The sequence below is a fragment of the Cupriavidus sp. FW305-3-2-15-C-LB2 genome, from assembly GCF_058787575.1.
Genome location: NZ_JBYSZW010000066.1, coordinates 1 through 41,340, shown reverse-complemented (window position 1 = coordinate 41,340; position 41,340 = coordinate 1). Strand labels below are relative to the sequence as shown.

At 66.2% G+C, this 41,340-nt stretch carries 41 protein-coding genes; 2 read left to right on the top strand and 39 right to left on the bottom strand.

The features are described from left to right. Positions 1 to 61: 61 nt before the first annotated feature. The 27 genes from AC3WRR_RS32105 to AC3WRR_RS31975 all read right to left on the bottom strand — a co-directional run bounded on the left by AC3WRR_RS32105 (position 62) and on the right by AC3WRR_RS31975 (position 21,251). Positions 62 to 1,171 (bottom strand): porin, encoded by a 1,110-nt coding sequence (locus AC3WRR_RS32105; RefSeq protein WP_010812318.1) that lies wholly within the window; start codon positions 1,169 to 1,171, stop codon positions 62 to 64. Positions 1,172 to 1,414: 243 nt separating this feature from the next. Then, positions 1,415 to 2,212: a twin-arginine translocase subunit TatC gene (gene tatC, locus AC3WRR_RS32100; protein ID WP_010812319.1), complete on the bottom strand. Its 798-nt coding sequence runs from the start codon at positions 2,210 to 2,212 to the stop codon at positions 1,415 to 1,417. Between the two features lie 140 nt (positions 2,213 to 2,352). Beyond that, positions 2,353 to 2,865, bottom strand: coding sequence for a Sec-independent protein translocase protein TatB (gene tatB / locus AC3WRR_RS32095; RefSeq protein ID WP_010812320.1), 513 nt, complete (start codon positions 2,863 to 2,865; stop codon positions 2,353 to 2,355). Positions 2,866 to 2,960: 95 nt separating this feature from the next. Further along, a complete protein-coding gene (tatA, locus tag AC3WRR_RS32090) occupies positions 2,961 to 3,194 on the bottom strand; it encodes a Sec-independent protein translocase subunit TatA (protein WP_010812321.1) in 234 nt (77 codons plus the stop codon). A 148-nt stretch (positions 3,195 to 3,342) separates the two neighbouring features. Continuing rightward, positions 3,343 to 3,699 carry a histidine triad nucleotide-binding protein gene (locus tag AC3WRR_RS32085; RefSeq protein ID WP_010812322.1) on the bottom strand — a complete coding sequence of 119 codons (357 nt, stop codon included), beginning with the start codon at positions 3,697 to 3,699 and terminating at the stop codon, positions 3,343 to 3,345. A gap of 54 nt (positions 3,700 to 3,753) precedes the next feature. Beyond that, complete coding sequence (locus tag AC3WRR_RS32080; RefSeq protein ID WP_010812323.1) at positions 3,754 to 4,146, bottom strand: DUF4870 family protein; 393 nt, start codon at positions 4,144 to 4,146, stop codon at positions 3,754 to 3,756. Between the two features lie 60 nt (positions 4,147 to 4,206). Next, positions 4,207 to 4,578, bottom strand: a complete 372-nt coding sequence (locus AC3WRR_RS32075) for a phosphoribosyl-ATP diphosphatase (RefSeq protein WP_010812324.1) — start codon at positions 4,576 to 4,578, stop codon at positions 4,207 to 4,209. Continuing rightward, positions 4,575 to 4,979: a phosphoribosyl-AMP cyclohydrolase gene (gene hisI, locus AC3WRR_RS32070; RefSeq protein WP_010812325.1), complete on the bottom strand. Its 405-nt coding sequence runs from the start codon at positions 4,977 to 4,979 to the stop codon at positions 4,575 to 4,577. Before hisI ends, AC3WRR_RS32075 begins: the two co-directional genes overlap by 4 nt. Before the next feature lie 2 nt (positions 4,980 to 4,981). Continuing rightward, complete coding sequence (hisF, locus tag AC3WRR_RS32065; RefSeq protein ID WP_010812326.1) at positions 4,982 to 5,752, bottom strand: imidazole glycerol phosphate synthase subunit HisF; 771 nt, start codon at positions 5,750 to 5,752, stop codon at positions 4,982 to 4,984. A 60-nt stretch (positions 5,753 to 5,812) separates the two neighbouring features. After that, positions 5,813 to 6,559 (bottom strand): 1-(5-phosphoribosyl)-5-[(5-phosphoribosylamino)methylideneamino]imidazole-4-carboxamide isomerase, encoded by a 747-nt coding sequence (gene hisA / locus AC3WRR_RS32060; protein ID WP_010812327.1) that lies wholly within the window; start codon positions 6,557 to 6,559, stop codon positions 5,813 to 5,815. Between the two features lie 137 nt (positions 6,560 to 6,696). Continuing rightward, a complete protein-coding gene (gene hisH / locus AC3WRR_RS32055; RefSeq protein WP_010812328.1) occupies positions 6,697 to 7,350 on the bottom strand; it encodes an imidazole glycerol phosphate synthase subunit HisH in 654 nt (217 codons plus the stop codon). Next, the gene (locus tag AC3WRR_RS32050; RefSeq protein WP_010812329.1) at positions 7,347 to 7,970 is read right to left on the bottom strand and encodes a YchE family NAAT transporter; all 624 of its coding nucleotides are present in this window, start codon (positions 7,968 to 7,970) and stop codon (positions 7,347 to 7,349) included. Before AC3WRR_RS32050 ends, hisH begins: the two co-directional genes overlap by 4 nt. Positions 7,971 to 8,062: 92 nt before the next feature. After that, entirely contained in the window at positions 8,063 to 8,650 is a 588-nt protein-coding gene (gene hisB, locus AC3WRR_RS32045) for an imidazoleglycerol-phosphate dehydratase HisB (protein ID WP_010812330.1), read from the bottom strand. 4 nt (positions 8,651 to 8,654) lie between these two features. After that, on the bottom strand, positions 8,655 to 9,755 hold the full coding sequence (hisC, locus tag AC3WRR_RS32040; protein ID WP_010812331.1) for a histidinol-phosphate transaminase: 1,101 nt from the start codon (positions 9,753 to 9,755) through the stop codon (positions 8,655 to 8,657). A gap of 47 nt (positions 9,756 to 9,802) precedes the next feature. Further along, positions 9,803 to 11,143 carry a histidinol dehydrogenase gene (gene hisD, locus AC3WRR_RS32035; protein WP_010812332.1) on the bottom strand — a complete coding sequence of 447 codons (1,341 nt, stop codon included), beginning with the start codon at positions 11,141 to 11,143 and terminating at the stop codon, positions 9,803 to 9,805. Between the two features lie 39 nt (positions 11,144 to 11,182). Beyond that, on the bottom strand, positions 11,183 to 11,857 hold the full coding sequence (gene hisG, locus AC3WRR_RS32030; protein WP_010812333.1) for an ATP phosphoribosyltransferase: 675 nt from the start codon (positions 11,855 to 11,857) through the stop codon (positions 11,183 to 11,185). Positions 11,858 to 11,866: 9 nt separating this feature from the next. Beyond that, complete coding sequence (gene murA / locus AC3WRR_RS32025) at positions 11,867 to 13,117, bottom strand: UDP-N-acetylglucosamine 1-carboxyvinyltransferase (protein ID WP_492299131.1); 1,251 nt, start codon at positions 13,115 to 13,117, stop codon at positions 11,867 to 11,869. A gap of 81 nt (positions 13,118 to 13,198) precedes the next feature. Continuing rightward, positions 13,199 to 13,447 carry a BolA family protein gene (locus AC3WRR_RS32020; RefSeq protein ID WP_010812335.1) on the bottom strand — a complete coding sequence of 83 codons (249 nt, stop codon included), beginning with the start codon at positions 13,445 to 13,447 and terminating at the stop codon, positions 13,199 to 13,201. Between the two features lie 40 nt (positions 13,448 to 13,487). Then, on the bottom strand, positions 13,488 to 14,309 hold the full coding sequence (locus AC3WRR_RS32015) for an ABC transporter permease (RefSeq protein WP_010812336.1): 822 nt from the start codon (positions 14,307 to 14,309) through the stop codon (positions 13,488 to 13,490). Beyond that, positions 14,306 to 15,256, bottom strand: a complete 951-nt coding sequence (locus tag AC3WRR_RS32010) for an ABC transporter ATP-binding protein (RefSeq protein WP_010812337.1) — start codon at positions 15,254 to 15,256, stop codon at positions 14,306 to 14,308. Before AC3WRR_RS32010 ends, AC3WRR_RS32015 begins: the two co-directional genes overlap by 4 nt. A gap of 251 nt (positions 15,257 to 15,507) precedes the next feature. Beyond that, positions 15,508 to 15,840, bottom strand: coding sequence for an STAS domain-containing protein (locus AC3WRR_RS32005; RefSeq protein ID WP_492293462.1), 333 nt, complete (start codon positions 15,838 to 15,840; stop codon positions 15,508 to 15,510). A 114-nt stretch (positions 15,841 to 15,954) separates the two neighbouring features. Further along, positions 15,955 to 16,584: an MlaC/ttg2D family ABC transporter substrate-binding protein gene (locus AC3WRR_RS32000; protein WP_011616145.1), complete on the bottom strand. Its 630-nt coding sequence runs from the start codon at positions 16,582 to 16,584 to the stop codon at positions 15,955 to 15,957. A 212-nt stretch (positions 16,585 to 16,796) separates the two neighbouring features. Then, positions 16,797 to 17,852: an MlaA family lipoprotein gene (locus tag AC3WRR_RS31995; protein WP_492299128.1), complete on the bottom strand. Its 1,056-nt coding sequence runs from the start codon at positions 17,850 to 17,852 to the stop codon at positions 16,797 to 16,799. Continuing rightward, positions 17,849 to 18,361 (bottom strand): outer membrane lipid asymmetry maintenance protein MlaD, encoded by a 513-nt coding sequence (gene mlaD, locus AC3WRR_RS31990; RefSeq protein WP_010812341.1) that lies wholly within the window; start codon positions 18,359 to 18,361, stop codon positions 17,849 to 17,851. Before mlaD ends, AC3WRR_RS31995 begins: the two co-directional genes overlap by 4 nt. A 63-nt stretch (positions 18,362 to 18,424) precedes the next feature. Continuing rightward, the gene (mlaE, locus tag AC3WRR_RS31985; protein ID WP_010812342.1) at positions 18,425 to 19,204 is read right to left on the bottom strand and encodes a lipid asymmetry maintenance ABC transporter permease subunit MlaE; all 780 of its coding nucleotides are present in this window, start codon (positions 19,202 to 19,204) and stop codon (positions 18,425 to 18,427) included. Then, positions 19,201 to 20,019 carry an ABC transporter ATP-binding protein gene (locus AC3WRR_RS31980; protein ID WP_010812343.1) on the bottom strand — a complete coding sequence of 273 codons (819 nt, stop codon included), beginning with the start codon at positions 20,017 to 20,019 and terminating at the stop codon, positions 19,201 to 19,203. The genes mlaE and AC3WRR_RS31980 overlap by 4 nt, the downstream gene beginning before the upstream one ends. A gap of 143 nt (positions 20,020 to 20,162) precedes the next feature. Next, positions 20,163 to 21,251: a Bug family tripartite tricarboxylate transporter substrate binding protein gene (locus AC3WRR_RS31975; protein WP_037023841.1), complete on the bottom strand. Its 1,089-nt coding sequence runs from the start codon at positions 21,249 to 21,251 to the stop codon at positions 20,163 to 20,165. 224 nt (positions 21,252 to 21,475) lie between these two features. On the opposite strand from AC3WRR_RS31975, the gene AC3WRR_RS31970 reads away from it, so the two are divergent. Next, positions 21,476 to 22,015 carry a GNAT family N-acetyltransferase gene (locus AC3WRR_RS31970; protein ID WP_011616147.1) on the top strand — a complete coding sequence of 180 codons (540 nt, stop codon included), beginning with the start codon at positions 21,476 to 21,478 and terminating at the stop codon, positions 22,013 to 22,015. 76 nt (positions 22,016 to 22,091) lie between these two features. Here AC3WRR_RS31970 and AC3WRR_RS31965 read toward each other — a convergent pair whose 3' ends face one another. From AC3WRR_RS31965 to pilM, 11 genes are all read right to left on the bottom strand, one after another. Continuing rightward, the gene (locus AC3WRR_RS31965) at positions 22,092 to 23,555 is read right to left on the bottom strand and encodes a glutamate synthase subunit beta (protein WP_010812346.1); all 1,464 of its coding nucleotides are present in this window, start codon (positions 23,553 to 23,555) and stop codon (positions 22,092 to 22,094) included. Positions 23,556 to 23,675: 120 nt separating this feature from the next. Then, positions 23,676 to 28,481, bottom strand: a complete 4,806-nt coding sequence (locus AC3WRR_RS31960; RefSeq protein ID WP_492299126.1) for a glutamate synthase-related protein — start codon at positions 28,479 to 28,481, stop codon at positions 23,676 to 23,678. A gap of 288 nt (positions 28,482 to 28,769) precedes the next feature. Continuing rightward, entirely contained in the window at positions 28,770 to 29,495 is a 726-nt protein-coding gene (locus tag AC3WRR_RS31955; RefSeq protein ID WP_439668331.1) for a transposase, read from the bottom strand. Positions 29,496 to 29,562: 67 nt separating this feature from the next. Continuing rightward, positions 29,563 to 30,699 (bottom strand): deoxyguanosinetriphosphate triphosphohydrolase, encoded by a 1,137-nt coding sequence (locus AC3WRR_RS31950; protein WP_010812349.1) that lies wholly within the window; start codon positions 30,697 to 30,699, stop codon positions 29,563 to 29,565. A gap of 48 nt (positions 30,700 to 30,747) precedes the next feature. After that, a complete protein-coding gene (gene aroB / locus AC3WRR_RS31945) occupies positions 30,748 to 31,854 on the bottom strand; it encodes a 3-dehydroquinate synthase (protein ID WP_010812350.1) in 1,107 nt (368 codons plus the stop codon). Next, the gene (locus AC3WRR_RS31940; protein WP_211982343.1) at positions 31,851 to 32,411 is read right to left on the bottom strand and encodes a shikimate kinase; all 561 of its coding nucleotides are present in this window, start codon (positions 32,409 to 32,411) and stop codon (positions 31,851 to 31,853) included. The genes aroB and AC3WRR_RS31940 overlap by 4 nt, the downstream gene beginning before the upstream one ends. Positions 32,412 to 32,754: 343 nt before the next feature. Further along, positions 32,755 to 34,875: a type IV pilus secretin PilQ gene (locus tag AC3WRR_RS31935; protein ID WP_010812352.1), complete on the bottom strand. Its 2,121-nt coding sequence runs from the start codon at positions 34,873 to 34,875 to the stop codon at positions 32,755 to 32,757. After that, the gene (locus tag AC3WRR_RS31930) at positions 34,872 to 35,426 is read right to left on the bottom strand and encodes a pilus assembly protein PilP (RefSeq protein ID WP_010812353.1); all 555 of its coding nucleotides are present in this window, start codon (positions 35,424 to 35,426) and stop codon (positions 34,872 to 34,874) included. The genes AC3WRR_RS31935 and AC3WRR_RS31930 overlap by 4 nt, the downstream gene beginning before the upstream one ends. Beyond that, positions 35,423 to 36,094, bottom strand: coding sequence for a type IV pilus inner membrane component PilO (locus AC3WRR_RS31925; RefSeq protein WP_010812354.1), 672 nt, complete (start codon positions 36,092 to 36,094; stop codon positions 35,423 to 35,425). The genes AC3WRR_RS31930 and AC3WRR_RS31925 overlap by 4 nt, the downstream gene beginning before the upstream one ends. Before the next feature lie 2 nt (positions 36,095 to 36,096). Further along, positions 36,097 to 36,756, bottom strand: coding sequence for a PilN domain-containing protein (locus tag AC3WRR_RS31920; RefSeq protein WP_010812355.1), 660 nt, complete (start codon positions 36,754 to 36,756; stop codon positions 36,097 to 36,099). 17 nt (positions 36,757 to 36,773) lie between these two features. After that, positions 36,774 to 37,844 (bottom strand): type IV pilus assembly protein PilM, encoded by a 1,071-nt coding sequence (gene pilM, locus AC3WRR_RS31915; RefSeq protein WP_037023846.1) that lies wholly within the window; start codon positions 37,842 to 37,844, stop codon positions 36,774 to 36,776. A gap of 402 nt (positions 37,845 to 38,246) precedes the next feature. Here pilM and AC3WRR_RS31910 point away from each other — a divergent pair, with 402 nt between their 5' ends. Then, on the top strand, positions 38,247 to 40,622 hold the full coding sequence (locus AC3WRR_RS31910; protein WP_492299123.1) for a penicillin-binding protein 1A: 2,376 nt from the start codon (positions 38,247 to 38,249) through the stop codon (positions 40,620 to 40,622). A gap of 72 nt (positions 40,623 to 40,694) precedes the next feature. On the opposite strand, the gene cyaY is transcribed toward AC3WRR_RS31910, so the two are convergent. Continuing rightward, positions 40,695 to 41,030: an iron donor protein CyaY gene (gene cyaY / locus AC3WRR_RS31905; protein WP_010812358.1), complete on the bottom strand. Its 336-nt coding sequence runs from the start codon at positions 41,028 to 41,030 to the stop codon at positions 40,695 to 40,697. Positions 41,031 to 41,340 lie beyond the last annotated feature (310 nt).

Genomic DNA, 41,340 nt, shown 5'->3' with positions numbered 1-41,340 from the left:
TCCTTGGGATGCCGGCCTCTTGGTTCAAGCCAATCCTAAGCGGGCTTACACCCGCGTCAGATTAGAACTTGTGGCGCAGACCAACCACAGCACCGAACTGATCCTTGTTCGCCTGAACGTTGGTGGTGGTGGCGGTGTTGAAACCGTTCACGCCCAGGGCCGAGCCCTTGTCGTTCAGGGTGTACGACAGCGAGGTGTACACGTCGGTACGCTTCGACAGCGCGTAGTCGGCCGTGATCACGAACTGCCACGGATCGGCTTCGCTCTTGCGGAAGTCTTGGTAGTACGCAGCGCCCGACAGCGAGAACGCCGGGGTCAGTTGGTAACCCAGACCCAGCCAGTACAGGTTCGAAGCCGTCGACGTGGTCAGGACACCATTGTCAACCGTCGTGCCGCCCGTCAGAGCAGCGCCGTCGAAGGCCTTGGCCCAGCGATAGCCGGCGTAGACCTTGGCCGGACCGAAGGCGTAGTTGGCGCCAACGGTAGCACGGCGAGTACGCTGGCCGCTTGCATCGACGGGAGGCGTACCGGTGGTCGAGCCGTGGATTTCGTCATAAGCAGCACCAACCGCGAACGGGCCAGCTGCGTAGCTCACCAGCGCGCCGTACTGTTGGCCGCGGCGGAATGCGCCGGCGACTTCCTGGCCGTTGTTGTTGAAGCTGTAGAAGGCCGAAGCGGTCAGGCCACCGAACTTGCCGATGTACTTGACGGTGTTGTCAGCGCGCGAAGCGAAGGCGCTGTCTTGCGACAGGATGCCGTAACGCGACGAAATGGCCATCGGGTCGAACTGCAGACCGAAGTCATAGAACGACGTTTGTTGACGGCCCAGCAGCAGCGAGCCGAACTGGCTTTGCAGACCGACGTAGGCTTGACGGCCGAACAGACGACCACCTTGGCTCGTGGCATTGCTGCCCGTGTCCAGGTCGAAACCGCTTTCCAGCACGAACACGCCCTTCAGGCCGCCGCCCAGATCTTCCACGCCACGCAGGCCCCAGCGCGAACCGGACTGGTTACCCGACGACATGCGGAACAGGTCGTCGCCAGCGGCGTTAGCGTTGTTGACGTACTCGAGGCCGACGTCAGCCACGCCGTACAGGGTTACGCTCGATTGGGCATAGGCGCCACCAGCGGCCAGAGCGGCGACGGCAGCAGCAAACAGTTTCATCTTCATATCGACACTTTCCTTGTCAACTGATTGGGAAATCTTGGTTGCCCAAGTACTTGGGCGACGCATTTACATTCACGTCTGCTGCGTATTATGTGCCAGCCCCCCCGGCCGTCAGAAGGCTTTTTCGGCGTAAACCATGCTTACTGGCGGTTTTTGTTGTGGGGGAGCAACAGGAATGGGAGGGAAAATCCCCGTTTTGGTGCAAAAACGGGGATTAGCAGATACGAAAGACCTACCTCAGCCGAATTAGTCGGGCTGCGTTTCCCCTGAAGCAGTCGCTTCAGGTGACGGACGGCCGACAAAGCGCGCCAGTAGCAGTCCGAGTTCATAAAGCGCCACCAGCGGCACGGCCAGCAGCAGCTGCGACAGCACATCGGGAGGGGTCACGATGGCAGCGATGATGAAGGCCCCCACGATCACATAGGGGCGGATCTGCTTGAGCTTTTCCAGCTCCACCACGCCAAAGCGCACCAGCACGATCACCACCACCGGCACCTCGAAGGTGATGCCGAAGGCCAGGAAAGTGGTCATGGCAAAGCTGAGGTATTTGTCGATGTCAGTCGACATCTCCGCCCCCAGCGGGGCGTTGTAGTGCGCCATGAAATGGAACACCGTGGGGAACACCAGGAAATACGCGAACGCCACGCCGCACAGGAACAGGAAATAGCTGCTCGATACCAGCGGCAGGATCAGGCGTTTCTCATGCTGGTACAGGCCGGGCGCGACAAACTGCCAGACCTGGTACAGCACCCACGGCAGCGCGATCAGGAAGGCCACCAGCAAGGTGACTTTCATCGGCACGAAGAACGAGCCGGTGACATCGGTCACGATCATCTTGCCGCCCTTGGGCAGCGACTCCATCAGCGGCGCGGCAAACAGGTTGAAAATCACCGGGGCCCAGTAGACCAGGCTGACGAAGACCAGGATGATGCCGGCCACCGCCTTGACCAGGCGTTGGCGCAGTTCGACCAGGTGGGAAATAAAGGTTTCCTGCTGCGACTCGTCTTGCGGGTCTTGGGGATCTGGGGACCGGGTGTCGCTCATGGCGTGAACCGCTCAGCCGCGGGGGCTGGCAAGGTGGATCGATGGGGCCGCAACGCGGCGGCGCGCGAATGCAACCAGGACTGCAGCCACGACGGCAGCGGCCGGAACGACGGCCGGCAAGGTGATGCCGCGGCGCATGCTCACTCGAAGAAGGATCGGGATGGCCGGGTGACCGGCCGGTGGCGCTTGACGCGCGCCGCGCCCGACTGCACCCAGACGCGGACATTGTGCTGGCGCTTGAACCAGAGCGGGCGGGCGCCCTGCTTGACGCGCCAGCTCTTGCGCCCGTTGTGCGCCTTGTGGGCCGCATCCCAGCTTGGCACGAAGCCGCCGCCGGCGTCGGCGCTACCGCCGCCGCTGGTTCCCTCGGCACCGCCCAGGGCTTCGTTCAGCGCCTGGGTCTGCTCGTTGACTTCCTTATGGATGGTGCGCTCGACATCGCGCGCGGCGTCCTCGAATTCCGTGCGCATCTTGCGCAGTTCTTCCAGTTCAACCTCGCGGCTGACTTCGGCCTTGACGTCGTTGATGTAGCGCTGCGCCCGGCCGACCAGCGCGCCCACAGTGCGCGCAACCTTGGGCAGCCGTTCGGGACCGATCACGATCAGTGCCACGGCGCCGATCAGCGCCAGCTTGGAAATGCCGAGATCAATCATGCGGACACATCATGCGGACAACATGCGGAAAAGCGCAGGCGCGGGACGACACGCAGGCAGCGAGGTTTGCGTAGAAGGGATGGCACACCGCCGGATTACTGCTGGCGGGTCTTTTCCTTGGCTTCGACGTCGATGGTGGTGGAGTCGCGCAGTTCCTTGGACTGGGCGGGATCGGCGGCAGCCTTGCCCTCGCCGTCCTTCATGCCGTCCTTGAAGCCCTTGACCGCGCCGCCCAGGTCCTGGCCGATATTGCGCAGTTTCTTGGTGCCGAACACGAGCATGACGATCACCAGCACGATCAGCCAGTGCCAAATGCTAAACGAACCCATTTCTTGCTCCTGATGAAGCCGCGGGCGCAATCAGATATGCCCGGACCCGTTGTTCCGTCCCGTTATGGCCGCGCCGGGCGACGGTTGCCGACGCAGCTTCTGCCCGAGGCGTTGCCGCCGCGGACACTCCCATGCCAAAAGCTGCCGGTCAGGGCAGCGGTCCCTTCCACTGGTGGCGCGGCCCGCCCAGCACATGGAGATGCAGGTGGTAGACCTCCTGGCCGCCGTCCGGGCCGGTGTTGATCACCGTCCGGAATCCGTTGGCACAGCCTGCCGCCCGCGCCAGTTCAGGCACCTTCAGCATCATTCTAGCAAGCAGCTCCCCTTCGCCGGCGCCGCAATCGGCCAGCGAGTCGACATGCGACCTGGGAACGACCAGCAAGTGTACCGGTGCCTTGGGATGGATATCGTGGAAGGCCACCATATCGTCGTCTTCGTAGACCTTGCGCGACGGTAGCTGGCCGGCCACGATCTTGCAGAAGATGCAATTATCCTGAGCGTTCATGAAGATTTCATTGCGACGGCCGCGGCACCCGGTGTCAGCTTCACGCGCCCGGGATCAGAACTGCTGATCCGGGTACATCGGCTTGCTGTCATTCAGGTACAGCCAGCCCTTGACGATACGATACAGCATCCACAGCGACAGCACGCCCCAGACGGCAAAGGCCAGCGGCATCAGCACGACTGTCGCGAACAACACCCCGCCCAGCACGCCCCACACCACCGACCACCAGAACGAGCGGATCTGCCAGGCGAAGTGCGAGGCATACAGCGAGCCGCGCGCGTCGTCGCGCTTGACGTAGTCGATCACGATGGCGATCAGCGCGGTGATGCCGCCGGTCAGCCAGAAGATCGCATACAGGGCATACAGGATGTGCAGCAGCTTGCGCAGGCTGCTCAACTGCTCGCCGCTGGGGGTGGTGACTTGCCCGGTGTAGTCGTTCGCCATCATTGCCCTTGGTTAGAAGCCTGCCTTGCGGGCAGGCGGAAGACCGGCCGGCGCCTGCGCCAGCTAGTCCTTGCGCCGGGCCTTTTCCTCGAGGCCGGACAGCCCCTCGCGCCGCGCGAGCTCGTTGACCACATCCGCCGGCGTCAGGCCGAAGTTGGCCAGCAATACCATGCTGTGGAACCACAGGTCGGCCACTTCATAAACCACCTTGCCGGCCTCGGCGCCAGTCTGCCCGGCGGCGCGCGCGTCCTTGGCGGCCATCACGGTCTCGGTGGCTTCCTCGCCGATCTTCTTCAGGATGGCGTCGTCGCCCTTGCTGAACAGGCGCGCCACATAGGATTTGTCAGGGTCGCCGCCGTTGGCGGGCTTGCGCGATTCCAGCACTTCGGCCAGGCGCGCCAGGACATCATTGCTGCTGAGTTGGTTGTCGCTCATGGCTTGGTGTAGATCTGGGCAGGGTCCTTCAGCACCGGCTCGACTGTCTGCCAGTCGCCGGCTTCCACATCGCCCTCGAACTTCTGGAAGAAGCAGGAATGGCGCCCGGTATGGCAGGCGATATTGTCGATCTGGGTCACCTTGAGCAGCACCACGTCTTCATCGCAGTCCAGGCGGATCTCGTGCACCTTCTGCACATGGCCGGACTCTTCGCCCTTGTGCCACAGGCGCTTGCGCGAGCGCGACCAGAACACGGCCTCGCCCAGCTCCACGGTGCGCTGCAGCGCGTCGCGGTTCATGAACGCGAACATCAGCACGTCGTTCGAGCCGACTTCCTGCACGATCACCGGCACCAGGCCGTTATCGTCCCATTTGACCTTGTTGAGCCACTTCTTTGCCATGATCAGATCCGCACGGGAATGCCCTCGCGGGCCATGAATGCCTTGGCTTCGCCCACGGTGTGTTGCCCGTAGTGGAAGATGCTGGCGGCCAGCACCGCGTCGGCGCGGCCCCGGGTGATGCCATCGGCCAGGTCCTGCAGGCCGCCGACGCCGCCCGAGGCGATTACCGGCACCGGCACCGCGTCGCTGACGGCGCGGGTCAGTTCCAGGTCGAAACCGCTCTTGGTGCCGTCGCGGTCCATGCTGGTCAGCAGGATCTCGCCGGCGCCGCGCGCGGCCATCTCGCGCGCCCATTCGACCGCATCCAGCCCGGTGGCCTTGCGCCCGCCGTGGGTGAAGACTTCCCAGCGCGGCGCTTCGCCCGGGGCGGAACTGCGCTTGGCGTCGATCGCCACCACGATGCATTGCGAGCCGTACTTGGCAGTCGCATCCGACACCAGCTGCGGATTGGCGATGGCCGACGAATTGACGCTGATCTTGTCCGCGCCGGCATTGAGCAGGCGCCGCACGTCTTCGACCGTGCGCACGCCGCCACCCACCGTCAGCGGAATAAAGACCTGCGAAGCCACATCCTCGATGATGTGCAGCATCAGGTCACGCCCGTCGCTGGTCGCGGTGATGTCCAGGAATGTGATTTCATCGGCGCCCTGCTCATCGTAGCGGCGCGCGATTTCCACGGGATCGCCCGCGTCGCGCAGCTCGACAAAGTTGACGCCCTTGACCACCCGCCCGTTGGTCACGTCCAGGCAGGGGATGATACGTTTGGCTAGCATGAGATTCCTTGTCCGCCGCCAGCTCCAGTCTGGCGGCGGCTGCGCCCGCGGCGCGTTGCCTTATTGCCCGTCGCGCAGCTTGTCCGCCAGTGCCTGCGCGGCGGCAAAGTTGAGATCCCCGGAGTAGATCGCGCGGCCGCAAATGACGCCTTCGACACCTTCGCCCTCGACCGCGCAGAGATTGTCGATGTCGGCCAGGTTGGACAGCCCGCCGCTGGCGATCACCGGGATCGACATCGATTGCGCCAGCTTGACGGTGGCATCGATATTGATCCCCTGCAGCATGCCGTCGCGGCCGATATCGGTGTAGATGATGGCCTCGACGCCGTAGTCTTCATACTTGCGTGCCAGGTCCGCCACCTCGTGGCCGGTCAGCTTGCTCCAGCCGTCGGTCGCTACCTTGCCGTCCCTGGCATCCAGGCCGACGATGATATGGCCGCCGAAGGCCGAGCAGGCATCCTTCAGGAAACCGGGGTTTTTCACCGCGGCGGTGCCGATGATGACGTACGACAGCCCGTCATCCAGCCAGCGTTCGATGGTGTTCAGGTCGCGGATGCCGCCCCCCAGCTGCACCGGGATCTCGTCGCCGACCTCGGCGATGATGGCCTTGATGGCCTCCTCGTTGCGGGGCTTGCCCACGAACGCGCCATTCAGGTCCACCAGGTGCAGGCGGCGGGCGCCCTGCTCCACCCAGTGGCGTGCCATGGCGGCGGGATCTTCGGAAAAGACGGTGGCCTGGTCCATGTCGCCTTGTTTGAGGCGTACACACTGACCGTCCTTCAGGTCGATGGCCGGAATGAGCAACATATGCGTGACGAGCGTGGTTGAGTGATAGAGATTGAGCGAGACCGGCGCTGCCGGTCAGGTCGGGTCGATAGTCGATCGGAAACAGGTCGGGTGACGGTCGAGTTAGCGGTCGATGATCGGTAAAAAAACGAATCGGGTCAGGGCTTCCAGTGGACGAAGTTCCGGTACAGCTGCAGGCCCAGGGCCGCGCTCTTCTCGGGGTGGAACTGCGTCGCGAAAATATTATCGCGCGCTACCGCGCTGGTAAATACGACTCCGTATTCCGTTTCACCAGCAACATGGGCCGGGTCCTGCGCCTGCACATAGTAACTGTGGACGAAATAGAACCAGCTGTCGTCCGGGATACCGTCCCACAGCGGGTGAGGCCTGGCCTGGCGCACCCGGTTCCAACCCATCTGCGGCACCTTGTAGCGCGAGCCGTCGGGCTGCGTCATGCCGTCCAGCGCAAAGCGCACCACCTGGCCGGGCATCAGGCCCAGCGCCGGCGTACGGTCCGCGCCGGCCCGGCTTTCGGTGCTGAACTCGAACAGCATCTGCTCGCCCACGCACACACCCAGCATCGGCTTGCTGGCGGCGGCCTGCACCACCGCCTCCTGCAGCCCGGACGCGCCCAGCGCCGACATACAGTCGGGCATCGCGCCCTGGCCGGGCAGCACCACGCGGTCCGCCGAGCGGATGCCTTCGGGGGCATCCACCACGCGCACGTCCGCTTCCGGCGCCGCGGCACGCAGCGCCTGCGCCACCGAGCGCAGGTTGCCCATGCCGTAATCCACAATTGCTATGGTAGTCATGATTTCAAAACAGGCAACAATGTCTTCAGCCCGTCCACAATGAATTCCACGGCCAGCGCCGACAGGATCAGCCCCATCAGGCGCGTGCCGATATTGATGCCGGTGCGGCCGATGACCCGGGCGATCGGGTCGGCCGCGCGGAACACCAGGTACACCACCGCACCGATCACCACGCCCAGGCCGACCAGGATCAGCAACTGGTACCAGTGCTGGGTCTTGCCGGCATAGACGATCACCGTGCTGATCGAGCCCGGCCCGGTCAGCAGCGGCAGCGCCAGCGGCACCACCGCGATGCTGGACTTTACCTCGGCCTCGTCCTCTTCTTCCGGCGTGGCCTTGGTGCGGCTGGTCTGCGCGTTCAGCATGTTCATGGCCATCATGATCATGATGAGCCCGCCACCCACCTGCAGCGACGCCACCGAGATATTGAAGAACTCGATGATCTGCTGCCCCAGCAAGGCCGACACCGCCACCACGATCGCCACCGAAACCGATGCGATCTTGATGGTACGCAGCTTTTCCGCTTCCGTCTGCAGGCTGGTCAGGCTGATGAAGAACGGGATCGCCCCGATCGGGTTGATCAGCGCCAGCAGCGAAATAAACGACTTGAGCGTATCCATCGGTTGCGGGTCGCCAGCATCGCTGGCCAGGTTCAGGCTTGGAAGGTCAGCGGGCGCCGCAACCAGCCGGCACGCCTACCGTGGTGGAAAGGTCAGAGCGTACCCTTGGTCGACGGGATCGTGTTCGCCGCGCGCGGGTCCAGCTCCACCGCCATGCGCAATGCCCGGCCAAAGGCCTTGAACACGGTTTCGCACTGATGGTGGGCATTGATGCCGCGCAGGTTGTCGATATGCAGGGTCACGCCCGCATGGTTGACGAAGCCGCGGAAGAACTCGATGGTCAGGTCCACGTCGAAGCTGCCCACGCGCGCACGCGTGAACGGCACGTGGAATTCCAGGCCGGGACGGCCGGAGAAATCGATCACCACGCGCGACAGGCATTCGTCCAGCGGCACATAGCTGTGGCCGTAGCGGGTGATGCCTTTCTTGTCGCCGATGGCCCTGGCAACCGCCTGGCCGAGCGTGATGCCCACGTCTTCCACCGTGTGGTGGTCGTCGATATGCGTGTCGCCGGTGGCTTCGACCTCCAGGTCGAACATGCCGTGCCGGGCGATCTGGTCCAGCATGTGGTCAAGGAACGGCACGCCGGACGCCAGTTTCTGGCGGCCGCTGCCGTCGAGATTCAGGGAAACGCGAATTTGCGTTTCCGAAGTATTGCGGGTGACCTCTGCAACACGCATGGTGTTAATCCTGCAGCGACGCTGCGAATGCCTCAAGGAACTGCGCGTTTTCTTCGGGGGTGCTGACCGTGACGCGCAGACAATTGGCCAGCAACGGGTGCATTTTACTCACGTTCTTGATCAATACCTTGCGGGCCAGCAGCCGGTCGAACGTCTGTGCGGCATCCGGCACGCGCGCGAGCAGGAAATTGGCGGCGCTGGGGAACACCGTCACGCCCGCATTCGCGGCCATGCCTTCGGCCACACGGGCGCGTTCGTCGCGCAGTTGGGCGGCCTGTTCGTCCAGCACCGACACGTGCTCCAGCGCGAACAGCGCGGCGGCTTCGGTCAGCACGTTGACGTTGTACGGCGGGCGCACCTTGTCCAGCTGCGACAGCCATTCGGGCGCGCCGGCCAGGTAGCCCAGGCGGATGCCGGCCAGGCCCAGCTTGGATACGGTGCGCATCACCAAAAGGTTGCCGAATTCCGTCAGGCGCGGCATCCAGCTGTGCTGCGCGAACGGCTGGTAGGCCTCGTCCACCACCACCAGGCTGTTGCAGACCTCGCCCTGGGCGGCGCGGACGATGGCCTCCATGTCGGCGGCATCGAACAGGTTGCCGGTGGGGTTGTTCGGGTACGCCAGGTAGATGATGGCGGGCTGGTGCTCGGCCATCGCCGCCAGCATGGCGGCGCGGTCGAGCGTGAAGTCCGCGCGCAGCGGCACGCCGACGAATTGCAGGCCGGCGAACTGCGCCGACATTGCGTACATGACGAAGCCCGGCACCGGCGCCATTACCTTGGCGCCGGGCCTGGCCGCGGCCAGCGCCAGCATGCTGATGATCTCGTCCGAGCCATTGCCGAGCAGCACGTCCATGCCGGCCGGCACCTGCATCACGGTCTTCAGCTTGGCGCGCAGCGCTTCGCTGCTGGGCACCGGGTAGCGGTTCAGCGCAACCTCGCCCAGGCGCTCGGCCAGTTCGCGGCGCAGAGCGGGAGGCAGCCGGTACGGGTTCTCCATTGCGTCGAGCTTGACCAGACCGTGCGAATCCGGCACGTGGTAGGCGCCCATGGCGCGTACGTCGTCACGGATGATGCGTTCGATCAGGGAGGGCTCTACGGCTGGCATGGGAACTCCTAAGTTGGCTGCCTTATCAGGCAGCGTGGGTCAGTAGATCAACTGCGTTTGGTGAAACGATATTCCGCGCTGCGGGCGTGGGCCTGCAGGCCTTCGCCATAGGCCAGCTCGGCGGCGATCTGGCCGAGCATCTGCGCCCCGCCCTCGCTCACTTCGATCAGGCTCGAACGCTTCTGGAAGTCATAGACGCCCAGCGGCGAAGAGAAGCGCGCGGTGCGCGAGGTCGGCAGCACGTGGTTCGGGCCCGCGCAGTAATCGCCGAGCGACTCGCTGGTATAGGGGCCCAGGAAGATGGCGCCGGCGTGGCGGATCTTTTCGCTCCACTGGCGCGGGTTCTCGGCCGAGATCTCCAGGTGCTCGGGCGCGATCGCGTTGGCGATCTCGCAGGCCTCTTCCATGTCGCGCACCTTGATCAGCGCGCCACGGCCGGAGATCGAGGCGGCAATCACCTCGCGCCGCGGCATGGTGCCAAGCTGGCGCTGGATGCTGGCTTCGACACGGGCGATATAGCCGGCGTCCGGGCACAGCAGGATCGACTGCGCCAGTTCGTCGTGCTCGGCCTGCGAGAACAGGTCCATCGCCACCCAGTCGGGGTCGGTGGTGCCGTCGCAGATCACCAGGATCTCGGACGGGCCGGCAATCATGTCGATGCCGACGGTGCCGAACACGCGCCGCTTGGCCGCGGCCACATAGGCATTGCCCGGGCCGACGATCTTGTCGACCTGCGGCAGCGTCGCCGTGCCGTAGGCCAGCGCGCCAATCGCCTGGGCGCCGCCGATGGTGAACACGCGGTCGACGCCGGCGATCTGCGCGGCGGCCAGCACCAGCTCATTGCGCACGCCGCCCGGCGTGGGCACGACCATGATGATTTCCTTCACGCCCGCCACGCGCGCCGGGATCGCGTTCATCAGCACCGACGACGGATACGCGGCCTTGCCGCCCGGCACGTAGATGCCGACGCGGTCCAGCGGCGTCACCTTCTGGCCCAGCATGGTACCGTCGGCCTCGGTGTATTCCCAGCTGTGGCTGCCGCATTCGATCTTCTGCTTCTCGTGGTAGGCGCGCACGCGCGCGGCGGCGGCCTCCAGCGCGGCGCGGCGCTTGGGTTCGAGGTCTTCGAGCGCGGCTTCGAGCTGCTGCTGCGATACCTCCAGCGCGCCCATCGACGACGCTTCCACGCGGTCGAAGCGCCTGGTGTATTCCAGCACCGCGGCATCCCCGCGCGCCTTCACATCAGCCAGGATCTGCGCGGCGGCGCGATCGATGGCCTCGTCCTCGCCAGCCTCGAAGGCCAGCACCTGGCGCAGCGCCTCGGCAAAGCCAGGCTTGCTGGAATCGAGCCGGCGGATCGGCAGGTTTTCCATTTCGGTTGCGTTCATGACTACTTTCCTCTCAGTCGGCGCGGGCCTGGTGTGGCCTTACGCCAGCGCCGCCGAAGCCCGTTCGAATGCGTCGAGAATCGGCGCAAGCCGCTCGCGCTTGAGTTTGAGCGCGGCCTGGTTCACCACCAGCCGCGACGAGATCTGCACGATCTCTTCGACTTCAACCAGGTTGTTGGCGCGCAGCGTGCTGCCAGTGCTGACCAGGTCGACGATGGCGTCGGACAGGCCCACCAGCGGGCCCAGCTCCATCGAACCGTACAGCTTGATCAGGTCGACGTGAACGCCCTTTTTCGCAAAATGCTCGCGCGCGGTCTGCACATACTTGGTGGCCACGGCCAGGCGCGCGCCCTGGCGCACCGCGTTGGCGTAGTCAAACCCGGCCGGCACCGCCACCGACATGCGGCAGCGCGCGATGTTCAGGTCGATCGGCGCATACAGGCCGGCCATGCCGCTTTCCATCAGCACGTCCTTGCCGGCCACGCCGAAATCGGCGGCGCCATACTGGACGTAGGTCGGCACGTCCGAGGCGCGCACGATCACCACGCGCACGGCCGGATCGGAGGTCGGCAGGATCAGCTTGCGCGAGGTCTCGGGGTCCTCGGTGACGCGGATGCCGGCGGCTTCCAGGAGCGGCAGCGTCTCGGTGAAGATGCGGCCCTTGGACAGCGCCAGCGTCAGCTGGTTGGGCGATGCGTTGAAAGTGGGGCTCATCGGACTTCCTCAGGCAATGCGGCGGATCTTCGCGCCCACTGCCGACAGCTTGTCTTCCATGCGGTCGTAGCCGCGGTCCAGGTGGTAGATGCGGTCGATCACGGTCTCGCCATCGGCCACCAGGCCGGCGATCACCAGGCTGGCCGAGGCGCGCAGGTCGGTCGCCATCACGTTGGCGCCCGACAGGCGCGGCACGCCGTTGACCACCGCGGTATTGCCTTCGACCGCGATGTCCGCGCCCAGGCGGTTCAGTTCCTGCACGTGCATGAAGCGGTTTTCGAAGATGGTCTCGGTCACGCGCGCGGTGCCTTCGGCCACGGCATTGAGCGCCATGAACTGCGCCTGCATGTCGGTCGGGAAGGCCGGGTATTCCGAGGTGCGGAAACTCACGGCCTTGGCGCGTTGCGGCATGGCCAGACGGACCCAGTCGGCGCCGGTCTCGAGTTTTGCGCCGGCTTCGCGCAGCTTGTCGAGCACGGTGTCGAGGATGTCCGGCTGCACGCCGCGCAGCACCAGGTCGCCCAGCGTCGCGGCGGCGGCACACAGGAAGGTACCGGCCTCGATGCGGTCGGCGATCACGCTGTGGCTGGCGCCATGCAGGCGCTCCACGCCCTGCACTACCAGGCGGTCGGTGCCGATGCCTTCGATCTTCGCGCCCATCTTGACCAGCAGTTGGGCCAGGTCGGTCACCTCGGGCTCGCGCGCGGCGTTTTCCAGCACGGTCTCGCCTTCGGCCAGCGTGGCGGCCATCAGCAGGTTCTCGGTGCCGGTCACGGTGATCATGTCGGTGACCACGCGCGCGCCCTTCAGGCGCTTGGCCCGCGCATGGATAAAGCCGTGTTCGATGGTGATCTCAGCGCCCATCGCCTGCAGGCCCTTGATGTGCTGGTCGACCGGGCGCGCGCCGATGCCGCAGCCGCCGGGCAGCGACACGCGGGCCTCGCCGAAGCGCGCCACCAGCGGGCCCAGCACCAGGATCGAGGCGCGCATGGTCTTGACCAGCTCGTACGGGGCCTCGAGCACGTTGACGTCGGCGCCGTTCATGGTCACGCGGGCGCCATCCAGCTCGGCCTGCATGCCCATCTGGCGCAGCAGCTTGAGGGTGGTGCGCACGTCCTGCAGGTTAGGCACGTTGTCCAGCGAAACGGTATCCGCCGTCAGCAGGCCCGCGCACAGGATCGGCAGGGCTGCGTTCTTCGCGCCCGACACGCGGATTTCGCCCTTCAGCGGGCCATTGCCGTGGATCTGGAATTTGTCCATGTTCTGTCGTCTGGAGCCGGGCACGCGCCCGGCGTCATGGTTCTGGGGCCGCGCGGGTGGCGCGGCGCATATTGGCGGGGCTTACTTGCCTTCGCCCGCCTGCCACTCGGCAGGCGTCAGCGTCTTCATCGACAGCGCGTGGATCTCGGCACGCATGCGGTCGCCCAGCGCGGCATAGACGCGCTGGTGGCGCTGGATCAGCCGCTTGCCTTCAAATTCGGCGCTGACGATGGTGGCAAAGAAGTGCTGGCCATCGCCCTCGACTTGCAGATGTTCGCAGGGCAGTCCTTGGGCAATGTAATCCCTGACTTGTTCCGGTGTAGGCAGCATGGGGTTCTCTTCAGCGTGATTCAGTATGGCCGGCCACAGTTCAGTGGCGCAGCTTGTATCCGGACTTCAGCAAGCGCAGCGCCAGCGCGGCCAGCACCACGAACGCCGATCCGACCACCGCCAGGCTGAACAGCGGCGACACGTCCGAGACGCCGAAGAAGCCATAGCGGAAGCCGTCGATCATGTAGAAGAACGGATTGGCATGGGACACCGCCTGCCAGAAGGCGGGCAGCGAATGGATCGAATAGAACACGCCGGACAGGAAAGTTGCCGGCATGATCAGGAAGTTCTGGAACGCGGCCAGCTGGTCGAATTTCTCGGCCCAGATGCCGGCGATCAGGCCCAGCGTGCCTAGGATGCCCGCACCAAGCAGCGCAAAGACGAGGATCCAGCCCACATTGGCAAAATGCAGGTTGGCAAACCACGCCGTCACCAGCAGCACGCCCAGGCCCACGGTCAGCCCGCGGATCACCGAGGCCACCACATAAGCGCCGAACATTTCCCAGTGCGACAAGGGCGGCAGCAGCACGAACACCAGGTTGCCGGTGATCTTGGACTGGATCAGCGATGACGAGCTGTTGGCAAACGCGTTCTGCAGCACGCTCATCATCACCAGGCCGGGCACCAGGAAGGCGGTGTAGCTGATCTGGTCATAGACCTTGACCCGGTCTTCCAGCACATGGCCGAAGATCAGCAGGTACAGCACCGCGGTCAGCACCGGAGCGGCCACGGTCTGGAAGCTCACCTTCCAGAAACGCAGCACTTCCTTGTACAGCAGGGTGCGGAAACCCACCAGGCCGCCCACGGCCATCGGCCCGAGGCCGGTGTCGTCCAGGACCTCGATATCGCCAGGCTGCTTCATGCCACGGCCTCCATCGCCGGATCGGGCAGCGCACCGGGCATATGCCCCTCGCGGCGCATGATCTGCACAAATACGTCCTCGAGGTCGGCCTTGTTGATTTCCATGTTTTCGATGTCACAGCCCGCTTCGCGGCAGGCGGCCAGGATCGGTTCAACCGCCTGGTAGCCCGACAACCGCAGGCGTACCGCGCGCTCGCCGGGGTTGGCCGGCATGCGCAACGGCTCCAGCGCCGGCGGCAGGACGCCGCGCGCAAAGGTCAGCACCAGCTGCAGGCCGGCAAACTGCGTCAGCAGGTTGCTGGTGCGGTCCAGCGTCACCACCTCGCCGAACTTGAGCATGGCGATGCGGTCGCACAGGGCCTCGGCCTCTTCCAGGTAGTGGGTGGTCAGGATGATGGTGTGCCCTTCCCGGTTCAGGCGCGAGATGAATTTCCACAGCGTCTGGCGCAGTTCCACATCCACACCGGCGGTGGGCTCGTCCAGCACGATCACCGGCGGGCGGTGCACCAGCGCCTGCGCCACCAGCACGCGCCGCTTCATGCCGCCCGAGAGCTGGCGCATATTGGCGTCGGCTTTCCCGGTCAGGTCCAGGTTGGCCATGATCTCGTCGATCCAGTCGTCGTTGCGGGTCAGGCCAAAGTAGCCCGACTGCAGCCGCAGCGTCTCGCGCACCGTGAAGAACGGATCGAACACCAGTTCCTGCGGCACCACGCCCAGCATACGCCGGGCCATCCGGTAGTCGGCAACGACATCGTGGCCAAGCACACTGACGCGGCCGGAATCGGCGCGGTTCAGGCCGGCGAGGATCGAGATCAGCGTGGTCTTGCCGGCGCCGTTGGGCCCGAGCAGGCCGAAGAATTCGCCGCGTTCGACGGTGAAGCTGACGCCCTTGAGCGCCTGCAGGTTGCGGTAGCGCTTGCGAACGTCGTGGATTTCAATGGCTTTCATGGCCGATTGTTTGTGGCGGGTTCGGCATTTTCAGGGCCAGCCGCCGGGAATTGGGGAGCAACTGCGTGCCCGGACTTCCTGGCCCGGCATGGCATGAACCGGTAGCAGGCGGGGGGATGGGCGAACAACCCGGAATTATAGGGGATGCGGGGATGGTCCCGCTTGATCCGCCCCCAGGGGCTCGGCGACCGCGCAGGGCCGTCGCCGCGGCATCGCGGGCGGCCGCCGTGCTGGCGACCGGCGATGCCGGATCAATGTCGGTGGTGGTGCCCCTGCGCTGCGGCTGCTGGGGCCAGGCCCAGCAGACCGTCCACGCCGTACAGGCTGGCCAGTTGCGACAGCTGCGGCGGCACGCCGCGCAGCGACAGCGCCTGGTTGCGCGCGGCGGCGGCGCGGTTCCATGCCAGCAGCACGGCGACCGCGGAGGAATCCACCTGCGCCAGGCCGGTGCAGTCGACCTGCACCTCGCCCTGCGCCAGGCGCGCCAGCCCGTCACGCAGCACGGCGGCGGCGTTCTGGTTGGTCAGCGAGGTACCTAGCGAGAGCATGGATGCGTGGCCTGGGGATCGGTAGCTTGAATACAGTGGCAAAAACGACGACTCCCGCACGTCAGGCGGGAGTCTGTGCCGCGAGCGGCCATTGTAGAGCAGATCGGTGCGCCGTGCTGCGTTGCAGCGGCGCACCGTTGGGCAGGCGCCTCAGCTCTTGGCGCTGGCCAGCTGGCGGTTGCGGTCCTGCAGCGTCTTGATCACGCCCTCGACGCCCTGCTGGCCGACGATGGTGTTGAAGCTGCCCTTGTAGGCTTCGGTCAGCCAGGCGCCCAGCACGTTGATGTCATAGACCTTCCAGCCCTGGGCGGTCTTTTCCAGACGGTAGTCCATCTGGATCGGCTCGCCCTTGTTGACGACCTGGGTGCGGATGGTGGCATCGGTATCCTCAGCCGTGCCGCGGTACGGGCGGTACTGCACGGTCTGGTCGCGGATCTGGGCAATGGCGCCGGCATAGGTGCGGATCAGCAGGGTCTTGAACTCCTCGGTGATCTGCTTCTGCTGCTCGGGCGTGGCCTTGGACCAGTTGCGCCCCATGGCGATCTGCGTGGTCTTCTGGAAGTTGGCGTTGGGGATGATCTTCTGCTCGACCAGCGCGGTGATCTTGCCGATATTGCCGGCCTGCATGTCCTTGTCGGCCTTGACGGTGGTCATCACGTCGCTGACCACGGCCTTGACCAGCCCGTCCGGGGTGGCCGCGTCCTGGGCCGCCACCTGGGCATGCGCCGCGCCTGCGAAGGCAACTACCGTAAGGAAGGGGACCAACAGTCGCTTTATCATGGATTTTCCTTCTTTATCAAAGACGTTCTTCGCCGAGGGCGAACTGGCCAGGCGCCATGGCTGGCGCGCGGCCTTGCGGAGATTGGAACATAAGCGCGGGGCGGTGGTTGCACCCACAAGCGCCTTTTCCGCTACTTACAAACAAATTGTTTCAGCCCTCACAGGGCATTCACAGCCTGGCGTGGGCCTGGAGCCGCCCGCGCCTCGCAGGGTCAGCGGATACGGACCCCCGGCACGATCCGCTGCATCGGGTCCATGGGTGGTATCGGCAGGCTCTGGCTCTCAGGCTGCAGGTCGCCCGAGGGCGTCTGCGCAGGCTGGGCCTGGGTGGCGGCCGGGGCCGAGGCGTCGGCCGGCGGCGCGGGAGGAGCCGGTGCTGCGGGCTGCGCCGGCGTAGCGGGCGTAGCGGGCGTAGCGGGCGTAGCGGGCGTAGCGGGCGTGGCGGGCGTAGCGGGCGTAGCGGGCGTGGCGGGCGTGGCGGGCGTGGCGGGCTTTTCACCTTCGGTCCCGGCAGGGGCTTCAGGGCGCGCCGTCGGGGTCTCCGGGGCGCTGTCCGCATCCTCGTCGCCGTCGGGCGGGTTGCCGTCGTAGACCAGGTACTGGCGCCGCTGCAGGTAGGAATCGCGCAGGAACGAGTACTTGTCCAGCGCCGCCTGCTCCAGCAGGTTGCTGGCGCCGAGCAGCTGCGCCCGGCCGGCAACGATGCGCACGCCGGTCAGTGAATTGCGCAGCGATACCGGATAGAGATAGGCCGACGGGTCGAAGCTGCGGTCCACCAGCATGCCGCCGGTGTCGCGCACGGTGCTGGGCCCGAACAGCGGCAGCACCAGGTACGGCCCGGGCGGCACGCCCCACACGCCCAGCGTCTGGCCAAAGTCTTCCTTGTACTTGGGCAGGCCGGCCGGGGTGGCGATGTCGATCAGGCCGCCGATCCCCAGCACGGTGTTCATGGCCACGCGCATGGTGTCCTCGGCGGCGCGGGTGGGCTTGCCCTGCAGCAGGTTGTTCGCCGCCGAGTAGACATCGCTCACGTTGGAGAAGAAGTTCTCCACCGCGCGCTGCACCGGCGTGGGCATGTAGTCGGCATAGACCTGGGCCACCGGGCGCAGGATGCCCTTGTCGAAGTCCTCGTTGATCTTCGAGACTTCGCGATTGAACGGCTCCAGCGGGTCTTTCGGATTGGCGGTGGGGCCAGTGGCGCAACCGGCGAGCACGGCCGCGGCAGCGACTGCGGCCAGGCCCTTGCAGAACGATGGCGCAGCGCTCATTTGAGGTCCCCTGCCGGCGCCGGCGCGCTGGCACCGGCCGGCGCACCGCCGCCGGCATCCGCCGCCTTGTTGTACAGGAACTGGCCGATCAGGTTTTCCAGCACCACGGCCGACTGCGTCATGGTGATGCGCGCGCCTTCGGCCAGCATGGCGGTGTCGCCGCCGGCTTCGAGGCCGATGTACTGCTCGCCGAGCAATCCGGATGTCAGGATCTTGGCCGAGGTGTCCTTGGGGAACTGGTAGCGCTTCTCCAGGCTCATCTCGACGGTGGCCTGGTAGGTCTTGTCGTCGAAGCGGATCGCCGCCACGCGGCCGACCACCACGCCCGCGCTCTTGACCGGCGCGCGCGGCTTGAGCCCGCCGATGTTGTCAAAGCGCGCCTGCACGCTGTAGGTGTCCTGGAAGGAAAAGGCGCTCATGTTCCCGGCCTTGAGGGCCAGGAACAGCACGGCGACGAACCCCGCCGCCACGAACAGCCCCACCCAGAAATCGAGTGCGTTCTTTTTCATTGGAATCTCTTTCTTCAACCCCGTAGTGTTCTTGTCGCTGTCTTGTCGTTGGTATGGCCCGCGTCAGTTGCTGAACATCAGCGCGGTCAGCAGGAAATCCAGCCCCAGCACGGCCAGCGACGCAATCACCACGGTGCGGGTGGTCGCGCGCGAGACGCCTTCCGGCGTGGGCTTGGCCTCGAAGCCCTGGTACAGGGCAATAAACGTCACGGCGATGCCAAAGATAAAGCTCTTGATCACGCCATTGAGCACGTCGGCGCGCACGTCGACGCCGCCCTGCATCTGGGACCAGAAGGCGCCGGCGTCGACGCCGATCAACTGCACGCCCACCACGTAGCCGCCCAGGATGCCGACCGCGCTGAAGATCGCCGCCAGCACCGGCATGGCGATCACGCCTGCCCAGAAGCGCGGCGCGATCACGCGCTGCAGCGGGTTCACCGCCATCATTTCCATGGCCGTCAGCTGCTCGCCCGCCTTCATCAGGCCGATCTCGGCCGTCAGCGAGGTGCCGGCGCGGCCGGCGAACAGCAGCGCGGTCACCACCGGGCCCAGCTCGCGCACCAGCGACAAGGCCACCAGCAGCCCCAGCGCCTGCTCGGACCCGTAGCGGTTCAGCGTGTAGTAGCCCTGCAGGCCAAGCACGAAGCCCACGAACAGGCCCGACACCGCGATGATCACCAGCGACAGGTTGCCGACGAAGAAGACCTGGTCGGTCACCAGGCGGAAGCGGCGCAGCAGCGCCGGCGACAGGCCCAGCAGTGTCAGGAACATGCGCGTGGCGCGGCCCAGCCCCGACACGCTGCGGCGCACGGCCGCGCCGATGGTGATAAAGAAGTCCGTCACCGCACACCTCCGGCGAAATCCTCGGCCAGCGAAGGTCCGGCGTAGTGGAACGGCACCGGGCCGTCGGCCTCGGCATGGACGAACTGGTGCACGAACGGGTCGGTGGAGGCGCGCAGCGCCTCGGGCTCGCCCTGCGCGACGATGCGGCCGTCGGCAATGAAATAGACGTAGTCGGCGATCTGGAAGGTCTCGTGCACGTCGTGCGAGACGATGATCGTGGTGGCGCCCAGCGCGTCGTTCAGGCTGCGGATCAGGCGCGCGGTCAGCCCGAGCGAGATCGGGTCCAGCCCGGCAAAGGGCTCGTCATACATCAGCAGCGCCGGGTCCAGCGCAATCGCGCGCGCCAGCGCCACGCGCCGCGCCATGCCGCCCGAGATCTGCGCCGGCATCAGGTCGCGCGCGCCGCGCAGGCCGACCGCGTTGAGCTTCATCAGCACCAGGTCGCGGATCATCGAGTCGGGCAGGTCGGTGTGCTCGCGCAGCGGGAACGCCACATTGTCGAACACCGACAGGTCGGTAAACAGCGCGCCGAACTGGAACAGCATGCCCATCTGGCGGCGCACCGCGTACAGGCCGCGGGTATCCAGCGTGTGGATATCGGTGCCGGCAAAGCTGACCGTGCCTGCCTGCGGACGGACCTGGCCGCCGATCAGCCGCAGCACCGTGGTCTTGCCGCAACCCGAGCCGCCCATCACCGCAATCACCTTGCCACGCGGGAATTGCATGGTCAGGCCGGACAGGATCGGCTTGCCGTGGTCCGCATAGGCGAAGTCCACCGCAGTCAGTTCGACGAGGTTTTGAGCAGAATCGGTCACGTTGGCACCGGTCAGGACAGTCGCGCATTATAAGGTGTACTACCTAGCCCTGCTGGCGCCCGTGTGCCCCGCGCCACATGCCCCCGTCGGGGAAGCCTCTCAGACTTGCCCTAGCCCCCCAAACCTGCCCATCCCTTTGCTGCTCAAGGCTCCTGTATCGGCGAGACGTCCTTCAGGATCACCTGCCATTGGATAGATTCCGAGCGGATCGCGGTGGCAAACGCCTCCGGCGAATCGCGCAGCGGCGTGACCCCCGCCGCCTGCAGACGCGAACGCACCTCGCGCTCGGACATGACCGCGTCGAGTTCGACCGCCAGCCTGGCGACGATCGCGCGCGGGGTCTTGGCCGGCGCCATCACGCCAAACCAGGCAGCCGCGGCATAGCCTTCCAGCCCCGACTCCTGCAGCGTCGGCACCAGCGGCGCCAGCGGCGAGCGGGCCACGCCCGTCACCCCGAGCAGGCGCAGCCCGCCGCTTCTGACCTGGCCCTGGACCGCGGCAAACGAACAGAAACAGGCACTGACGCGGCCGGCCAGCATCTCCTGGACCACGGCGGCCTCACCCTTGGCGGTGACCAGCGGCACGCCGCTGCGGATGCCGCGCACGGCGTACTCGGCGTACAGGTGGGAGGGGCTGCCCGGCTGGCCGTAGCCATAGCTGTAGGAGCCCGGGTTCGACCTGACCGCGGTCATCCATTGCTCCGGCGTGCGCATGGGCAGCCGGGCATCGATCACCAGGAACAGCGGCGTGGTGGCCACGCGCGCAACCGGCGTGAAATCGCGCACGACGTCGTACGGCACCGGCTCCAGTCCGGGCTGGATCAGCATATTGGCCTGGTGCAACAACAGGGTGTGGCCATCGGAGCTGGCCTTGGCGACCACGTCGCCGGCGATGGTGCCGGCGGCGCCGGGCCGGTTGTCGACCTCCACCGGCACGCCCAGCCGGACGGAGAGGCGCTCGGCCAGCATGCGCGCCACCGCATCGGCAACACCGCCGGCCGGGAATGGCACGATCAGGCGCATCGGGCGGTCGGGGAACGACATGCTGCGGGCGAGCTGCTGGGTCCCCGCATGCGCCGGCATGGCTGGCACCGCAAGCGCCAGCGTGGCACACCCCAGGGCGTACAGGCACAGGAAAGACCGGAGCCAGCGCCGGACTGCGCCCATTGGGGGGCGCGGCGCGAACTTCGCTTTACCTCGCCAAAGCCGCGACAAATTGCGCACTTCGGGCATCAATTTCCTCCGGCCGGTCCCCTGAGGAGGCGGCAAGCTGGTTCTGGGGAAAAAGGATTTGCGAGGCAGTTTCCGTTAGTTGTTTTTTGAAAATTGTAAGGACATTGCCCAGGGCACCACAGGCACGTAAACCATAGCCGGGAGAACCCTGAAGGCCCCGCCAGGCCTTGCCAAACGCGCCATGGCGGCCAGGATGCACGGACCTCGCCGGCTATAATCGGCCGATGACGATTTTCACCGTGCGGCCGATGGTCACAGCCGACCTGCCGGCCGTGCTGGCGGTACAAGCCAGCTGCTATACCGAAGTCCTGCTGGAGAGCCAGGCCGCGCTGGCAAGCCGGCTGGCGCTGTCCCCCGCCACCTGCTGGGTCGCGGACGATCCCGGACATCCCGGCGCGCTTGCCGCCTATCTCTTTACCCACGCCTGGCCCGAAGCCACGCTGCCGCCGCTGGACGGCGTGCTCGACCACGGCTGGCGCCATGGCGCCGCGCCGGACGCCCTCACCTGGTTCGTGCACGACATGGCGGTGGCGCCCGCCGGACGCGGCGCCGGCCTGGCGCCGCGCCTGTACGCCGCGGCACAGGCGGCCGCGCGCGCGGCGGGGCTGCGGCGTTCGCGGCTGATCGCGGTGCAGTCGGCGGCGCCGTGGTGGCACAGGCTCGGATACGTCCCGGTGGCGGCGCACACGGCCACCGCCCATGCGCCCAAGCTGGCCAGCTACGGCGCCAGTGCGGTGCTGATGGAGCGCACGCTGGCCGACTGAGCGCTGCGCCGGCGCGAGGACGACAAAAAGCCCGCCGGCTTGCGCCAGGCGGGCTTCTTGTTCCTGCCGGGGTGAATCAGCGCGGCAGTTCGGTGTGACCCATCAGGAAGGCATCGACCGAACGCGCGGCCTGGCGGCCTTCGCGGATCGCCCACACCACCAGCGACTGGCCACGGCGCACGTCGCCAGCGGCGAACACCTTGGGCACGTTGGTGTGGTAGGCACGCTCGCCCTCGGTCGAGGCCTTGGCGTTCTTGCGCGCATCGGTATCCACGCCAAACGCTTCCAGCATCGAACCCACCGGGTTGGTAAAGCCCATCGCCAGCAGCACCAGGTCGGCCGGCAGGATGAACTCGCTGCCTTCGACTTCCTGCATGCGGCCATCCTTCCATTCGACACGGCAGGCCTTCAGTGCGGTGACCTTGCCGTTCTCGCCGATGAATTCCTTGGTGGCGACCGACCAGTCGCGCTCGCAGCCTTCATCGTGCGACGACGAGGTGCGCAGCTTGATCGGCCAGTACGGCCACACCAGCGGCTTGTCCTCTTCTTCCGGCGGCTGCGGCAGCAGTTCAAACTGCGTCACCGAGGTGGCGCCATGGCGGTTGGACGTACCCACGCAGTCGGAGCCGGTATCGCCGCCACCGATCACAATCACGTTCTTGCCTTCGGCGCGGATCTCGTTTTCGCCGTCGCCTGCCACTTCCTTGTTCTGCGGGATCAGGAATTCCAGCGCGAAGTGGATGCCGGCCAGGTCGCGGCCCGGCACCGGCAGGTCGCGCGGCACTTCCGAGCCGCCCGCCAGCACCACGGCGTCGAACTGGTCCATCAGGGCCTGGGCCGAGATGGTTTCACGGGCGTAGTTCTTGATGCCGGCCGGCAGTTCGCCGTCGGTCACCATCACGCCCGGACGGAAGGTCACGCCTTCGGCCTGCATTTGCTCGATGCGGCGGTCGATCAGCGTCTTCTCCATCTTGAAGTCGGGGATGCCGTAGCGCAGCAGGCCGCCGATGCGGTCGTTCTTCTCGAACACGGTCACGTCATGGCCGGCGCGTGCCAGCTGCTGCGCGGCAGCCATGCCGGCGGGACCGGAGCCGACCACGGCCACGGTCTTGCCGGTCTTGTGGCGCGGCAGCTGCGGCCTGACCCAGCCCTCTTCCCAGGCCTTGTCGATGATGGCGTGCTCGATCGACTTGATGCCCACCGGCAGTTCATTGATGCCCAGCGTGCAGGCGGCCTCGCACGGTGCGGGGCAGATGCGGCCGGTGAACTCGGGGAAGTTGTTGGTCTGGTGCAGCACCTCGATCGCCGACTTCCAGTCCTGGCGGTACACCAGGTCGTTGAAGTCGGGGATGATGTTGTTGACCGGGCAGCCGTTGTTGCAGAACGGGATGCCGCAGTCCATGCAGCGCGCACCCTGGATCTTCGCTTCGCTGTCGGACAGCGCGAACACGAATTCCTTGTAGTGCTTCACGCGCTTGACTACCGGTTCGTAGCCTTCGTTCTGGCGCGGAAATTCGAGAAAGCCAGTCGCCTTACCCATGTTGCGTCCTTGGTCATGCTGCGCGGGACCGGCGGCGTCGCCAGCCCTGCGGTGGGGTCAGAATCTTGTCAGGGCCGCGGCGGCTGCCGCGGCCCCTCTGCGTGGTTGCGTTGCGCTCGCTCAGGCCGCGATGGCTTCGCGGTCGCTGTCGCGGGCGGCCTGTTCCTTGGCGTACATCTCGCCCAGCGCGCGCTTGTACTCGGTCGGGAAGACCTTGACGAACTTGCGGCGTGCCGTGGTCCAGTCGGCCAGCAGCGCCTTGGCGCGCTCGGAACCGGTGTAGCGGAAATGCTGCTCGATCAGGTTGCGCAGGATGACCTCATCCAGCTGGCGCTTGCCGTCGACCTTGTGCCACGAAGCCTCGGGCTGGCCCTTCTCCTGGTCGGCCGAAGCCAGCACTGCTTCCAGCGCCACCATCGAGGTGTTGCAGCGCTTGTCGAACAGGCCGTCCTCGTCGTAGACGTAGGCCACGCCGCCCGACATGCCGGCCGCGAAGTTGCGTCCGGTGCCGCCCAGCACCACCACCGTGCCGCCGGTCATGTACTCGCAACCGTGGTCGCCGGTGCCTTCCACCACTGCCACCGCACCCGAGTTGCGCACCGCGAAGCGCTCGCCGGCCACGCCGTTGAAGAACGCTTCCCCGGCGATAGCACCGTACAGCACGGTGTTGCCGACGATGATGTTGCGGGTCGGGTCGCCGCGGAACTCATGCGGAGCGCGCACGATCACGCGGCCGCCCGACAGGCCCTTGCCGACATAGTCGTTGCCGTCGCCCACCAGGTCCAGCGTGATGCCGTGCGCCAGGAACGCGCCGAACGACTGGCCGGCGGTGCCTTGCAGCTGGATGTGGATGGTATCGTCAGGCAGGCCTTCGTGGCCATGCTGGCGCGCCACCACGCCCGACAGCATCGCGCCGACGGTACGGTTGACGTTCTTCACCGGCTGGATGAACGAGACCCGCTCGCCCTTCTCGATCGCCGGTCGGGCCTTGGCGATCAGCACGTGGTCCAGCGCCTTGCCGGCCTCGGCCGACAGGCCGTGGTCCTGCACGTCGGTGTGGTACAGCGGCACGTCCGCGCCCAGCGAGACCTGGTGGAAGATGCGGCCGAAGTCCAGGCCGCGCGCCTTCCAGTGCTCGATGCCGGGCTTGGTGTCGAGCAGGTCGGCGCGGCCGATCAGCTCGTCGAACTTGCGGATGCCCAGCTGGGCCATGATTTCGCGGGCTTCTTCCGCAACGAAGAAGAAGAAGTTGACCACGTGCTCAGGCTTGCCCTGGAACTTCCTGCGCAGCTGCGGATCCTGCGTGGCCACGCCCACCGGGCAGGTGTTCAGGTGGCACTTGCGCATCATGATGCAGCCTTCCGCAACCAGCGGCGCGGTGGCGAAGCCGAATTCATCGGCGCCCAGCAGCGCGCCGATGACGACGTCGCGGCCGGTCTTCATCTGGCCGTCGGCCTGCACGCGGATGCGGTTGCGCAGGCCGTTGAGCAGCAGCGTCTGCTGCGTTTCGGCCAGGCCCAGCTCCCACGGCGTGCCGGCATGCTTGATCGACGACCACGGCGAAGCGCCGGTGCCGCCATCATGGCCGGCGATCACGACGTGGTCGGCCTTGGCCTTGGCCACGCCCGCGGCCACCGTGCCGACGCCGACTTCGGACACCAGCTTGACCGAGATGTCCGACACCGGGTTGACGTTCTTCAGGTCGTGGATCAGCTGTGCCAGATCCTCGATCGAATAGATGTCATGGTGCGGGGGCGGCGAGATCAGGCCCACGCCCGGCACCGAGTAACGCAGCTTGCCGATGTAGTCCGAGACCTTGTGGCCGGGCAGCTGGCCGCCTTCGCCGGGCTTGGCACCCTGCGCCATCTTGATCTGGATCTGGTCGGCCGAAGCCAGGTATTCGGCGGTCACGCCGAAACGGCCCGACGCCACCTGCTTGATCTTCGAGCGCAGCGAATCGCCTTCCTGCAGTTCCAGGTCGCGTTCGATCACGTTGTCGCCCAGCAGGCCCTTGAGGGTATCGCCCTGCTTGATGGGAATGCCGCGCAGCTCGTTGCGGTAGCGCTTCTCGTCCTCGCCGCCTTCGCCGGTGTTGGACTTGCCGCCGATGCGGTTCATCGCCAGCGCCAGCGTGGTGTGGGCTTCGGTCGAGATCGAGCCGAGCGACATCGCACCGGTGGCGAAGCGCTTGACGATCTCCTTGGCCGACTCCACCTCTTCCAGCGGAATCGCCTTGGCCGGATCGACCTTGAACTCGAACAGGCCACGCAGCGTCATGTGGCGCTTGCTCTGGTCGTTGATGATGTTGGCGTATTCCTTGTACGTCTGGTAGGCGCCCTTGCCGTCGTCGGCGCGCACCGAGTGCTGCAGCTTGGCGACCGAGTCCGGGGTCCACATATGCTCTTCGCCGCGGATGCGGAAGGCGTATTCGCCGCCGGCGTCCAGCATGCTTTCCAGCACCGGGTTGTCGCCAAAGGCGTCGCGGTGCAGGCGCAGGGCTTCCTCGGCCACTTCGAAGATGCCGATGCCCTCGACATTCGACGGGGTGCCATGGAAGTACTTCTGCACCAGTTCGCGCGACAGGCCGATGGCTTCGAAGATCTGCGCGCCGGTGTACGACATGTAGGTGGAGATGCCCATCTTGGACATCACTTTGAACAGGCCCTTGCCGATCGCCTTGACGAAGTTCTTGACCGCCTTCTCGGGCGACAGGTCGCCGGACAGGCCCTGGGCCATTTCGGCCAGCGTTTCCATCGCCAGGTACGGATGCACGGCTTCGGCGCCATAGCCGGCCAGCAGCGCGAAGTGGTGCACTTCACGGGCGGTGCCGGTCTCGACCACCAGGCCGGTGGACGTGCGCAGGCCCTTCTCCACCAGGTGGTGGTGGATGGCGGACGTGGCCAGCAGCGCGGGAATCGCAACATGCTCGGCATCCACGCGGCGGTCCGACACGATCAGGATGTTGAAGCCCGAACGCACCGCATCCACGGCTTCGGCGCACAGCGAGGCCAGGCGCGCTTCGATGCCCTCCTTGCCCCAGGCCTTCGGGTAGCAGATGTTCAGCTCGTACGAACGGAACTTGCCGCCGGTGTAGTGCTCGATATTGCGGATCTTGGCGATGTCCTTGAAGTCCAGCACCGGCTGGGACACTTCGAGGCGCATCGGCGGGTTGATGTTGTTCAGCTCGAGCAGGTTCGGCTTCGGGCCGATGAACGACACCAGCGACATCACCATGTTCTCGCGGATCGGGTCGATCGGCGGGTTGGTGACCTGGGCGAACAGCTGCTTGAAGTAGTGGTACAGCGTCTTGTTCTTGGACGACAGGATGGCCAGCGGCGAATCGTTGCCCATCGAGCCGGTGGCTTCCTCGCCGGCCAGCGCCATCGGCGCCATCAGGAACTTGACGTCTTCCTGGCTGTAGCCAAAGGCCTGCTGGCGGTCCAGCAGCTTGGCCACGGGCTTCTTCTCGGCGGCAACGTCTTCAGGCTTGGCGTCGAGCTCATCGAGCTTGATGCGCACGGCGTCGATCCAGCTCTTGTACGGCTTGGCGTTGGCCAGGTTGTCCTTGAGTTCCTTGTCGTCGATGATGCGGCCCTGTTCCATGTCGATCAGGAACATCTTGCCCGGCTGCAGGCGCCACTTCTCAACGATGCGCGACTCGGGGAACGGCAGCACGCCGGCTTCCGAAGCCAGCACCACGATGTCGTCCTCGGTCACGTAGAAACGTGCCGGGCGCAGGCCGTTGCGGTCCAGCGTGGCGCCGATCTGGCGGCCATCAGTGAAGCAGATCGCGGCCGGGCCGTCCCACGGCTCCATCATGGCAGCGTGGTACTCGTAGAAGGCGCGGCGGTTGTCGTCCATCAGCGTGTGCTGTTCCCAGGCTTCCGGGATCATCATCATCATCGCGTGGACGAGCGGGTAGCCGGCCATCGTCAGCAGTTCGAGGCAGTTGTCGAACGATGCGGTGTCGGACTGGCCCGGGTAGATCAGCGGCCACAGCTTGGGCAGGTCGTCGCCCAGCACCGGCGACGAGATCGCGCCGGTGCGCGCGTTGATCCAGTTGACGTTGCCCTTGACCGTGTTGATTTCACCGTTGTGGGCGACCATGCGGTACGGGTGGGCCAGTTCCCAGGCCGGGAAGGTGTTGGTCGAGAAGCGCTGGTGCACCAGGGCCAGGGCCGAGACGGCGCGCTGGTCCAGCAGGTCCAGGTAGTACTCGCCAACCTGGTTGGCCAGCAGCAGGCCCTTGTACACCACGGTACGGGCCGACATTGACGGCACGAAGTATTCCTTGCCGTGCTTGAGCTTGAGCGCCTGGATGGCATGGCTGGCGGTCTTGCGGATGACGTAGAGCTTACGTTCCAGCGCGTCCGTGGTCATGATGTCGCGGCCGCGCCCGATGAAGATCTGGCGGATCACCGGCTCGGTGGTGCGCACCGTCGGCGACATCGGCATCTTGGCGTCGACCGGCACGTCGCGCCAGCCCAGCACGACCTGGCCTTCCAGGCGGACCGTGCGCTCCAGTTCCTGCTCGCAGGCCAGGCGCGAGGCGTGTTCCTTCGGCAGGAAGATCATGCCCACGCCGTATTCGCCCGCGGGCGGCAGGCTCACGCCCTGCGCGGCCATTTCCTCGCGGTAGAACTGGTCCGGGATCTGGATCAGGATGCCGGCACCGTCGCCCATCAGCGCATCGGCGCCGACCGCACCCCGGTGGTCCAGGTTCTCCAGGATCTTCAGGCCCTGCGAGATGATCTCGTGGGACTTCTTGCCCTTGATATGCGCGACCATGCCGACGCCGCAGGCGTCATGCTCGTTGCTGGGATCGTACATGCCCTGCGCTTGCGGGCGCAGGTCAATGGCGTGGGAAGACTCGCTGGTCTGCGCTTGTGCCTGAGCTTGGGCCGAAAGATTTTTCGTTTGGTCCACGGGCTGAATTCCGGTGAAGGCTGCGCGAACTGGCTGGGCGTACCGGAACGGGGACCGCGCGCTTTCTCGTTTTCTTTATTCCTCCACCCAAACCGGAAACCGGCGGGACGGAAAATGGGGACGAAGCTGTCAGCGGGCCGCAGCGGCGTACACGAGCGTGACGCGCCGCACAATGACTGTGGGTGGAGCAACTATATGGGAATCGCGTTCGCCTCGCAAAATTTTTAAATGGGGTCAGATCATATTAAGTTGCGCACCGTTTCGGTGATCCATTTAAATGGGGACACATTAATTATGCGACGGCTCTGACGCATTCACCGGTGCCGTTTGCACCTTTTTGGGGCGCCCTTTCGGCAGCGGTTGCACGCGCCGGGTTGCGTGCCGCTCCAATTGGGCCAGGAACGCTTCGTCGCCAAGCGGCCAGCCGCTGTGGGCATGGGCGCGCAGGGTTTCCAGGGTCTTGCCCGCCAGGCCCTCGGCGGTCAGCATCCGGTAGTTCGACTGGCGCTCGAACGGCGTATTGCCCAGCTCCCAGTACGCGGAGTGGTCGCTCACAAACGGGCTGGCCTCGATACCGGCGTGATGGTGGTAGCTGCTCCAGCGGTCACCCTCGGGGGCGCTGACCTCGCCCGCGCGCAGCGCGTTGCCCTCGACATAGAGCATCGCCGGCAGCATCCACCGGGCCGGATCGAACACCGCGGAACGGAAGCGCCCTTCCCACAGCGTGCCGGTGCGGCTGGCCACCCGGTTGAAGTAGCGCGCATAGCGCCGCCCCACCGCCTGCATGGTCAGGCTCAGCGAGTCTGACTCCTTGGGTGTGGCCACCAGGTGCACGTGGTTAGGCCGCAGCGCGTAGGCGTGGACGGCAAGGTCATGCTCGCGCGCGGCCATGCGCAGGCAGTCGAGGTAGTGCAGGTAGTCGTCCGGCCCCAGGAATACGGGCTGGCGGTTGTTGCCGCGCTGCAACACCAGGGCGGGCAGACCGGCGGGGGAAAAGCGGGGAAGGCGTGCCATGACAGGTCATGCGAGCATTGATGCCCGCATCATAGCCTGATCCGTCCCCACTTATGCGGCAGGCTGGTCAGTTGCCTTCGCTGACCGCGAAGATGCGGCGGTGCTCGCGGATCGCGTAGCGGTCGGTCATGCCCGCGATGTAGTGGGCAATCAGACGCGACTGGTCGCCGCCATGGCTGGCCTGGTACTGCGGCGGCAGCAGGCGCGGATCGGACATAAAGGCCTGGAACAGGTCGCCGACAATGCGCTGCGCCTTGGCCGACATGCGCATCACCAGGTAGTGCCGGTACAGGTGCCGGAACAGGAAGCGCTTGAGTTCGGCCGCTTCTTCATGCATCTGCGGGCTGAAGCCGACCAGCGGGCCGGCGGCGCGCACCGCGTCGATATTGCGCGGATTGGCCGCGGCGATATTGCTGCTGGTGGTCTCGATCAGGTCGACGATCAGCGTATTGATCATGCGCCGGACCGTCTCGTTGATCGCGCGCCGGCCGTTGACGCCAGGGAAGACCTCGGCCACCTCGGCGCGGTGGCGGGCCCACATCGGCACCTCGTCGAGCTGCTCCAGCGTCAGCAGCCCCGAGCGCAGGCCGTCGTCGATATCGTGATTGTTGTAGGCGATCTCGTCGGCCAGGTTGGCCAGCTGCGCCTCCAGCGACGGCTGCGTGCCCTCCAGGAAGCGCCGGCCCAGCTCGCCCAGCGCCGAGGCATTGACCCGCGAGCAATGCTTGAGGATGCCCTCGCGCGTCTCGAAGGTCAGGTTCAGCCCGTTGAAGCCGCCGTAGCGCTCTTCCAGCTCGTCCACCACCAGCAGGCTCTGCAGGTTGTGCTCGAAGCCGCCGTGGTTCTTCATGCAGGTATTGAGCGCATCCTGCCCGGCGTGGCCAAAGGGGGTGTGCCCCAGGTCGTGCGCCAGCGAGATCGCCTCGACCAGGTCTTCATTGAGGCGCAGGTTGCGCGCGATCGAGCGGGCGATCTGCGCCACCTCCAGGCTGTGGGTCAGCCGGGTGCGGAACAGGTCCCCTTCATGGTTGACGAAGACCTGGGTCTTGTACTCGAGCCGCCGGAACGCCGTGCTGTGGATGACCCGGTCGCGGTCGCGCTGGAATTCGCTGCGCGACAGCGATGCGGGTTCTGCATGCACCCGCCCGCGCGTCTGCGCAGAGCGGGCGGCGTAAGGGGCGAGATGGCTTTCAAAGTCGGTCATGCGGCGCGTCCGGTGGCTGGGGCGGGGTGGCGAGGCATAACCGATCGGTCAGGCGACCGGGGCCTCGGTGGGTGGTTTGAGCACGGCGTGCGCGAGCGTGGCGCGCAGGTCAGCGTCCGGCACGGTGGTGATGAACGCTTCGCCGAGCTGCTTCAGCAGGATGAACTTGATGCTGCCCGCCTCGGCCTTCTTGTCGACCTTCATCAGTTCGATATAGCGGTCGGCACCGAGTTCCGGCGCCACCACGGGCAGGTTGGCGGCCTGCGTCAGCTCGCGGATGCGGGCGCGGGTCTCGGTGTCGATAAAGCCCAGCCGGTGCGACAGGTCCGCGGCCATCACCATGCCGCAGCCGACGGCCTCGCCGTGCAGCCAGGCGCCGTAGCCCATGCCGGCCTCGATCGCATGGCCGAAGGTGTGGCCGAAATTGAGAATGGCGCGCAGGCCGCCCTCGCGCTCGTCCTGGGCCACCACGCCGGCCTTGATCTCGCAGGAGCGCTGCACGGCGAGCGCCATCAGGTCGGGGTCGCAGGCATTCAGCGGCTTGATGTTGCGCTCGATCCAGCCGAAGTACTCGGCATCGGCGATGGCGCCGTGCTTGATGACCTCGGCCATGCCGGCGGCCAGCTCGCGCGCGGGCAGCGTGCGCAGCGTGTCGATGTCGGCGATCACCGCGTTGGGCTGGTGGAACGCGCCGATCATGTTCTTGCCGAGCGGGTGGTTGATGCCGGTCTTGCCGCCCACCGACGAATCCACCTGCGCCAGCAGCGTGGTCGGCATCTGGATAAAGGGCACGCCGCGCATGTAGCAGGCCGCGGCAAACCCGGTCATGTCGCCCACCACGCCGCCGCCCAGCGCGACCAGCGTGGTCTTGCGGTCGGCGCCGGCCTGCAGCAGCGCGTCGAAGATCCGGTTCAGCGTTTCCCAGTGCTTGAAGGCTTCGCCGTCGGGCAGCGTGACGGTGCGCACGGTCTTGCCGAGCGCGGCCAGGGCCGCCTCCACCCGCGCCGCGTAGAGCGGGCCGACGGTTTCGTTGGTGACGATGACGGCGTGCTGGCCGCGTACATGCGGGCGCAGCAGTTCGGCGTTGTCCAGCAGGCCGGTGCCGATATGGATGGGGTAGCTGCGCTCGCCCAGGTCGACTTCAAGCGTAATCATGGATTGGGGTCCTGCGCCGGCGGCTCCGACGCTTCCGGCGGCGCGGAGGCCGGCTGCGGGGGATCGATCGGGAAACCGGCCATTTCAAGTTGCATCAACACCATATTAGCAAGCTGCGCCACCGAGGGCTTGCCGGTTTCGATGATGAAGTCGGCAACCTCGCGGTAGAGCGGGTCGCGCTCGGCATAGAGCGCCTCGAGCTTGCCCTTGGGGTCCTCGGTCTGCAGCAGCGGCCGGTTGCGGTCGTGGCGGGTGCGCAGCCACAGGTCGTGCGGGCTGGCGCGCAGGTACACGACCGTGCCGCGGGCCTTCAGCACCTCGCGGTTCTCGGCGCGCAGCACGGCGCCGCCGCCGGTGGCCAGCACAATGCCCTGGCGCGCGGCCAGCTCGCGGATCATCGCGGCCTCGCGGTCGCGGAAGCCGGCTTCGCCCTCGACCTCGAAGATCACCGGGATGCGCACGCCGCAGTGGGCCTCCAGCTCATGGTCGGAATCGAAAAACGGATAGTGCAGGCGCCGCGCCACCGTGCGGCCCACGGTGGTCTTGCCGGCGCCCATCAGGCCGACGAAAAAGAGGTTGGGTCGATCGGATTCCGGTCGCTCGGAGTCAGATCGATCGGCATCGCGCCGATCCTGGGCCTGGCGCTGTGCCGCCGGGCCTGTCGCTGAGGCTGTCACTGGACTGTCGTTCGGGAGCGCGGCATGCGGGCCGTCCTCCCCGGTTGGGAACTGCATCATCTTCTTATGTTGTGGCGCGGCCGGCAAGTGGCGAATGCGGCATGGCCCACATGGCTGGCCCGTCCCGGGCCGTCTCCGCCCCCCGCGGCGCGCAAAAAAAGGCCGCATCCCTCGATGCGGCCTGCCAGTCTACTGTATCCGGCGTCCTCCGGACGCCATGTCCCTACCGGAGCGACACGCTCTCGTTCAGGATGCGCGGGGTCAGGAACACCAGCAGCTCGGTGCGGTTGCGCACCTTGGCGTTGTTCTTGAACAGGTAGCCCAGCACCGGGATATCACCCAGCAGCGGCACCTTGTCGGTTTCGTTGGACTCGGTCTGGGTGTAGATGCCGCCGATCACCACCGTGCCGCCGTTCTCGACCAGCACCTGGGTCTGCACGTGCTTGGTGTCGATGGCAAAGCCGGAAGTGGTCTGGATGCCGACGCTGTCCTTGTTCACGTCCACATCGAGCAGCACATTGCCTTCGGGCGTGATCTGCGGCGTCACTTCCAGCTTCAGGTTGGCCTTGCGGAACTGCACCGAGGTCGCACCGCTGGAGGTCGCCGCCTGGTATGGCAGCTCGGTACCCTGCTCGATCAGCGCCTTGATGTTGTTGGCCGTGACCACGCGCGGGCTGGAGATGATCTTGCCCTTGCCATCCGCTTCCAGCGCCGACAACTCCAGTGCCAGGAATTTGGTGGCGGCGCTGTTGAACAGGCTGACCGCGATATTGGCCGGGTTGGTGCCGTTGATGGCGCCGGCAGGCAGGCTCAGGAACGGGCCGTTGTCGGAAGTCGCCCCGGGCAGCACGTTGTTGTACGTGTTGCCGACGCGGGCGTTGTTGTACTGCCCGGCAAAGCCCAGCTTCACACCCAGGTTGCGGCTGAACGAGTCGGTGGCCTCGACGATGCGCGCCTCGATGATCACCTGGCGCACCGGGATGTCGATCTTGCCGATGAAGTTCTGCACCTCTTCCAGCTTGCTGGCGATATCCGAGACGAAGAGCTGGTTGGTGCGCGCATCGGCCGTCAGCGAACCGCGCCTGGACAGCATGCGCGCGCTGGCGCCCGCCGACCCGGCGGTACTGACGGCGGCCACGGCACCGCCGCCCGCCCCCATGCCGAGCAGCATCTTGCGCACGTCTTCGGCACGCTGGTAGTTGAGCTGGAACACCTGGCTGCGGATCGGCTCCAGGTCATTGATCTGCTGCTGCGACTCCAGCTCCAGCTTCTCCTTGGTCTGCAGCTCCGCCTTGGGCGCCACCCACAGCACATTGCCGTTGCGGCGCGAGGCCAGGCCCTTGGCATCCATCACGATCTGCAGCGCCTGGTCCCACGGCACATCCTTCAGGCGCAGCGTCAGGTTGCCCTGCACGCTTTCGCTGGTGATGATGTTCAGGTTGGTGAAATCGGCAAACACCTGCAGCAGCGAGCGGATGTCGATGTTCTGGAAGTTCAGCGACAGGCGCTCGCCGCGGTAGCCCGGGCCACTGATCAGCTTGGTCGGGTCTTCCTTGACCGGGCGCACCTCGACCACGAACTGGGTATCGGTCTGGTACGAGCTGTATTCCCAGTTGCCGCGCGGCTCGATCGTCAGGCGCGCGTTGCCGTTGGTGTCCGAGGCGTGCATGCCCTGCACCGGCGTGCCGAAATCGCTGACGTCGAAACGCCGCCGCAGGTTGTCAGGCAGCGTGGTGCCGAGGAAATCGACCACGATATTCTTGCCCTGCTGCGCGATGTTGATGCCCGAGTCGCGCGAGGACAGGTCCACCACCACGCGCCCGGCGCCATCGGCACCGCGGCGGAAGTCGACATTGCGCACCGACGGCCGCGCCGCCGCGGCCGCAGGCGTCGCAGCCGGCGCAAACGTGGGCGCAGCGTTCTTGAGCGCCGGCGCCACGTTATCCAGCGCCACCACGAAGTAGTTGCCGCGCTGGTCGGTGCGATAGGTGGCGTTGCGCGTGAGGTCAAGGATCACGCGGGTACGGTCGCCGATCTGCACCACGTTGGCTGACTTGACCAGCTTGCCGCCGTAGTCGTACTGCGCGCGCCGGTTGGCAAAGCCGGTATCGAAGAAATCGATCGCGAGCCGTGCCGGGTTCTGCGTGGTGAAGTCCGCCGGCTTCTGCGCCAGCGGCCGTTCGAGCTCGATCGTGAACACGGTCTGCTCCCCGACCATGCTGACGTCAACCGACTTGATGCGGTTGCTTTGTGCCAGCGCGGCCGGTGCGGCAATCACCAGCAACAGCGCCATCGCCATTCTTGCGGCGCCCGCGAGCGCACGGTACCAGCGCGCGAGGGTCATGCCGCCACCTCCAGCTTCAGGCTGGTCATTTTCTCTTTCCACTCTGATACCCCCTCCCGGACCAATTCGCGCAGCACGATCTCCTGATCGGTGATGCGGACCACCCGGCCATAGCTCTGGCCGAGATACTGACCCACCTTGATATGGTGGATCTTGTTATCAACCCGCACGATGCCGAAGGTCTCCCCGTGCTTCTTCATCATCCCGAGCATCTTGAAGTTCTCGAGCGGGTAGTCCTCCAGCGGCTCGCGGCGCCGCCCGGCTTCGGGCGAATCCGCGAGCGTCTTGTTCAGCTCGCCGATCTTGGCCTGCGCGAACGGCTCGGGCGCCTTGGCTGCGGCGTACTCGCGCGGCACATAGGGCCGGGCGTCGGGCAGCGGCTCGGGCGGCTTGGCGCGCGCGCTGCGGGTGGCATCCATCCACTGGCGCAAGGCGTCTTCATCGCTGGCGCCGCAGGCGCCCAGCAGGCCGACAGCCAGCGCCGCCGCCGCGAACGTGCGTGGCGCCGCCGTGGTCCAGGAGAGGCTGCGGGTACGGGCGGTGCGGCTCATTTGGCACCTCCTGCCTTGGCTGCCGCAGCGGCTGCCGCGGCCTTGCGCTGCGCGGCCTGCTCGTCCGGGTCGAGCGCGCGGTAGGCCATCGCCACCGCCTCCATCGACATCCCGCCTTCCTTGGTATTGGCCAGCTGCAGGTTCTGCATCGACACGATCCGCGACAGGGCCGCCACGTCGGCATTGAACTGCGCCACCTCGTGGTAGCGCCCGGTCACGCGCAGGTTCACCGGGATCTCGGCGAAATAGGGCTTGATCACCGCCCCCTGCGGCTTGAACAGCTCGAACTGCAGCCCCCGTGCGACACCGGCGTGATTGACGTCGGCCAGCAGTGCATCCATCTCGGCCTTGTTGGGCAGCTGCCGCTCCAGCAGCGCCACGCGCTGCTCCACCTGCTTCTTCTGCTCGCGCAGTGCGTCCAGGTTGGCCACCTGCGCCACCTTGGACTGGTACGCCTGCTTCAGGCTTTCCTGCTCCTGGCGCTGGCGGTCGAGTTCGTCGAACCTGGCGCTCCAGTAGAACTGCCAGCCCAGCACCAGCACCACGGCCGCGGCCAGCACCGCGAACAGCACACGCGGCGCGGCCGGCCACGTCTCCGGTTCGCTCAGGTTGAGCCCGCGGAACTGGCCGGTCAGGTCGGCCAGGTTGATTTCAGTATTGAGCGCCATGGTCAGGCCTTTCCGGCTGCGGGTGCGGGAACTGGGGCGGCTGCGGGTGCGGAGGCGCCCGGCACGGTCTTCTTGCCGTCGGCCGCCGCTTCCGGCGCGCGGTACGCGAAGCGCATCGAGAAGTCGAACAAGCGGCGCTGCTCGCGCAGGTTGTTGGTCATGGTGACGGCCTTGGATTCGACCAGTTCGGCCTTGTCCAGCCAGGCCACCCCGCTCAGGTTGCGCAGCAGCTCGGAAATGCGCTCGTTGGACTGCGCCACGCCCGCGATGGTGAAGGCCTCGCCGGTCTGCTTCAGGCTGGTCAGGTAGACGCCCTCCGGCACCTGCCGCACCAGTTCCTCAAGCAGCTGCACCGGGCGGTTGCGCTCGGTCTGCAGGCTTTCAACCGCCTTCTGGCGCTGCAGCAGCGCGTCGATGTCCTTCTTCAGGCTGTTGACCTCGCGGATCTGCCCGTCCAGCCTGGCGTTCTCAGTGCTCAATACCTGGTTGAGCGCGACCACCGAAGCGATGCGCCCGTCGATATAGAAGCCGCCCAGCAGCACCACGGCAGCGCCAGCCACCGCGGCACCGGCCAGCATCGTATAGACCTTCTTGCGGCGTGCTGCCTTGCGGGCTTCGTGGTAAGGCAGCAGGTTGACCGAAGGCAGTGTGTTCGTAGACATCTGATGCCTCCGGTGCGTTATTGCAGGCCGCGCAAGGCCAGGCCGGCACTGACGATGTACGCCGGCAAGTCGCGCTGCAGGTAGCGTTCGTTGACCTTGGCGTTGGTCGCCATGTTGGCGAACGGGTTCGCCAGCGTGGTGGTGATCTTGGTCTGGTGCTGGATTGCCGATTGCACGCCGAGCAGCGACGCATGTCCGCCCGAGAGCAGGATCTCGTCGACCCGGCCCAGGCTGGAACTGGCGATGAAGTTGCCGACCGCGGACTGCACTTCCATCGCCAGTGCATCCAGCGACGGCTTGAGCAGCTGCGCGCGCCAGGCTTCAGGCAGCGTGTTCTTGCGCTTCTTGATCTCGGCCTTGAGCGCGTCGAGGGTGAACATGCGCGCCGCACTCTGCGTGAGCTGGTCGCCGTAGCTGTTCAGCGGCTGCTCGTAGAGTTCCTTCCAGCCCTGGTAGAAGATCGCCTTGGAACGGCTGCCGCCCAGATGGATCACCGCCACCACCGGCAGCGCGCGCGCATCGGCCTCGGGCATCTCGTGCGGCACGCCCAGCATCTGCACGATCGAGCGCTGCACCGCGTATTCCTCGACATCCATGACCTGGGGCTTGAGCCCCGCCATCTCGGCCGCGGTCACGCGCTCCTGCACGCGGTCGCTGTTGGCCGCCGTGACGCGCACCCCGATACCGCCCTCGGTCTCGCTGGGGCCGATCACGGCGAAGTCGAAGTTGACCGCCTGCGACGGCGGATAGAGCCGGTGCGCCTCGGATTCGACCTGGGAATACAACTCGTCGTCGGACAGGTTGTCCGGCAGGCTGACCGTCTGTGACTCCGTCAGCATGGACGGCACGCCCAGCACCACGTCCTTCGAACGGATGCCGGCCTTGCCCAGCGCGCGTCTGAGCGCGATCCCGACGGCCTCGATATTGATGACGTTGCCATCGGCAACGGCGTTGCGGTCCAGCAGTTCGCTGGCGCATTTTTCCAGCCGATAGTCTTGCCTGCTGCCCCCTACGGACAGCTCGACTACCTTGACACTGGACGACCCGATATCCACACCGACCGTAGTCCGGCGTAGAAGCCCCGACAAAATGCCCCGACGCAAGGTGACCCCCTGACTTTTGAACTCGCCCCTGGCTTGAACGCTCTAATCGGGCGAGCCTTGTTTCTTGAATGAAACGTTTGCTCTTTTATGTTGGTCGATTCTCACAAAATCCAGCATCGGTGGCAATGTGCCGAACTGGCGCCGAGTTCTTTTTGAGAAGCCCCTCACCAATCCGTTGCCAAAACCCCACGGTCGTCGGGTTCCCTTCCGTGGGCGCTTGTGCGCCTGCCCGCACCCCTTTAGCTGCACGCAACAGCGCCGTGCGTGCACGCATTCGCCACATTACATCTTGTAACAGCGCGATAGCGGCGCCCGCACCACTGTACGCCCGGGCGGGCCGATGCCGGAAGATATAATCCCGGGCACCCCTGACTAGGTATTTCCCTTATGGCCACCGCACAACACAAGCCGTCCCACCCTGCCCGCCGTCCGATCTGGACGCGGCTCATGTTCTGGGCGGTCGGACTGGTTGTCGCCGGTGCCGTCGTGATTGCGCTGCTGCTCGGCTACGCGCTGCTGGTGGCCGCGCCCAACCTGCCTTCGCTGGACACCATCACCGACTACCGGCCCAAGATCCCGCTTCGCATCTATACCGCGGACAATGTGCTGATCGGCGAATTCGGCGAAGAGCGACGCAACTTCGTGCCCATCGCCGAGATTCCGGACGTGATGAAAAAGGCGGTCCTGGCGATCGAGGACGACCGCTTCTACGAGCACGGCGGCGTCGACTTCGTCGGCGTGCTGCGCGCCGGGCTGGCCAACCTGCGCGGCGGGCTGTCGCAGGGCGCCTCCACCATCACCATGCAGGTGGCGCGCAACTTCTTCCTGTCCAGCGAAAAGACCTACACGCGCAAGATCTACGAGATGCTGCTGGCGTACAAGATCGAGGCCAACCTGAACAAGGACCAGATCCTCGAGCTGTACATGAACCAGATCTATCTGGGGCAGCGCGCCTACGGCTTCGACAGCGCCGCGCGCGTGTATTTCGGCAAGTCGGTGCGCGACGTGACGCCGGCCGAGGCCGCCATGCTGGCCGGCCTGCCCAAGGCGCCGTCGGCGTACAACCCGGTGGTCAACCCGCGCCGCGCCAAGGTGCGCCAGGAGTACATCCTGCAGCGCATGCGCGACCTGGGCTATATCACGCCCGACCAGTACGAGCAGGCCGTGCATGCCGAGCTGAAGGTGCGCACCGAGGGCAACGAGTTCTCGACCCACGCCGAGTACGTCGCCGAGATCGTGCGCCAGCTGATGTACGCGCAGTACCGCGAAGAAACCTACACGCGCGGCCTGACGGTCTACACCACGCTGACCAAGCCGGACCAGGACGCCGCCTATGAGTCGGTGCGCTCCGGCATCATGAACTACGAGCGCAAGCACGGCTACCGCGGCCCCGAGGCCTTTATCGACCTGCCTTCCGACCCGGCCGAGCGCGAGCAGGCCATCGACGATGCGCTGGTCGAGCACCCGGGCAGCGGCGACCTGCGCTCGGCCGTGGTCACCAGCGTGTCGGCCAGGCAGGTGAAGGCGACGCTGCTGTCGGGCGAAGTGGCAACCATCGAGGGCTCGGCGCTGCGCTTTATCGCGCCGTCGCTGTCGTCCAACGCGCAACCCAAGATGAAGATGCGCCCCGGCGCGGTCATCCGCGTGACCCAGGACGAGAAAGGCAACTGGTCGGTGACCCAGCTGCCGGAAGTGGCCGCGGCGTTCGTGTCGATCAACCCGCAGGACGGCGAGATCCGTTCGATGGTGGGCGGCTTCGACTTCAACCGCAACAAGTTCAACCACGTGACCCAGGCCTGGCGCCAGCCGGGTTCCAGCTTCAAGCCGTTCATCTACTCGGCCGCGCTGGAAAAGGGCTTCTCGCCAGCCACGGTGATCAACGACGCACCGCTGACGATCGGCCCCGATACCGGCGGCCAGGTGTGGGAACCGAAGAACTATGACGGCCGCTTCGAGGGCCCGATGACCATGCGCCGCGCGCTGGCCAAGTCCAAGAACCTGGTCTCGGTGCGGATCCTGCGCGCGATCGGCACGCAGTACGCGCAGGACTACATCACGCGCTTCGGCTTCGAGGCCGACAAGCACCCGGCCTACCTGCCGATGGCGCTGGGCTCGGGCGCCGTGACGCCGCTGCAGATGGCGGGCGCGTACTCGGTGTTCGCCAACGGCGGCTACCGCGTCAACCCGTACCTGATCCAGAAGGTGGTGGACGCGCGCGGCAACGTGATCTCCGAAACCCAGCCGCAACGCGCCGGCACCGACGCCGTGCGCGTGCTTGATGCACGCACCGCCTTTCTCGCCGACACCATGCTCCGCGACGTGGTGCGCATAGGCACCGCCAACAGCGCCAAGCAGCGCCTGGGCCGCAACGACCTGGCGGGCAAGACCGGCACCACCAACGACGCGGTCGATGCCTGGTTCGCCGGCTACACGCCCAACCTGGTGGCGATCGCCTGGATGGGATACGACCAGCCCAAGAGCCTGGGCGTGCGCGAAACCGGTGGCGGCCTGGCGCTGCCGATCTGGGTCGGCTACATGAGCAAGGCGCTCAAGGGCGTGCCGGAGTCGCCCGAGCGCCCGGCGCCGGAAGGCGTGCTGATGGTGGGCGGCGACTGGACCTTCGAAGAGAACGCCGGCGGCGCCGGGGTGGCTTCGGTGGGCCTGGGCGATCCGTGGCCGGGCAAGCCGGAGGAGTCGACCAACGCGCCGGCCGACACCGAGACCGAGAAGAAGAAGATCCTGGAGATGTTCGGCGGCGCCTGATCACGGCCGCCAGACAGCAGAAAGCCGGCCCACGAGGCCGGCTTTTCTTTTGCCCGCCAGGCAGGCTTTGCGTCAGCCCAGCGTGAGGGCCGCGCCGGCCTGCTCACTGACGTAGCCCGACAGCGCCGCGTACAGCTCGCCGCCGTTGCGGGTGTCGATCCAGCGCTCGCCGTCGCGGCGGAAGTGGAAGCCGCCGGCGCGCGCGGCCACCCACAGTTCCTGCATTGGCGCCTGGCTGTTGATGATGATCTTGGTGCCGTTCTCGAACTCCAGCTCCATCACGTTGCCGGTGCGGCTGATCTCAATATCGGCGTCGGCCGCGTCGGCGGCCGCCTCGACCGTGGCTTCGATGCGGTCCAGCTCCTGCGTGGCCAGGGCCAGGAACTCGCTTTCGCTCAAGGGGGGCATGCTAAACTCCGAGACCGCCGTTGCCGCCGCTGCCCGGACCGGGCGTACGTGGCGCGAACGGCTTTTTTGTTAAGAATCCTTCGGATGCCCGGCCGTTGCGCGTCGGACCATCCAACGCCTTGCCAACAGCCTAAAGGACGACCCGATGCTGCGTCGTGTTGCGATTGTATCGGCGTTTGCCGCCGCCCTTGCGATGCCCCTACTGGGCGGATGCGGCATCCGCGGGCCGCTGACCATGCCCAAAGTGCCGCCCGAGCCGACCCCGCCGACCGTGACGGATCCGGGCCTGGGCCGCGCCGATGCCATGCCG

What these genes read in the sequence shown, in the direction of transcription:
- AC3WRR_RS31930 (WP_010812353.1), bottom strand. Translation starts at nt 35,426, where the DNA reads ATGAGCCGCACCGCCCGTACCCGCAGCCTCTCCTGGACCACGGCGGCG.
- hisA (WP_010812327.1), bottom strand. Translation starts at nt 6,559, where the DNA reads ATGTTGCTCATTCCGGCCATCGACCTGAAGGACGGTCAGTGTGTACGC.
- AC3WRR_RS31950 (WP_010812349.1), bottom strand. Translation starts at nt 30,699, where the DNA reads ATGACCGACTTTGAAAGCCATCTCGCCCCTTACGCCGCCCGCTCTGCG.
- AC3WRR_RS31965 (WP_010812346.1), bottom strand. Translation starts at nt 23,555, where the DNA reads ATGGGTAAGGCGACTGGCTTTCTCGAATTTCCGCGCCAGAACGAAGGC.
- AC3WRR_RS31975 (WP_037023841.1), bottom strand. Translation starts at nt 21,251, where the DNA reads ATGCCCGAAGTGCGCAATTTGTCGCGGCTTTGGCGAGGTAAAGCGAAG.
- AC3WRR_RS31935 (WP_010812352.1), bottom strand. Translation starts at nt 34,875, where the DNA reads ATGACCCTCGCGCGCTGGTACCGTGCGCTCGCGGGCGCCGCAAGAATG.
- AC3WRR_RS32085 (WP_010812322.1), bottom strand. Translation starts at nt 3,699, where the DNA reads ATGAACGCTCAGGATAATTGCATCTTCTGCAAGATCGTGGCCGGCCAG.
- AC3WRR_RS32000 (WP_011616145.1), bottom strand. Translation starts at nt 16,584, where the DNA reads ATGATAAAGCGACTGTTGGTCCCCTTCCTTACGGTAGTTGCCTTCGCA.
- hisG (WP_010812333.1), bottom strand. Translation starts at nt 11,857, where the DNA reads ATGAGCCCCACTTTCAACGCATCGCCCAACCAGCTGACGCTGGCGCTG.
- tatC (WP_010812319.1), bottom strand. Translation starts at nt 2,212, where the DNA reads ATGAGCGACACCCGGTCCCCAGATCCCCAAGACCCGCAAGACGAGTCG.
- tatB (WP_010812320.1), bottom strand. Translation starts at nt 2,865, where the DNA reads ATGATTGATCTCGGCATTTCCAAGCTGGCGCTGATCGGCGCCGTGGCA.
- AC3WRR_RS32015 (WP_010812336.1), bottom strand. Translation starts at nt 14,309, where the DNA reads ATGAAGCAGCCTGGCGATATCGAGGTCCTGGACGACACCGGCCTCGGG.
- AC3WRR_RS32075 (WP_010812324.1), bottom strand. Translation starts at nt 4,578, where the DNA reads ATGAGCGACAACCAACTCAGCAGCAATGATGTCCTGGCGCGCCTGGCC.
- murA (WP_492299131.1), bottom strand. Translation starts at nt 13,117, where the DNA reads ATGGACAAATTCCAGATCCACGGCAATGGCCCGCTGAAGGGCGAAATC.
- tatA (WP_010812321.1), bottom strand. Translation starts at nt 3,194, where the DNA reads ATGGGTTCGTTTAGCATTTGGCACTGGCTGATCGTGCTGGTGATCGTC.
- AC3WRR_RS31925 (WP_010812354.1), bottom strand. Translation starts at nt 36,094, where the DNA reads ATGGCGCTCAATACTGAAATCAACCTGGCCGACCTGACCGGCCAGTTC.
- AC3WRR_RS32010 (WP_010812337.1), bottom strand. Translation starts at nt 15,256, where the DNA reads ATGAAAGCCATTGAAATCCACGACGTTCGCAAGCGCTACCGCAACCTG.
- AC3WRR_RS31955 (WP_439668331.1), bottom strand. Translation starts at nt 29,495, where the DNA reads ATGGCACGCCTTCCCCGCTTTTCCCCCGCCGGTCTGCCCGCCCTGGTG.
- cyaY (WP_010812358.1), bottom strand. Translation starts at nt 41,030, where the DNA reads ATGCCCCCCTTGAGCGAAAGCGAGTTCCTGGCCCTGGCCACGCAGGAG.
- aroB (WP_010812350.1), bottom strand. Translation starts at nt 31,854, where the DNA reads ATGATTACGCTTGAAGTCGACCTGGGCGAGCGCAGCTACCCCATCCAT.
- hisC (WP_010812331.1), bottom strand. Translation starts at nt 9,755, where the DNA reads ATGCCAGCCGTAGAGCCCTCCCTGATCGAACGCATCATCCGTGACGAC.
- AC3WRR_RS31910 (WP_492299123.1), top strand. Translation starts at nt 38,247, where the DNA reads ATGGCCACCGCACAACACAAGCCGTCCCACCCTGCCCGCCGTCCGATC.
- AC3WRR_RS32105 (WP_010812318.1), bottom strand. Translation starts at nt 1,171, where the DNA reads ATGAAGATGAAACTGTTTGCTGCTGCCGTCGCCGCTCTGGCCGCTGGT.
- AC3WRR_RS31920 (WP_010812355.1), bottom strand. Translation starts at nt 36,756, where the DNA reads ATGTCTACGAACACACTGCCTTCGGTCAACCTGCTGCCTTACCACGAA.
- AC3WRR_RS31940 (WP_211982343.1), bottom strand. Translation starts at nt 32,411, where the DNA reads ATGGGCGCCGGCAAGACCACCGTGGGCCGCACGGTGGCGCGGCGCCTG.
- hisH (WP_010812328.1), bottom strand. Translation starts at nt 7,350, where the DNA reads ATGACTACCATAGCAATTGTGGATTACGGCATGGGCAACCTGCGCTCG.
- AC3WRR_RS32050 (WP_010812329.1), bottom strand. Translation starts at nt 7,970, where the DNA reads ATGGATACGCTCAAGTCGTTTATTTCGCTGCTGGCGCTGATCAACCCG.
- hisB (WP_010812330.1), bottom strand. Translation starts at nt 8,650, where the DNA reads ATGCGTGTTGCAGAGGTCACCCGCAATACTTCGGAAACGCAAATTCGC.
- hisI (WP_010812325.1), bottom strand. Translation starts at nt 4,979, where the DNA reads ATGGCAAAGAAGTGGCTCAACAAGGTCAAATGGGACGATAACGGCCTG.
- mlaD (WP_010812341.1), bottom strand. Translation starts at nt 18,361, where the DNA reads ATGAAAAAGAACGCACTCGATTTCTGGGTGGGGCTGTTCGTGGCGGCG.
- AC3WRR_RS32020 (WP_010812335.1), bottom strand. Translation starts at nt 13,447, where the DNA reads ATGCTGCCTACACCGGAACAAGTCAGGGATTACATTGCCCAAGGACTG.
- hisF (WP_010812326.1), bottom strand. Translation starts at nt 5,752, where the DNA reads ATGCTAGCCAAACGTATCATCCCCTGCCTGGACGTGACCAACGGGCGG.
- AC3WRR_RS31995 (WP_492299128.1), bottom strand. Translation starts at nt 17,852, where the DNA reads ATGAGCGCTGCGCCATCGTTCTGCAAGGGCCTGGCCGCAGTCGCTGCC.
- hisD (WP_010812332.1), bottom strand. Translation starts at nt 11,143, where the DNA reads ATGAACGCAACCGAAATGGAAAACCTGCCGATCCGCCGGCTCGATTCC.
- AC3WRR_RS32080 (WP_010812323.1), bottom strand. Translation starts at nt 4,146, where the DNA reads ATGATGGCGAACGACTACACCGGGCAAGTCACCACCCCCAGCGGCGAG.
- AC3WRR_RS31970 (WP_011616147.1), top strand. Translation starts at nt 21,476, where the DNA reads ATGACGATTTTCACCGTGCGGCCGATGGTCACAGCCGACCTGCCGGCC.